The sequence below is a fragment of the Pseudonocardia sp. ICBG1293 genome, from assembly GCF_020131355.1.
GTDB lineage: Bacteria > Actinomycetota > Actinomycetes > Mycobacteriales > Pseudonocardiaceae > Pseudonocardia.
Map to the genome: position 1 here is coordinate 57,672 of NZ_JAHLEL010000060.1, position 55,173 is coordinate 112,844.

The window sequence follows — 55,173 nt, forward strand, 5'->3', positions numbered from 1 at the left end:
GCCAGAAGGCTGCCAGTGTTTCGGCAGCGGCCTTGGCTCGCGTCGTTGGATCGGTTTCGGGGAATGTCACCTTGACTGTTACTTGATGCCAGGACAGTTCCTCGAACCCGTTGGCAGCGAGAATTTCTGCGGCTAGTGCGAGTAGGTAACCCTGGTGGTCTGGTGCTTCGTTAAGCAGGGGCGCGCACACCTGGTTCCACAGGCTGGTGAGTTCGTTGGTCGGTGCGCCCTGTACGAGGACAATCTTTGCCTCCGGGTGGGTCAGGTCGACGACGCGTACCATTTCACGTACAGCAGCGGAGGGATCGTCAATGTAGTGCAAGATCCAGGTTGCTACGGCAGCATCCACACTGGCGGTGGGAAGAGGGATACGTTCAGCTTTCCCGGGCAGCACTGTGACTCCCTGGCCGCGCAGTGCGCGCATACTCTCTTCACGTAGCGGGTGAGGTTCCACGGTTGTGCAGCTACCAAGCTTGTCGGCGATGGCCGCAACCACAGCACCACTACCGCCGCCGATGTCGAGTACCCGACTGTTCCTAGCCACTGCCTTTACTACAGGACTGATGTCCGCCCGATCGAATCGGGATTCCATCGCCTGCCAACCGTCCTGAGTGAGTTGATGAGGTCCGCGATAGCTCACCGGATGAGGATACGGTCCGGATAAGGCGTGGCAGGTGACAGCCCGACCACCGGGTTTACGGGCATAAATAAACAGATGCTTCTCAGGTTCAGCATCGGAATGTTGCGGCTGGAAAGTGCTCACCTGTACATGCTGGATATCCAGTCCGGCGGCTTCCAGCCGCTGGCGGAATACCAATACTGGGTAACTGCTGGCTTCGACAGTTCGTCCCATCCAAATGATGGGAGCGTTGCTGCTGTCAAATGGAACGGTGGCGAAGATGAAATATCCGCCCGGGACTAACCAGTCAGCGACTCGGAGTAGAGTGGCGTCCAGATCGGGTCGGGACATCTGAAACAAAGAGAAGAAGGAGCAGATCGCCTCCCATGATTCTGGTGAGCAATGAACCGTCCGGACGTCCTCGCGTAGGAAGGTAGCAGGCGGCACTTGGCGTGCCGACAGCTCGATCATCGTGGCTGAGGTGTCGATACCGGTTACGGTGCAGCCAGCTTTCACCAGGTGGGCAGCCGCGGGTTTTCCGGTGCCACTACCGATGTCAAGAACCCGTGCCCCCTCTGGCAGTCGAGCTGTCAACCATTCCAATGCGGCCAACTGCTCTGGCAAGTGACCATAGGCATGCTCATAGCTGATCCCCAGCGAGTCGAATATGTTGGATTCAAGTTTCGCCGAGTCTTCTTCTGTGGTGTTCTGTTGCTTTTGAGTTCGAGTGGAAGATTCTCGGATTCGGGGGCGATTCTCCATGTCCGGAGCGTAGGTGCGGCGGCGAGATCAAGATTGAACGCCGAGGATCCAGCGGGGCAAGAATTCGATAATTCTGCGGGTTGCACCCTTGACTGAATCTTCACAGATCGTACAGGCTTCCGAGCTGGAGTAAGTTACCGATGGAGCTCACTGGTCTCCCTGTCTGGGCGACGATGCGAGCCTGGCTGGAGGATTCGTTCATTCATGGCCGTAGACGCGTCAGCAGATGGTCGAGATGAGTACTTTCGTTGCCGGGCTGACTTACTCGGCCCCTCACGTATGCGTCTGCTCACTGGGTCAGAGTTAGTCACTGTCGCCACCACGATATACGGCTCCCCTGATTTCTTTTCGTTGTATGGGATCCCCGCTAGCCAGATGACTGAACGCGGCCTGCGGATCTTTGGCCGTACCGCTATCGAGTGTTCCGTAGACAGTTACGCAGTTTCTTTGGCTGACGAATTAGCGGCGAGATACTCCAAGAGGTTCGGCGCGGCGGCTACACCTGGATTTGTTGCAGATCTGTTCTGCGGATCGGGGAATATCGCCTACCATATCGGGCGACACCTGGCGGTACCCACGCATGCGGTGGAACTGGATCCATTGATTCATCGGGCCACGCAGCACAATTTTTCGCTCGTGGAGGTCGATATCGATCTCGTACACGGTGACTATCAGGAGCTCTTACGTACACTCGCGCCACGTAGCCCGCACGATATCTACATCATCGAACCCCCCTGGGGACCGGCATATACCGAACAGGGCCTCGATCTGACCGCTACCTCGCCGCCGGTTCCGGATATACTCGCCAACATTCGCCGCTCCCGCATGGGAGAGCCGTTTCTGGCCGTTATCAAAACAAACGATCAAATCGCAAATAACTCTCTTCGGACATGCTTCTACGACGCTCAGCATCTGGCCTCAATTATCCCCGCGCCAGTAGGACCCATCGGGGTCAACATGAACTTCTACCTGTACCGTGTGCTCACGTGACAGCATGCAGCACACGACGGAGAGGGTGGAAGTAGCATGGTGAAAAAGTGGGCATTACTGGGCGGGGCGATCGGCGCAGAAGTCGCAGCAACGATCGCTTTGCGGGCCACGATCGATCACACAGGCTGGATACTCGTCGTAGCCGTCGGCTACGTGACCGCGTTCGTCTTATTAGGGCTAACGCTACGCACAGGTATGCCGATCGGTATCGCCTACGGCATCTGGGGAGCCTGTGGCGTCGCGCTGACCGCATTGTTCGGCGTGTTGGTCTTCGGCGAGATGCTCGGCCTGCCCGCGATCATCGGAATAGCACTCATCATCGGCGGAGTGGTGCTGGTCGAGACCGGCTCCCACCACCCCGAGAGCCTCACCACCGAAAAAGCCGCGGCATGAGCTGGATCTGGTTGGCCGCCGCGGTCGCCGCAGAGATCGGCGCCACCTTGAGTCTGCGCGCCTCAGAGGGATTCCGCAAACACATCTGGCTCATCCCAGTCGCCATCGGCTACGTCCTGGCATTCGCCTGCCTCGCTATGGCACTCCAAGGCGGATTACCGATCGGTGTCGCTTACGGGATCTGGGTCGCGGTCGGTATCGCCCTCGTTGCGCTCTTGGCACGATTCATCTGGAAAGACCCTCTCACTCCACGGATGCTCATCGGCATCGGCACAATCATAATCGGCGTTATTCTTGTCAAAATAGGATGACGAATAGATTTTCGCCCTGAGAGCGTGTTTGGAAATGGTGGGCATGTCGGGATGCCTGGCCCTGCGGGGGTGGTCCATCGTGTCTGTCGTGCAGGAACGACCGCGTCGGTACCCCTCGGACACCAGTGATGCCCAGTGGGTGGTGATCGAGCCGTTGTTGCCGCCGATCGCCCGTCGGGGTCGTCGGATCGCTCATGCGCGTCGGGACGTGCTGGACGCGATCTTGTATGAGCTTGGCCCCTGGTACCGGACACCTGTCCTGAGGCGGACGCCGTCCGCCGGGAAGGATGTCGTTCGTGCCCGCTCCTCACCCGCCGGAGTTCCGGCAACGCGCTATCGACCTGGCCCGTTCGAAGGTCAAGCCGATCTCGGAAATCGCCAAGGACCTGTCGTTGTCGGAGTCGTGTCTGCGGAACTGGGTCTCCCAGGCCGACGCAGACGACGGTGACCCGCGCTCCACACGTCTGTCGAGCGCGGAGAAAAGTGAGATCGTCGAACTCCGAAAGAAGGCCCGCCGGATCGAGATCGAGAACGAGATCCTCAAGCGTGCTGCCGCGTACTTCGCCCGGGAGAGCATCCTCCCAAAGTAGTTTTCCCGCTGGTCCGTGAACTCGCCGACGATGGATTCGACGTCGCGGTGACCTGCCGGGTCCTTGGCGTCCGCCGCCAGGGCTACTACGAATGGCACTCCGGGGCGACATCGCTACGGACGCAGGAGAACGAACTGCTCCTCAAACACATCGAGAAAATCCACGCAGAGTCCCGGGGCACCTACGGATGGCCACGTGTGCACGCCGAGCTCACCCTCGGACTCGGTATCACGGTGAACCACAAACGCGTCGCTCGGCTGATGCGCCAGGCCGGGATCCAGGGCCTCTACCGGCGACGCAACCACGGCTGCACCGTCCGGGACCAGCACGCCGACCCCTACACCGACCTGGTCGACCGCGACTTCACCGTCGACGGACCGGATGAGATCTGGTGCACCGACATCACCGAACACCCCACCCGAGAAGGGAAAGTCTACTGCGCGGCAGTCATCGATGTATTCTCCCGGAAAGCAGTCGGATGGTCCATCGCCGACAACATGCGCACCGAACTCGTCATCGACGCCCTCGGCATGGCCATACTCCGCCGACGCCCGCAATACCACGCCACGATCCTACATTCCGACCACGGCACCCAATTCACATCATGGGCATTCGGTCGACGTCTGGTCGCCGCTGGAATCGTCCCATCGATGGGCTCGATCGGAGATTGCTACGATAACTCTCTGGTCGAATCATTCTGGGGTACCATGCAACTCGAACTGCTCGATTCCAGAACCTGGAAAACCCGCGCAGAGCTTGCCACCGCCATCTTCGAATGGATAGAATGCTGGTACAATCCGTTACGGCGCCATTCCAGTATTGGGATGCTCTCCCCGAACGACTTCGAAGCAGCCCACACCCCGCCCGACCACACCCACTGACCCCACACCGTCGGTGTCCGGACTACGGGGCCAAGCTCAGAGTCGCAGCGTCTGTTAGCGCGTCAGGCGGCTCAGGAAGAGGCGTTGCGGGGGGCCGGGCGGCGCAGCCGGTGGATGTTCCGGATGGCGTGCAGGTGTTGCGGGACGGGCGCCGGTTGTTGGTGCAGGTGGAGGAGACGCTGAGGCCGCGTGAGTACTTCGTGAAGGCCGCCGATCCGGGGAGTTTGCTCGGGCCGTCGGGGCTGTTGGTGGACGCTGCGCGGCGGGCGCGGGTGTTGCGCTGCTCGGTGGTGGTGGTGCGGTGCCATCCGCAGTCGCTCGGAGTGTTGGCGAGCGCGATGGAGGAGATGGTGACGCGGGCGAAGTGGTCCCGGGCGGAGTCGGCGACCCCGGAGCGGTTGCCTGGGGGGCTGTCGTGGGCGCCGAAGAGCCTGGAGGAGATCCCGCGCTGGCGGCCGTGACCGCCCCCGTCGACTGCACAGGCGACCCGTCGGATCCGGTGTTTGGCGCGGTTGGCACACCGCGGCGTGTCGCCCCCAGAGACTCTATGACTAGGAAGTAATCTCCCGAGACGGCAATTACCCAAGTCAGATGTTGTGGTTCCCCCGAGATCGTGGAGGGTTCCCTATGCCGCGTCTCGAGTGAGGGCGGCGTTCTCGTAGACGATCGGTGCGAGCCCGGCGGCGGCGCTGTGTCGTCGCCGGTGGTTGTAGAAGCCGTAGCACCAGTCGATAACCACCGCCCGAGCCTTCGCAGTGGTGTCGAAGTCGTTGCGGGACAGCACTTCCCACTCCAGGCTGGAGAAGAACGCCTCCGCCGCGGCGTTGTCGAAACACGACCCGACCCATGGACTGGCGGATGTCCAGGCGGCGACACAACGTGGCGAACGCGCCGGCGGTGTAGGTCGAGCCGCGGTCGGTGTGAAAGATCACCCCTGCGATCCCGTCCGCGCCGCCGCGGGCCGCGACGGCCATCCGGATGGCCTCACACGCCAGCTCGGCGTTGGGGTGCAGCCCGGTGGCCGCGCCGAGCAACCTGCGCGAGTACAGGTCGATCACCGTGGCCAGATACAGCTTCCCGGCCGCGGTGGGGATCTCGGTCATGTCCCCGACCCAGCGGCGGTTCGGCTCGGCGGCGGTGAAGTCGCGGTTCAGCAGGTCCGGGAACTTCGGCGCCGCCTTGTCCTGGCGGGTCAGCCCGTTGCGCCTCCGGATGCGGCGGGCGACCAGGCTCTGTCGGCGCATCGAGTCCGCCACGGTCTTCTCCGACACCTTCCACCCCGCCTCACGTAGGTCCGCGTGCAACCGCGGCGAGCCGTGCAGACGCTCGGCGGCGTCGAACCCGGCCCTCACGGCGGCGTCGAGCGCGCGTCGGCGCTCCTCAGTCGCAGTCAGGCCGCCACCGGGACTGGTGGCGCGACTCAGCCACTTGTACAGCCAGGAGATCGACACGCCGAGCAGCGCGCAGGCCAGCGTGTGCGGCACCCGGTGGAAGGTCCTCTGGTCGGCGATGAAACGTGCCACGCTCACTTCGTCGCCTCCTTGACCCACAGGACCACGGATCGTTTGAGGACATCACGCTCCATCCGCAGCTCGGCGTTCTCCGCCCGCAGCCGCTTGAGCTCGGCGATGTCACCCCGGGAGAGGCCTTCGGTGTCCTCGCGGGCCTCCCGCGCTCGGGCCACCCAGTTGCCCAGTGTGCCCTCGTTGACCCCCAGGTCGCGGGCGATCTGGGCGATCGGCTTTGCGGTTCCCCCATGATCGGGGAGGCATCAGCTATAAGGGGTGGCGATGCCAGAGGTACGGAAGCGATACGACCGGGAGTTCCGTGACGGTGCGGTCCGGATCGTCGAGGAGACCGGCAAGCCGATCGCCCAGATCGCCCGCGACCTGGGGGTCAACGAGGGCACACTGGGCAACTGGGTGGCCCGAGCGCGGGAGGCCCGCGAGGACACCGAAGGCCTCTCCCGGGGTGACATCGCCGAGCTCAAGCGGCTGCGGGCGGAGAACGCCGAGCTGCGGATGGAGCGTGATGTCCTCAAACGATCCGTGGTCCTGTGGGTCAAGGAGGCGACGAAGTGAGCGTGGCACGTTTCATCGCCGACCAGAGGACCTTCCACCGGGTGCCGCACACGCTGGCCTGCGCGCTGCTCGGCGTGTCGATCTCCTGGCTGTACAAGTGGCTGAGTCGCGCCACCAGTCCCGGTGGCGGCCTGACTGCGACTGAGGAGCGCCGACGCGCGCTCGACGCCGCCGTGAGGGCCGGGTTCGACGCCGCCGAGCGTCTGCACGGCTCGCCGCGGTTGCACGCGGACCTACGTGAGGCGGGGTGGAAGGTGTCGGAGAAGACCGTGGCGGACTCGATGCGCCGACAGAGCCTGGTCGCCCGCCGCATCCGGAGGCGCAACGGGCTGACCCGCCAGGACAAGGCGGCGCCGAAGTTCCCGGACCTGCTGAACCGCGACTTCACCGCCGCCGAGCCGAACCGCCGCTGGGTCGGGGACATGACCGAGATCCCCACCGCGGCCGGGAAGCTGTATCTGGCCACGGTGATCGACCTGTACTCGCGCAGGTTGCTCGGCGCGGCCACCGGGCTGCACCCCAACGCCGAGCTGGCGTGTGAGGCCATCCGGATGGCCGTCGCGGCCCGCGGCGGCGCGGACGGGATCGCAGGGGTGATCTTTCACACCGACCGCGGCTCGACCTACACCGCCGGCGCGTTCGCCACGTTGTGTCGCCGCCTGGACATCCGCCAGTCCATGGGTCGGGTCGTGTTTCGACAACGCCGCGGCGGAGGCGTTCTTCTCCAGCCTGGAGTGGGAAGTGCTGTCCCGCAACGACTTCGACACCACTGCGAAGGCTCGGGCGGTGGTTATCGACTGGTGCTACGGCTTCTACAACCACCGGCGACGACACAGCGCCGCCGCCGGGCTCGCACCGATCGTCTACGAGAACGCCGCCCTCACTCGAGACGCGGCATAGGGAACCCTCCACGATCTCGGGGGAACCACAGACCGCGGGGTTGAACTCCGGGAACGCCGCCGTCGGCGTCACCACCCACACCTCTTCACACTCGCCACCCGGACCTCACTCACCAACACCGCCACCGAACCCGTAGTCGTAGTCGTAGTCGTAGTCGTCATCGCCGAACCCGACCCGCCGATCATCGGCATCCACCCCCACCACCAGATCCCCAGTGAAGCCCTCAGCGAAGCTGGTCTTCTCTCGGTCGTCTCCGACAACCATCGCTGCCCTGCTCAGTTGCTCTGGTGGTAGGCGGTGACCACGTGCGCCGGAATCCTGCCCCGCTCAGAAATCGGATAGTCGTTGTTGCGAGCCCACTCCCGGATCGCCCGATTCTCCGCACGCCCCAGCCCCGACCCGCTGCGCCGCACACTCTTCACGCCGGTCCCCGTGTCCCGCCGCGCCGCCGCCACAAAATCCGCCACCGCCGACCGGAACAACTCCACGTTCTCCGACTTCAAATCAATCACATACGACTTCCCCTCCACCCCGAACCGCACCGTCTCATCCGCCGGACCCCCCTCCAGGTCATCCACCAACTCCACCCGAGTCACCTGAGCCATAACCCTGACCTCACATCCCGAACCGCACCGTGACAGCCACCCCGAATCAGGGCAACCCGAACAAGAGTAAACACTACAGAAATAAGTCGGCCGGTGCGACGGCTCCGCGCCCCTGAAACCGTTCGCCGGAATACGATGGTCCGGCGAGGTGACCGGCCGGAATGACATCTGCTCAGCACCCCGACGGTGCCCCTGGTCGGAGTCGAACCGACACCGGTGACCCGTTTAAGGGGCCTGCCTCTGCCATTGGGCTACGGGGGCCACAGCTGTCAGCAGCGACAGCGCGGCCTGTCGAGGCCGACCCGTGGTCTCCGCGATTCTAGTCTGGATCTGCGGCTGACCGGCGCCGTTCGAGGTCCTCGACGCGGGCCCGATCGAACCACGACCGCCACTCCAGTGCTGATCCTTTACCGGCACCTGTCTGTCATCCGGGCCACCACCATCGACGCCTACCATCGCCCCGACGGCGACCATCGACGGCGTGACGTCGCCACCACCGCCTCCGACGCCATCCCGATCACCCAAACCGGGCACCTCGCACCCGGCCACCACAACAGCGAGGCACTCCCGCGGCCCGGGGAGCCCACGGCGTCGTGACTCTGCCGACCCATCGAGGTGACTTCACTCCGACAATCTGGTCAACAACGCACATATCGCGCACAGTGAGCCGGTGGACACCCGCCGCAACACGGCCCCGCACCATCGCAGCGACCCGCGCCCACCAGCACCACTGCCGCGACACGGCAATACCGGCAGCGACAGCGCAAGCAGCTACCGGCCCGCTCGCATGAGCAGCGGGAGCGATGATGAGGTCGCGACCATCGTGCTCAACCGGGCCGCGCTCGACGACGCCCTGGCCACCCCACCCCGACGCGTCGAACGCGGCACCGGTCGCAGCGCTGACCGGCGCCGCCGCAAGAACGGGACCCGCCGTGACCGCGGCCCCCACGACACCACCGCCGCCACCCACGCACCCACCGCGCCCGGAGCGACGCCCGTACCAGCCAACGCCGGGATCTGGCTCGCCGTCGTCGCCGTCGGGCTCGCTCTCGTGACCGCCATGCTGATCATCACCGTCACCTGGACCTGACCAACACCACCAGAGCCCAGGGCAGCGCTGACCTCCTGGAACTCGACGTCACCGGCCTTCGCCACCGCGGGCCGGGAACGGGAACGATTGCATGAAAATCGGGCACGCTCTGCGCGTCGTCGGAACGAGCGCTGCTGTCGTCGCGCTCATCCAGACCGGGATCGCCGCCGTCGACTCTCTCAGCATCGAGAAAATCGGGAACTACCCGACCATCCACGCCTGCGCCGAGGCCGAACGCACCACGCCCGACATCGGGATCTGCGACGAACAGCCCGACGGCACCTTCACCCTGCACATCGTGCCGAAGTAGAGGCCGCCAGCAGACAGCGTCCCCACTACGCCGCGACCAGTTCATGACCACCACAGAGTGAGGCCTGTGCAACGAACCCGTGCGGTTCAGCAGAGGGCCAGGGCACGCCGAGTCCTGGTCTGGATCTGGGTCGTGGGCACGTCGACCCGGACCGCAGCCCGCCCCCGGGCGGGCCAGGACCGGAAGCGACGCGGCAGCACCGCGGTGTCCACACCTCACCAGCCAGACGGTGCCGCTCCCACCCTGCCGCGGCCGTCCGTCAGGGCCGCCCTGTCGGGGCCTTGTACGGGTGGGTCGGGGCCTGTGTGATGGGTGCTCCGGACCATCGCCGCCGGGAACATCCCGATCACCGAAACCGGGCACCTCGATCACCCAGAGTGAGTGAACAACGGCCGGTGAATAGAATGATCGCCGTGCTCACTTCACCGCCACCCACCCGGCCGCCGGGCCGGGCTCGTGAGGCGCTGGTCATCGCCCGCCAAGATTTCGATCTGCCTGGTAAAGACCTCCACCAGGCTGCGGAGGTGCTCGCCGGGCACTTCACCGGGCTGCTGCGCCGCGGCGTTCTGTCCCGCGCGGTCGCCGAGGTGATCGGAAACCCGGCCCGCTGGGGCCACAAGCGTCTCCTCCTCACCGTGCAGATCGACGTCGTCGCCCGCGACACCGTCGCCGGGCTCGCGACCGCGCTCAACACCATCCGCGACGGTTTCCGCCTGCTCCCGGCCGCGCTGCCCGACCAGTTCACCACCACCGAGATCGAACACCTCGCCAGCAGGATCATCGGCGCCGACGACCTCCAGGTCACCACCCACCACGACAGCCGCGCCAGCGGCGATCGCCGAGCGCACCAGTCCCTCAGTACAGGGCGTCTCCCGGCGCGACCACCGCGGCCAAGGTGAACGGGAACGCCTTTACCGATGCCCCGGAGCCTGTGAGGTCGCAGTGCCGGGGACCATCGGGTTGCCGTTGGCGGTGTCGGCGGGGATGGCTTGGATGACGTCCCAGTGCTCGACGATCTTCCCGTTCTCCACGCGGAAGAAGTCCGCGACCGCGGACCGCTGCCCGTCCTTCTCGATGGACTCGGCATGCACCACCACGATGTCGCCTTCGGCGACCACGCGGCCGATTCTGAATGTCACCCCGTCTTTCACATACGGGCCCATCGTGTCCACGAACGCCGCCCGCCCGTTGGGGACCTGCGGATTGTGCTGGATGTAGCTCTCCGCGACATAGATCTGCGACGCCCCGGCAACGTCGCGGTGGACGAACGCTTGGGTGTAGAAATCGGTGACCAGCTTCGCGTTACTCCCGACCGGCACCGGAGCCGACGTCGAAACCGGTGACGCCGACTCCGCAGGATGGGCATGTCCAGCGTGCTCCTGCTCACCCGAGCTGCACCCCGCAGCAGCCAGCAGCACCGCTGCCCCTGCGACCATCCTCAGCACCGGTCGTGCCCCTGCCTGCCGTGTCATCGTTGTTGTACTCATCACCCGGTATCCGTATCTCATTCCGGACCGGGCTGCTGACCATCTTCACCCGTGCGAGGCACCGTGGCCTGCCTCCGGAACGGGCTCATCCGGTGCTTCTGGCTGCAGGGCCGCGCGCCAGGCCAGGTCTTCGGTGCGGGCGCGATCGAACCACGGCCGCCACTCGACAGTTTCCAGCCGCCGTCCGGGGTCCCGTCCGGGGGCTCGGTGCTCCGGGCGGTCGCAGACACCACCGCGCGCGGTGTCGGGTGAGGTTCCCCCGCTTTGCCGGAGTGTCTGAACACTGGTTCGATCTTGAGGGCCAGGAAGGAAGGCACTGGTGCCCGCACCGAAAAAGTACCCCGATGAGCTGCGCGAACGAGCGGTTCGGCTGTATCGGGAGTCCGACCCTCGCCCGACGTTCCGGGGGCTCGCCGAGCAGCTCGGGGTGCATCACGAGGCCCTGCGCAACTGGGTCCGTCAGGCCGAGGCAGACACCGGCGAGCGCCATGATCGGCCGTCGACCGACATGCTCGCCGAGAACCGCCGGCTCGCGCGGGAGAACGCTGAGCTGCGGCGGGTCAACGAGGTCCTGCGCGCGGCGAGCGCCTATTTCGCCAGCGAGATCGGCCCGACCCGGAGGAAATCATGAGCTTCGTCGATGCCCATGATTTCCCCGCCGGTCTCGTACTACGGGTCCTGAACATCGCGGCCTCGACCTACTACGACTGGCGCGCCCGCCGCGCGAACCCCTCTCAGCGGCAGCTCGACGACGCCGTCCTGCTTGAGCAGATCGTGAAGATCCGCTCGGTGAGCGAGTTCGCCACCACCTACGGATCCCCGCGGGTGTGGCTGGAGCTGCGCCGCCAGGGCGTGCACGTCGGGCGCAAGCGCGTCGCTCGGATCATGCGCGAGCACGGCCTTCAGGGCGCGCACCTGCGTCGCGGCTGGAAGGGCGGCTCGACCCGGCAGAATCCGGCCCACCGCCCGGCGCCGGACCTGCTCGAACGCGACTTCACCGCGACCGCGCCCAACCGGGTGTGGGTGGCGGACCTGACTCGCATCGTCACCGGTGAGGGCGTGTTGTGGCTGGCCTCGGTGCGGGACGCGTTCTCCAACCGGGTCGTCGGCTGGGCCACCGACCCGCGAGCCACGACGGTGCTGGTGCTGACCGCGCTCAACCACGCGCTGCGCTCCCGGAGCCTGCGTCCCGGTCAGTTGATCTTTCACAGCGACAAGGGGGCCCAATACACGGCACTGCGATTCACTCAGCGCCTGGTCGACGCGGGTGTCGCCCCGTCGACAGGGTCCACAGGGGACAGCTATGACAACGCCCTCGCCGAGAACCTGTGGTCCACGCTCAAGATCGAGCTGCTCTACTGGCCCGGGACGGGCTTCGCGACCCGCTGCGAGGCCGAGCATGCGCTGATCCGCTACCTCGACGGCTGGTACAACCCGCGCCGGATCCAGGCCCGCCTCGGAGGGCTCTCACCCGACGAGTACGAAGACGACTATCGTCGCGCCCAGCGCGACGCCGACAGGTAACCCGCACTCCGGCAAACCGGGGGAAGCTCAGGGGGCATCGAACGCAGCGTAGGCATGTGCCACCCAGCGGGTGTGCCACTCCGCGGCCTGGAAACCGGAGCCGAGCCGGCCGTAAGCCTGCCGGTAGGCGGTGTGTAGCCAGGACAGGGTTTCGCGGCCCCAGGTGTGAGCGGGCTAGGGTGAGCTTCCCCCGGTTTGCCGGAGTGCGGGTTACCTGTCGGCGTCGCGCTGGGCGCGACGATAGTCGTCTTCGTACTCGTCGGGTGAGAGCCCTCCGAGGCGGGCCTGGATCCGGCGCGGGTTGTACCAGCCGTCGAGGTAGCGGATCAGCGCATGCTCGGCCTCGCAGCGGGTCGCGAAGCCCGTCCCGGGCCAGTAGAGCAGCTCGATCTTGAGCGTGGACCACAGGTTCTCGGCGAGGGCGTTGTCATAGCTGTCCCCTGTGGACCCTGTCGACGGGGCGACACCCGCGTCGACCAGGCGCTGAGTGAATCGCAGTGCCGTGTATTGGGCCCCCTTGTCGCTGTGAAAGATCAACTGACCGGGACGCAGGCTCCGGGAGCGCAGCGCGTGGTTGAGCGCGGTCAGCACCAGCACCGTCGTGGCTCGCGGGTCGGTGGCCCAGCCGACGACCCGGTTGGAGAACGCGTCCCGCACCGAGGCCAGCCACAACACGCCCTCACCGGTGACGATGCGAGTCAGGTCCGCCACCCACACCCGGTTGGGCGCGGTCGCGGTGAAGTCGCGTTCGAGCAGGTCCGGCGCCGGGCGGTGGGCCGGATTCTGCCGGGTCGAGCCGCCCTTCCAGCCGCGACGCAGGTGCGCGCCCTGAAGGCCGTGCTCGCGCATGATCCGAGCGACGCGCTTGCGCCCGACGTGCACGCCCTGGCGGCGCAGCTCCAGCCACACCCGCGGGGATCCGTAGGTGGTGGCGAACTCGCTCACCGAGCGGATCTTCACGATCTGCTCAAGCAGGACGGCGTCGTCGAGCTGCCGCTGAGAGGGGTTCGCGCGGCGGGCGCGCCAGTCGTAGTAGGTCGAGGCCGCGATGTTCAGGACCCGTAGTACGAGACCGGCGGGGAAATCATGGGCATCGACGAAGCTCATGATTTCCTCCGGGTCGGGCCGATCTCGCTGGCGAAATAGGCGCTCGCCGCGCGCAGGACCTCGTTGACCCGCCGCAGCTCAGCGTTCTCCCGCGCGAGCCGGCGGTTCTCGGCGAGCATGTCGGTCGACGGCCGATCATGGCGCTCGCCGGTGTCTGCCTCGGCCTGACGGACCCAGTTGCGCAGGGCCTCGTGATGCACCCCGAGCTGCTCGGCGAGCCCCCGGAACGTCGGGCGAGGGTCGGACTCCCGATACAGCCGAACCGCTCGTTCGCGCAGCTCATCGGGGTACTTTTTCGGTGCGGGCACCAGTGCCTTCCTTCCTGGCCCTCAAGATCGAACCAGTGTTCAGACACTCCGGCAAAGCGGGGGAACCTCAGGGCGTGTCTCCTAAGAGGTCATTTCAGAACGAGGTCGACGTGTCTGTTGTAGACGACAAGCGGCTATCTGACCTGCCGTTTGATCTGTCGTCGAGGGGTCAATGGAAACTCGACAAGTCGTTCTGAAACGACCTCTAAAGTGCGCAACCAGGTGACGATGGCCTTCAGTGCAACTCCGCCGCGGAAGGTCAGCGCGAGCTTGTCGTAGCGGGTCGCGAGGCCGCGCCACTGCTTGACCTCGCAGAACCCGCGTTCGACGACGTTGCGGCCGCGGTAGTCGACCCGGTCGAACGCCGGTGGTCGACCGCCGCGTGTGCCGCGTCGTTTCCGGTGTCCCTGCTGGTCAGCCGGCTCCGGGATGACCGCGACGATCCGTCGTCCGCGCAGGTGGGCGCGGATGGCGCGCGAGGAGTAGGCCTTAGAGGTCGTTTCAGAACGACTTGTCGAGTTTCCATTGACCCCTCGACGACAGATCAAACGGCAGGTCAGATAGCCGCTTGTCGTCTACAACAGACACGTCGACCTCGTTCTGAAATGACCTCTAAGAGGTCGTTTCAGAAGTCGGCGTGTCGGTCCTGTGTGGATCGGCGCTGGTAGCTGATCATGTCCGGTCGTGGCGCGGCGATCTTGTGTCGAGCGATTGGTGAGCGACGAGCTGTGGGCGCTGGTGGAGCCGCTGCTGCCCAAGCCGCGCAAGCACAAGCGGGGACGGACAGGCCGTCCGCGGGTGCCGGATCGGGCCGCTCTGGCCGGGATCGTGTTCGTGCTCAAGACCGGGATCAGCTGGAACGCGCTGCCCGCCGAGCTCGGCTGTGGGTCCGGAGTGACCTGCTGGCGGCGGCTACGGCAGTGGCAGCAGGCCGGGGTCTGGGCCCAGCTGCACCGGGTGATGCTCGACCGCCTCGCCCAGCAGGGCCTGCTGGACTGGTCGCGGGCGGCGGTGGACAGCGTGAGCGTGCGGGCCAAGCGCCGCGGCGAGGCCACCGGGCCCTCGCCGACCGATCGCGGGAAGGCGGGCAGCAAGTACCACGTGCTCTGCGACCGAGGCGGGCTCCCGCTGCATGCGCTGGTCACCGGGGCGAACACCCACGACAGTCGGATGCTCGCCCCGCTGCTGGACACCAACCCCGGCGTCCGCGAACGGGCGGGACAGCCGGGGCGTCCGCGACGTCGGCCGGACAAGGTGCACGCCGACAAGGGCTACGACTATCCCCGCTGCCGCCGCTACCTGAGTGGGCGTGGGATCGGGGTGCGGATCGCCCGGCGCGGGATCGAGGACTCCACCCGGCTCGGGCGGGTCCGCTGGGTCGTCGAGCGCACCATGTCCTGGCTGCTGGACTTCCGCCGCCTCGCGCTGCGCTACGACCGCGCCGAATCCACGATCACCGCGCTGTTATCGCTGGCCTGCGCCCTGATCTGCCACCGCCGCCTCACCAAGCCGAAGCCGAAGTGATGGTCGACCCAGCCCTCGCTGAGGCACTCGCCTACGAGGTCGGGGCCAGCGGCCGCCAGGCCAGCCACTCCAAGGCCCGGTCGGCCTCGTCAGGGTCGAAGCGGTGCGGGTCGAACGGCCCGCCCGCCCACTCCAGGCGCTCGGCGCGGTCGGGATGGTCAGGGTCGGCGAGCACGGCCTGGAAGTCCTCATACCCCCCGATCCCGCCGACGTCCTCGGGCGGGCACGCCCCCTGCCCGGCGACGCATCGCGGATAGCACACTCCCGGCTCGACGGCCGCGACCGCCTCGACGGTGATCTCGTGGGCCCAGTTGTCACCGAAGTCGTAGACGTAACCGAACCGGTCACCAGCCTTGACCAGCCGAAACAGCTTCTCTTTCGTCTCGTCGGCGACATCCTGTCCGGGCCAGTCCGGGTCTGGGATCCCGTAGCGGCGCCCGACGATCTCGAACTCGTGCAGATGAGAGTTCGTCCAGCCCATCACTGACTGCACCACCTCGTGCAACACCGCCAAGTCGACCTCGCCCGGCACCTGCACCCGACGCCGGACCGCCGGCACCACCTCGGTCAGGACGATCTCCAACTCGAAAATCTTCGTCTTCTCAGACACACGAGGCGCGACCATCAGCCGATGCTGCCAGCCCCGCCGTCACCGGCAGAACCGGGCCCACCACTTCTGAAACGACGTCTTATCTGCGCGGACCCGCTCGGGTCGGGTCCGCGGTCGGCCCGGACCGACCCGTCCGACGCTCAGATGTGACATCAGGTGCGCGAACATCGGGGCGTCACCGGCCTGGCCAGGGCCGACCAGTACGACCAGCGGGCGGCCGTGTCCGTCAACGAGCTGGTGGATCTTCGTGCCGAGCCCTCCGCGGGAGCGGCCCAACGCGTGATCGGGCGGCTCGATCAGCAGATTCTTGTAGTTCGATCCGGCCCCCTGTGTCCCGCTGCAGGGTCGCGGCGTGTTGGTGAGCGCGGATGATCGTCGAGTCGACCGACACGGCCCAGTCCACGAGACCGGCGGAGTCGGCATCGGCGAGCAGAGCTGCGAGAACCTGGTCCCAGGTGCCGTCACCGCAGTAGCGGCGGTGGCGTTTCCATAGGGTCTGCCACAGCCCGAACTCGACCGGGACATCACGCCAGGCCAGCCCGCAGCGGAACCGGTAGATGATCCCCTCGATCACTCTGCGGTGATCGGCGAACGGGCGCCCTGGCATCCCGTCCGACGAGGGCAGTAACGGCTCGAGTCGGTCCCACTGGGCATCGGTCAGGACGGCACGGCGCGACACCTACTGATCATCGCGCAGGCCCGACCAGCCGGGTTAGGAGACGCGCCCTAGAACAGCGTCGATCAGGTGGCGGTGCTCGAGCTGCCCGACATCCCCGCCAAGGGCTTCGACCGCCCGGGTCCACCACGCCCGCGCATACACGTCATCCGCCGCCGGGGCCGGACCCAAACTCGACACTGAGTTGTCGATGCCCGCGTACTCCCGATATCCGGCCGCGACACCGACCCGCCGGACCCACTCCGCACGCTCACCAACAGCAGCAGGATCGGGGACCTGGCCGAGGTGTTCGACCGCCCACCCGGCCTGCTGCTCGACGGTCTGCTCTCCGAGTTGGCGGATGCGGTCGACGATCAACGGGGCCAGCTCGTTCCGCTGTCGATCATGAATGTCATCGCCCGGGACGGTCCAGGTGTCGAACCGCCCAGCCGCACCGACCGGGTCCTCCGGCACCCGCGTACTGATCGCTCCGGCAATGCGCCAGCGCAACACATCCGACACGGACTCCGCACTGTCCAACTCCCGGACACCCGCGACCTGCCCCAGCAGCCGGCCCGGGTCATGCCCGCCCAACTCGGCATCGGCAAGCACCGTGAGCAGCGACCCGCGACCCCCCTCCGCCTCGACCCGGGCCGCGTTCACCGCACCCAACGCACCGGTCAACAGCCGGTCGGCCCGCTCCCGCTGCCCGATGCGGGCCAGGTCGAACCAGTCCCCAGCCAACGTCACCAACGAGCCGGCCTGCGCGCGGCCCTCAGCGCGGGCGGCAAGCGCGGACACCTGCGCCCCGGAATACTCGATCACGTTCGAGAACCGCGACCGCGCCGTCTCCGCCAGGGCTTCCGGGGTGTGCTCATCCGCGTCCCGGGCCGCGACCAGCCACACATGATTCTCGCCCCGACCCCGGGTGATCGCCGGATACACCGACTCCCGCCCCACACCCTCACCGATAACCGAATGACTCGTGTCCACGGTCAACGACTGCGCCGCATGCACCGTCCCCGCATAGGCCAATCGGAGATTGTGAGCAACGTAACTCGCAGGGAAGTGGGCGGTTGCTCCACTGCTGTCCTGTCCGAGAAGAAAGTGATCATTGTTTTCATCCCGGACCGCACCGACGATCGTGTAGATCTCCCGGTTGGTGACCGCACCACCCTCCTTCCCGTGGAAACCGGCCGGGAGGTCGACCCTCAGCGATCGGTCGTTGAGCCGGGCCTGCACCCGATCCCCCACCGACACCGGCTGCCCACCCGGCTCGCGGCCATGCACCCACCCGACCGACACGCCATCGACGCGGCCGAGTCCGATCAGCTCCTCCCGCAACCGCTCCGACAGCACCGCGGCCTGCTCATTGCCCGCCACGATCAACAACGACCGCCGGCCGGCGACGGTGTCGGCCAGCCACGCCCGCGACGCCCCCGCCTCCATCTCCTCGACAGTCCCGGCGTGCAGCCGGCCACGGGACAGATACTCGCCAACCGCGGCCGTGTCACCCGCCCGGACCTGCAACGACGCCGCCCTCTCCCACCCCTGCTCGAACCGGTGCACCGTCTGCAGCTCCGTCACCGACGACGCCGTATCGACGAGATGGGAGAACAGCCCACCCGCGCCGACCGCACCCAGCTGCTCCGGGTCCCCGGTGAGCACAACCTTCGCCCCCGCACCCGCCGCCAGCCGAGTGATCAGGTGCAGATCCGCGGTGGAGGTCATCCCCGCCTCATCCACGATCACCAGATCCCCCGCCGAGAGCCGGTCCCTCACCTGCCCGTCCTCACCCGGGGCGAACCGGCCGGCGAACACAGCGGTGTTGATCGCATCAATGTGGTCATCGGCGAGGTTGTTCGCCGCAATCTGCGACGTCGTCAACCCGAGCACCCGACCGCCGACCTCGCGGGACCACACCTGCGCCAGCGCGGACATGGTGCGGGACTTCCCCGCCCCCGCCGGGCCCACGACAACGTCACCTGCAACCCGGGAGGTCAACACCGTCAAAGCGGCGCGGACCTGATCAGCGCTCAGGCCGAGCACCGACAGCTCCGCCCGCACCCCCGCAGTCCTCTCCGCAGCCAGACCGACATCCAGCGCGGACGACACCCGTCCGACCACGGCTTCTTCCCGTCCGAGGTGCGCGGCCGAGGTGTAACGCTCCCGATGGGCACCCCGCAGCACATACCCGCCGTCCCCGACCACCCTCGACCCGTCAGCGCCCACCCGCGCACCCCGGTCACGGCGCAACCCATCCGGTACCGGGGCAGGCTCGGTCATCGACACCTGCACCACATCCGCACGCCCCACCGCCTCCCGAGCAAGGTCAAGCAGCGCCGCACCCCGCTCAGCATCCGACGCCCCGTCCAGCCCGACGACCTCCCACCGGTCCCCGATCTGAGCTTTGACCGCCAACGTCAGGTTCCCGATGTCCCACACCGCATACAACGCCGACACCCGCGCCACCGCCGCCGCCAACACCGCAGCCCGCCCCACCGGCTCATCAGTGCCGGCACCGCCGCTACTGCTGCTGCGTGCTGCGGCTTCCGCGGTCTCCGACAACACCCCGACCGCAGCATCAGCATGCTTACGCGCCCACCGCGCCAACGCCCGCGGCCCCGCATCCACCGACTTCGGCGCCCGTGTCTCCAACGCCGCCAACCGTGCCACGCGATGCAACACCACCGGAGAAAGCTCCCCGCCCCCCGCACGCGCCGACAACTCCGCCTTCAGCGCCTCGACACGATCCTCGAGCTGCCTCGTCCGCGTCGACGCCGCATCCATCAACCTCTGATCGACACCCGCGATCTCCCGGGCGAACCCATCCGGACGATCCCGCCACCCCACACCCAACTCAGCCGTCAGACGCTGCTCCAAAGCCTGCTGATAGACCGCGTCCACCGCCTGCTTAATCCCCCGAAACGACGCCCCATCCAACGCACCGACCTTCCCCCCAGAGGTCGCGGTGCGGTTCAACAACGCCGCATGCGTGTGCAGATGCGGCTCATCGGCACGATTCGTCGAATGCGCCCACAACGACCACACCGTCCCCCGGCCTTGCTCAAACACACCCATACCCGCCGCCGAACGCGGACCCGAATGACGCCCCGTCCGCGTCACCGCCACCCGCGCATCCGCAAACGACACCGCCGACTCCACCGCCGACTCATGCGCCGCCCGCACCCGCTCCGCATCACCCTCCGCACCCGCCGCCACCAAGGCCGCGTAATACACACTCACCGACTTCGGCGCCGCGAACACCCAATCGTAATACGCCACACTGCGTCGCCCATCCGACTCCGCAGCCCGCCGAACCTCCTCCACCCGCTCCTCAGACGGGACACCCTTCTCCCGCCCGAGCGCACGCTCAACACGCTGCTCCGCAGACAGATATTTCCGCGGCCGCGACCCGAGGAACTCCGGGTCCTTCTCCGACGAATCCGGATGCCGCAACTGACCGAACACCGCACGAACATCATCCGCCGCGACCGTCTCACCCGAGACGAACGACAACCCCAACCCGGCCATCCCCGTACCGAACCACCGACCCGCCGGCTCCCCCACAGCCACCGCCTTCGCGTAATACCCCGGCGCGTCCACACCCTCCCCCGCGGACTCGTGTGCGGCACAACCCGAACCGCGAACCAGGTACTCCACCGCACCCGCACCCACCGCGATCACCCGCAACACACCGACCACCCTACCCCACCCGGCCACAGATCATCAGACGATGCATAGGTCCTGGTCCTGGTCCTGGTCCTGGTCCTGGTCCTGGTCCTGGTCCTGGTCCTGGTCCTGGTCCTGGTCCTGGTCCTGGTCCTGGTCCTGGTCCTGGTCCTGGTCCTGGTCCTGGTCCTGGTCCTGGTCCTGGTCCTGGTCCTGGTCCTGGTCCTGGTCCTGGTCCTGGTCCTGGTCCTGGTCCTGGTCCTGGTCCTGGTCCTGGTCCTGGTCCTGGTCCTGGTCCTGGTCCTGGTCCTGGTCCTGGTCCTGGTCCTGGTCCTGGTCCTGGTCCTGGTCCTGGTCCTGGTCCTGGTCCTGGTCCTGGTCCTGGTCCTGGTCCTGGTCCTGGTCCTGGTCCTGGTCCTGGTCCTGGTCCTGGTCCTGGTCCTGGTCCTGGTCCTGGTCCTGGTCCTGGTCCTGGTCCTGGTCCTGGTCCTGGTCCTGGTCCTGGTCCTGGTCCTGGTCCTGGTCCTGGTCCTGGTCCTGGTCCTGGTCCTGGTCCTGGTCCTGGTCCTGGTCCTGGTCCTGGTCCTGGGTCCTGGTCCTGGTCCTGGTCCTGGTCCTGGTCCTGGTCCTGGTCCTGGTCCTGGTCCTGGTCCTGGTCCTGGTCCTGGTCCTGGTCCTGGTCCTGGTCCTGGTCCTGGTCCTGGTCCTGGTCCTGGTCCTGGTCCTGGTCCTGGTCCTGGTCCCTGGTCCTGGTCCTGGTCCTGGTCCTGGTCCTGGTCCTGGTCCTGGTCCTGGTCCTGGTCCTGGTCCGACCGGCAGACCCGAGGACGGAGGGCACCGGTGGAGATCGACCCGGTCGCCTTCGCCGACGCTCAAGCCCGCCGATTCACCGGCCGCCGCCTGCGCGTCGGCCGCTCCGCGGTCGTTCACGACGTAGCGCGGAAGGCGTGGATTGGCGACCTCACCCTCCCCGTTGCGGCCTGTAATCAAGGGTGGGCGGGGCTCGCCGCGACCGACGATTTGATGGCCACCGACGATCCCGCGAACTGCCGTAAGAGGTCATTTCAGAACGAGGTCGACGTGTCTGTTGTAGACGACAAGCGGCTATCTGACCTGCCGTTTGATCTGTCGTCGAGGGGTCAATGGAAACTCGACAAGTCGTTCTGAAACGACCTCTAAATGCGCCCTGACTCTCGGGCGCGTGACAGCGCGGCAGGCGCCGCCGTTTCAAGCCACCTTGTTCGACCTCGACACCGTCACCGATGACGACGATCCCAGGCGGGTCGAGCGGCCCGATTGACCACGTCGTGATGCTCGCTTGATCCCGGGGCGCAGGCCCGAGGTCGCGACTACCCTGAACCCGGTGAGTACACACAATCCGGACCCCCGGGCGAGTCGGGGAAACGCGCCGCGAAACAGGGTCGGCGCCCGCTACGATTACGCGCCGAGCTCGACGCGTTCGCGGTGAACCGGGCACGCCTCCACGAGGACGCCGACGAACGACGACGTGAGGACGAGGCGTTCACCCACTACGCTCACGCCCGCCGCCGCGGCGACCGCATCGAGGAAAAGCGCGACGCGGCACTGGCTGCGCTCGACCGCCGCCGACAACTCATCCTCACCGCTGCCGAGGAGAAGCTCGACGGCGTCCGTGACGAGCAGGCCCGCGCACTGGCTGCGGTTCACAAACGTTCCGGTGGGCATCGCAGCACCCGCGAGGTCGCCGTTTTGTTCGCGCTCCCGATCCCACACGTACGAGCGCTGCTACGCCGAGACTGGGACACCCGACCCATCGACAACAACGACAGCACCGAGGTCGGCACCGGCGGCGAGCCCGAGCACACACCGCGACCGCGGAGGCAACGGCGTGAGTGACATGCGTGCGGTCTCCCAGCGGATGGGACCCCGCGATCTACTGGTCGCGGTCTGTCAGAAGTTCCCGTTGCCCGGCAAGAATCTTGCTGCGGTCTCCCGGGTCGTCGATGCCCATCTCGGACGGCTCCATCGGCGTGGGCAGATCGCCGACAGCTACGCCGGGCCCGACCACGACCGCGGCACCGGACGGCCGCTCGCCCCGACCGATCCGGGTGGGGGACGTCCTCGTCGTGCGGGTCGAGGTCATCGCCGCTGATGTCAACCCGGGCCTGCAGGCCGGGATCGCGGCGTTGCGGTCCGGGCTCGCTGCCGCGGTCGCGGCACTGCCCGACCAGTTCGGTCCCGAACAGGCCGCGCAGCTACTCGCCACGGTCGCTGGGGACGCGATGAGCGTGTCCTGGGCGAACCGCACCGAGATCCGGATCCGGGACGGCCTGTTCCCCTGAACAGCTCCAGAAAGGAAACCCGGAGGACCCGCACGATTTATGCGATCCTGGTAACGGATCGTCGACACGTTCAGCAAGACTCAGTATCGGCGGAGAGGTGGTCGTGACCCGACAGGATGAGCCCCGACGCGACAGCCGGCAACGCAGCGAGCAGCCGCGGGGTGGGCGGTGCTGGCTGGATGTGCCGTTCGTGGAGAAGGACGAGGCGAAAACCGCCGGGGCTCGCTGGGATGCCCGGGCGAGGCGGTGGTTCGACCCGGCCCCGCCGACCGCTGCTCTTCAGCGCTGGGCTGCTCGACCTGAGGTGCCTGAGGTGTTGCCGGGGGAGGACCGCACGGTCGGGGACGGCCTGTTCGTGGACCTGGTCCCGTCCTCGTGCTGGTTCACCAATGTCCGTTCGTGTGTCGATCCTGCGGACTGGGAGCGGCTGCGTCGTCCGGTGCTGCGCCGCACCGGGTACCGCTGCGAGGCCTGCGGGCGCGGGGAGGACCGCCGCACCGACATCGCCCGTTATCTCGATGTCCACGAACGCTGGACCTACGACGAGGCGGCCGGGGTGCAGACGTTGCGGCGGCTGGTGTGTCTGTGTTCGGACTGTCACCTGGTGACCCACTTCGGCTACGCGACCGTTCAGGGTCACGACGCCGAGGCCCTGGCTCATCTGTGCACGGTGAACTCGTGGACCCGTGAGCAGGCCCTCGCTCACATCGCCGATGCAGGCCGGGTCTGGGAGCAGCGTTCGACCCGGACCTGGGAGCTGGACCTGGGGATCCTCACCGGCGCCGGGATCACCGTCAGGCAGCCCCCGGCGCCGCAGCAGCGGGCACAGATCGCCGACAAGACCCTCGGGTACGAGGCCACCGCATCGACCACGCCCAGCTCGCCATCGGTGCCCCGGCAACGCGCCGCGGCACCGCGGCCGGCCAGGGCGACGGGGAAGAAGAGGTTGACCGGCGAGCAGCAGGCCGCGGTCGAGGCGTTCACCGCCGGCTACGACCTGACGATCCAGGCCGGGGCGGGGGCTGGGAAGACGTCCACTCTGCGTGCCCTGGCCGCGACCACCGCCGGGCGGGGGCTGTATCTGGCGTTCAACAAGTCCATCGCGACCGAGGCCGGGCGGTCGTTCCCGCCGTCGGTGCAGGCGGTGACCTCCCATTCCCTGGCCTACGCCGCGGTCGGCCACCGCTATCAGGCCCGGCTGGCCGCGCCCCGGATCCCGAGCATTGAACTCGCCCCCCGGCTCGGGATCGATACCCCGCTGATGTTCGGTGAGCGGCGTGTCACCCCGGCCGGGCAGTGCGCCGCGGCGCAGAAGACCGTCCTGAACTTCTGCCACTCCGCTGATGACACCATCGGTCACCGCCACGTCCCCCACCTGCCCGGGATGCCCGACCGCCGATCCCACCGGGTCTTCGCCGGGATCATCGTCGACTACGCCCGCCGCATCTGGAACGACCTCCAGACCCCCGACGCCCCCGGCAACAGCGGCGGGTTCCCGTTCGGTCATGACCACTACTTCAAGATGTGGGCGCTGACCGAACCGAGTCTGGACTGCGATTTTCTGCTCCTCGACGAGGCTCAGGACACCAACCCCGCCCTGGAGAAGATCTTCTGCGACCAGCGTGACCACGCGCAGCTGGTGATGGTCGGTGACTCCGCCCAGGCCATCTACGGCTGGCGCGGCGCACGCGATGTCATGACCGATTTCGACGGTGTCGGGTTGACCCTGTCGCGGTCGTTCCGCTTCGGTGACGCGATCGCTGATGAGGCCAACCACTGGCTCCCCTACACCGGGCAGACCCTGCGCCTGACCGGGAACCCCGACCTCACCAGCACCGTCGGGCCCCTCGACGAGGCCGGTGGGGACGTGCCGGATGCGGTGTTGTGTCGCACCAACGGCGGGGCTATGGGTGAGATCATGGCGCTGCTCGCCGCCGGCCACCGGGTCGCGCTCTGCGGCGGCGGCGGCCCGCTGCGCTCCCTCGCGCTGGCCGCACGCGACCTGCAGGCCGGACGCCCGACCCAGCACCACGAGCTGCAGCTGTTCACCAGCTGGGACCGTGTCCGTGACTACGTCGACCACGACCCCGCCGGGCAGGATTTGAAACCCCTGGTCGACATCATCGACCGTCGCGGTGTCCCCGCCGTCCTCGCCACCCTCGACGAGCTGTCGTCCGAGAACGACGCCGAGGTCGTGGTCTCCACCGCACACAAAGCCAAAGGCCGTGAATGGCCGATCGTGCGCATCGCCGACAACTTCCCCACACCCCCACCCCAACCCGACCCCGACACCGCCGGGGGGACGATCGTGGAGATCGACCCCGACTACGCCTGCCTCGCCTACGTCGCGGTCACCCGCGCCCAGCACCACCTCGACCCCGGAAGCCTCGACTGGATCCACCACCCACCCGGCCGGGTCCGCACCCGCACCACCCCCGACAACACCCCCACCGACAGGGGCGTCAGCGGCAGCGTCCACCGACACCGGGCCGAGGGCAGAGACCACCGAGACCACGGCGCAGGGCAGGACCTACAGCGCGATCGCGACCCGCAACGTATCGGGGAGATCCTCGCCAGCCACCGCGCCTGCACCGCCACCCGCCACCCCAGCGACCCCGACCTACCCGCCGCAGCGCGGCGCTGGGCCCGCGTCATGACCGGCCTCGCCTCCCGCTGGTGATCGCCCCCCCCCGTTGACACCGACTTCCTGCTGACACCGACCTCACCCGAGGAGTACCACTCCGTGGTGTGAGAAGGCTCACCGGATGGGGTCATACAGGCCAGGCGGTGGGGAACTACAGCGCCTCGGGTCGAGGCCTCCAGGAAGACCGTTCACGGTGAAGGGTCATTCATGGCATCAGGCAGCCAGTACGATGCGATCGGCGCGGCGTATGACGCTGTGAAAGCTCTCCCCGCCGCCCGTTACGCGGAGATCCCGACCGTACGAGCACTTCTCGGGGACCTCACCAGGCTCACGGTGCTGGACCTTGGGTGCGGCACTGGACACTACGCGCGGATATGCCGGGAACTCGGCGCCACGACAGTGGTCGGTGTCGACAACTCTGCCGAGATGATCTGAGCTTGGCCCCGTAGTCCGGACCCCGACGGTGTGGGGTCAGTGGGTGTGGTCGGGCGGGGTGTGGGCTGCTTCGAAGTCGTTCGGGGAGAGCATCCCAATACTGGAATGGCGCCGTAACGGATTGTACCAGCATTCTATCCATTCGAAGATGGCGGTGGCAAGCTCTGCGCGGGTTTTCCAGGTTCTGGAATCGAGCAGTTCGAGTTGCATGGTACCCCAGAATGATTCGACCAGAGAGTTATCGTAGCAATCTCCGATCGAGCCCATCGATGGGACGATTCCAGCGGCGACCAGACGTCGACCGAATGCCCATGATGTGAATTGGGTGCCGTGGTCGGAATGTAGGATCGTGGCGTGGTATTGCGGGCGTCGGCGGAGTATGGCCATGCCGAGGGCGTCGATGACGAGTTCGGTGCGCATGTTGTCGGCGATGGACCATCCGACTGCTTTCCGGGAGAATACATCGATGACTGCCGCGCAGTAGACTTTCCCTTCTCGGGTGGGGTGTTCGGTGATGTCGGTGCACCAGATCTCATCCGGTCCGTCGACGGTGAAGTCGCGGTCGACCAGGTCGGTGTAGGGGTCGGCGTGCTGGTCCCGGACGGTGCAGCCGTGGTTGCGTCGCCGGTAGAGGCCCTGGATCCCGGCCTGGCGCATCAGCCGAGCGACGCGTTTGTGGTTCACCGTGATACCGAGTCCGAGGGTGAGCTCGGCGTGCACACGTGGCCATCCGTAGGTGCCCCGGGACTCTGCGTGGATTTTCTCGATGTGTTTGAGGAGCAGTTCGTTCTCCTGCGTCCGTAGCGATGTCGCCCCGGAGTGCCATTCGTAGTAGCCCTGGCGGCGGACGCCAAGGACCCGGCAGGTCACCGCGACGTCGAATCCATCGTCGGCGAGTTCACGGACCAGCGGGAAAACTACTTTGGGAGGATGTTCTCCCGGGCGAAGTACGCGGCAGCACGCTTGAGGATCTCGTTCTCGATCTCGATCCGGCGGGCCTTCTTTCGGAGTTCGACGATCTCACTTTTCTCCGCGCTCGACAGACGTGTGGAGCGCGGGTCACCGTCGTCTGCGTCGGCCTGGGAGACCCAGTTCCGCAGACACGACTCCGACAACGACAGGTCCTTGGCGATTTCCGAGATCGGCTTGACCTTCGAACGGGCCAGGTCGATAGCGCGTTGCCGGAACTCCGGCGGGTGAGGAGCGGGCACGAACGACATCCTTCCCGGCGGACGGCGTCCGCCTCAGGACAGGTGTCCGGTACCAGGGGCCAAGCTCATTCGAGCCGGTGATCGTCCCCAAGCGCAAGCGCCGCCTGGACGGCATCGACCAGATCGTGCTGTCGCTGACCGCGCGTGGACTGACGACCGGGGAGATCGTCGCGCACTTCGACGAGGTCTACGGGGCGAAGGTCTCCAGGGACACGGTCAGCCGAATCACCGAGAAGGTCACCAGCGAGCTCGCCGAATGGGCGAGCAGGCCGCTGGATGTGCTCTACCCGGTGATCTTCGTCGACGCGATCGTGGTGAAAGTCCGGGACGGGCAGGTCCGCAACACCCCGTTCTACGTCGTCATGGGCGTCACGACGAACGGAGAACGCGACATCCTCGGCATCTGGGCCGGCGACGGCCAGGAAGGCGCGAGGTTCTGGCTGCAAGTGTTCACCGAGCTGAAGAACCGCGGCGGCGAGGACGTGCTCATCGCCGTCTGTGACGGCCTCAAGGGTCTCCCGGAGGCGATCAACACCACCTGGGAGCAGACAGTCGTGCAGCAGTGCATCGTCCATCTGATCCGCAACAGCTTCCGTTACGCCGGACGGCAGCACCGCGACGCGCTCGTCCGTTCGCTCAAGCCCGTCTACTCGGCCCCGTCCGAGCAGGCGGCGAAGGACCGGTTCGAAGAGTTCGCCGCCGAGTGGGGACAGCGGTATCCGGCGATCGTCCAGCTCTGGCGCAGCTCCTGGGCGGAGTTCGTGCCGTTCCTGGAGTACGACGTCGAGATCCGGCGAGTGATCTGCACGACCAACGCGATCGAGTCCATCAACGCGAGGTATCGCAGAGCCGTTCGAGCGCGTGGACACTCGAGCGCGTGGACACTTCCCCAACGAGGCCGCGGCGCTGAAGTGCCTCTACCTCGTGACCCGCTCGCTTGACCCCACCGGCGGAGGCCGGGCACGCTGGATGATGAGGTGGAAGCCCGCGCTGAACGCGTTCGCGATCACCTTCGCCGCACGATTCGAGAGAACCACTCACTGAAAACCGCCGGGCCTCACACACCGTTCATCGGACAGACCCCTCGACCCCGCGGCCGGACGCTACTCCAGCCCCTGGGTCTGTCCCAGGAACGGTGTTTCCAGCCTGACGCGCCGGGCGGGGGTCCGGCGGGATGGGCACTGTGAGTGATGACATCGGACCGTGTGAGTCCAGGTGAGTACGAGTCCGGGCCGGGGCGTGAGCTGACGGCCGAACAGGCCGCTGCGGCAGCGATGGTGACCGACGCGCGCGCCCGGGGGTTGGCGTTGACCGGCCCGGACGGGCTGTTGAAGCTGTTCACCAACAGCCTTTTCCATCGTGATTCTGCTGGTCAGCGGCGGGTTTCGATCCGGTTCAGGATGGTGATCGCGGCGATGGCGATGTCTGCGCGGCGGGGGCAGCAGCAGAGCCGGTCCAACACGTGCCAGCCCTTGAGTTCAGCGACGGCTTGCTCGCCCCGGCAGCGGATACGGGCGTGAGCGTGGTTCACCGCTTTCTGCCCGGTCGACAGACGATGTCGTGTCCGGTGACGCTTGTGCGGGGTCCGGACCGTTCCTCCGGCGCCCTGGTATGCCTTGTCCACCCAGGTCTCTACGTTTCGGCTGGACAGGGCGTCGATCACACCGGTTCGCCGGGCGGCGGTGAGATCGTGGGTGGATCCCGGTAGTGGTGGGGCTGCCCACAACAGCCGACCGAACGGATCAGCGAGGACCTGGACGTTCACTCCATGGCGGCGGTGTCGTCCGGAATAGAAGTGGCGCTGCCCGGCGACGCGGTCGATCGGGACCAGGGTCCCGTCCAGCAGCACACAGGCCAGAGCCCCGATTCGATGTCCGACCTGGCCGATGTCTTCGGCCAGCGCCGCGAGCAGAGTCAGGGTGTCGTGGACGTAGCGCCAAGCGGTACTGGTCGCGATCTTGACCCCGGCCGCGAGACAGGTGCAGGTGTCACCGTTGCGTAGATGCGCGAGGACGAGCAGGGGTCAAGCCCGCCGGCGTGGTGTGTGACGACTACCGCGTGATCTCCTGTTCTGTCAGGCGCTGAGCGCCGGGATCGTGTCGGTTGAGGTCACCTCCTCGCCGTTGGAAGCGGTGCCGGAGACCACGGTGACTCGGGCGCGGGCCAGGACCTCGAGCCCGAGGTAGCGCCGCCCCTCGGCCCATTCGTCGTGCTGCTCGGCCAGCACCGCGCCGACCAGGCGGAGCAGGGAGTCGCGATCCGGGGGAAGATCCCGACGACGTCGGTGCGGCGGCGGATCTCCCTGTTCAACCGCTCGGAGGGGTTGTTCGACCAGACCTGGCGGCACACCTCCTTCGGGAACGAGGTGAAGGCCAGGACGTCGATGCGGGCGGCGTCGAGGTGCTCGGACACCTTCGGCAGCTTGTCGGCCACGCCGTCGAGGACGCGGTCGAACTGGGCGTGCACCGACGCTGCATCGGGCTGGTCGTAGACCGAGTGCAGCAGCGCCCGCACCCACGGCCAGGACGCCTTCGGTGTCGCGGCCATCAGGTTTGCGTGGTTGCGAGGACGTTCAGTGAAACGTCCGGGACGTAACCGGCGCCCGGCCGATGGTCAGCAGTGGATGTATAGGTTTTGCGGTTGTGCTGGTTGTTGATCTTCGCTGGTGTCCGGCGTGGCGCTGCTTGTGTCGTGATCCCGAACCCGAAGGGGCTCGGCAGCTTCGCGAGGCTGGTCACCCTGATCTCCCTGCGCCTGGATGTGCCGCAGACGGTGCTTGGGGTGTTGTTCGGGGTGGATCAGGCCACGATCTCGCGTGTGGTCAGCGAGGTCCGGCCACTCCTGGCCGCACGCGGGTATGCCGTGCCCGACCGGCCCGGGGTCCGGCTACGCACTCTGGCTGATGTGCTGGCCTACGCCGCCGCTGAGAACGTTGTCCTGCGGTTGGATGCGACCGAAACCCGGGTCAACCGGCCCGCAGCCCGTCGTCCGGGCCGTCGTGGGTTCATCTCGGGGAAGAAGAACCTGAACACGATCAAGACCTCGATCATCAGCGACGGGCTGGGGCCAACACTGTGGGCGGGCGCGTTCGGTCCGGGACGTCAGCACGATCAGACCGCGGTCTGTACCGAGGGCATCGATGATCTCCTCGACCACGTCGACCAGGCCAGAGTGTTGGTCGACGCCGGTTATCGAGGACTCCGGTAACAGCACCGAGGCCAGGTCATCACCCCGCCCCCCAACACCTGCCGAGCCAACACTGTCTCTGCAGCGACCGCGACCATTCGAGCCCGTGCTCGGCAACGACACTCCTCACAGCGAATCGCGGTCGAACACGCCATCGCCGGACACAAACAGTGGCGCGGTCTGCGCCGCTGGACTCACCACCGTGAACACCTACCCGACACCTACCGCGCGGTCGCCGGGCTGGTCTCCGACCGCGACGCTATGCGGTAACCCGCGGACCGACCGACCCCAGGGCCAGCACGTCCCGATCCCAATAGCGCATGAACTCGTAAGCCGCGCCGACCGTGCCGCATTGGTCGGTGCCGCGAGGCTGCAGTTGCCACGACGGACCGCTCTTTAGAGGACTGCGTATACCGGGTATACAAGCCCGGCTACTGGCCTCGTCCATTCGCGCAGAGTTTGAGGCCGATCGCGACTACAGCTCGCGCAGCCCCGCTAAAGCGGACTCGACGTGCTGTTCTGCCTCCCTCAATGCGTGTAGGACTATCTCGTCTCCCGCCGACGATCTCGCTTGCTGGATCTCTGCGAGCACGATGCTCACATTCTTCGCCAGCTCAGCGACACGCACGATCTTTGTTGCGTCAGGCGTGACGTCCTGCTTCCCCACCGTTCCGTTTTGAGCGGGCTGTTCGCCGCCACGGGGACTCGTCGTTGTTGCGCCAGGAGAAGCTGCCGTCACCTTGGAGCTCGGCGGGACGGCGGTGGGGTCTACGCCGCCCCTCGGCTGGTCCGAGTCGGCCGCGCCCGTAGACGTGTCCGCCGCATCGCCAGACCCGCTGTTCTGTGCGGAGGCACCGTTACTCCGTCGTTTGGCCGAGGCTATCGACCACGGTGGGCCACTCCGATATACGACAGCCTGTTCCTCGGCACCGAGTGGGTACAGGCTTCTGGCGATCTTGAAGCTCAGCTCCCCCTGCTGAAGCAGGTCTTGCAGCTCAGGAATCAGCTGGAGCAACCCTACACGCTGCTGGACGTAGCCAAGCGACTTCCCGATCTCGGCTGCTACCTTGCGCAAGCTCTGTCCACGGTTCACCTGTCTTTGGAGGAACTCAGCCTCCTTGAGCAGCGGCAAATCGGAGCGCTGCAGGTTCTCGATCAGTACCCGGCTCTCGATCTCCTCCGGCGTCCCGATCCCCTCGGGAGCTCGAACATCGAGGGTGGCGAGGCCAGCTAGCCCGGCAGCTAACAGTCGTCGGTTCCCGATGAAGACCACCCACGGCGCTGGGGTCAGATGTTCGGCTGTGTCCGGGAAAGCTCGCAGGAAGTCCTCGCGAGCGATGACCTGAGCTTGCTGCAGCTGGCCATGTCTGCGCATCGTCTCTGCCAGCTCTTCGATGCCCTCGTCGCGACTGTGGTCGCGTGGATTCAACGGGTTCACCTGGAGCTGGTCAAGCGCTAGCTTGCTCGGCGGCGTGGCGAGGCGGGTTCGCATCGCATCGCGTGCCATCGCAGCTCCGGGACCGGCCGCTCGGCCGCGCTCCATCTCGCCGAAGTCCTTCTTTTTCGCCACGCCTACCTCTCCCCCGCACCCACGGTGACCGTCTCCGGGGTAACCGTCTCCAACGGCGGCAACGCTGCGAGCTCGTCACTCCGTGCTAGGCCGGCAGCGAGATCCAAATGCAGCGCGATGCGCCGGTATGCGTCGGCGATCGGCGCGCTGGGCTGATAGTCGGTTAGCGTCTGCCCGCTGAGCCATGCTTCCTCGACCGCCGCGGCCAAGGGCAGATGCGCCAGGATCGGCAAAGGCGGCACGTCACCGTCTCCGACCCCGTACTCCTCGAGCTCCGCCATCTTGTAACGCGCGATCCCGGACAGCGGACGTCGATACACCCCGGGAACCATCCCGTGGAGCTCCCTTCGAGGAAGCTCCAGTTCATCTTCGATGACCGCGACCTGCTCGATCAGTAGCCGAAGAGCTCGGAGCGAGGTGTTGCTCGGCTGGACCGGAATCAGCATCCCGTCAGCTGCGACGAGCGCAGTGTCGGTTAGGACGTCGAGCGACGGGGGGCAGTCGATCAGCACGTGGTCGTACATGCCCTCGAGTTGCTGAAGGGCGCGGGTCAGCCGGTGTTCGGGTGAGCGGGCCGCGTGCAGTTTGCGCACCACCAGGAACATCGACACACAGTGCGGGAGGACATCGAGACAGCCGCCAGATTCAGACTGTGAGTGCCTCACAATGAGCTCACTGGTGGGACCAGGGAACTCTCCCGCCAGCGCGGCGGCCAAGTTCGGCTTATTGGGGTCTGCCTCATCCAGCCCGAGCGCCTCAGTTGTGAGGTGGCCCTGTGGGTCGAGGTCGACGAGAAGAGTCCGGCGTCCCCGTTCGCACAGGGCACCGCCGGTGCCGGCGGTGAGACCGGTCTTCCCGACACCGCCCTTCTGATTGAGGACGGCGGTAATGCGGGGGAAGGTCAGTGCTGCATGGGCCGGGGCAGTCTTGGGGGGCACGCCAGGATTCGATCTCACTGCGAGTCGTCGGTGACGATACGGTCACTGAGGAGCCAGGCGCGCCAGTAGGCGACCCGGTCGGGGTCGGCGCTGAAACCAGGTGGCCAGCCGTCGGTGACGATGAGGCGGGGAACCTCACGCACTCTGCTGCGTCCTACTCGTGAACGAGCGTTGAGCTTCCGAAGATGCGGGTCGATGACCGCGTTCATCGCTCGCGCCGTCTGGTTGAGGGTGAACTGAACGGGCCTGTAGGCGAGCAGCACCTGCTCACCGTCCTCGTTAGGTCGGGCGACCATGGAGCTCTCCCGCATGTTCTCCCACGATCAGCTAGTTGGGTCGGACCTCGGAACTGTACCGAGTGCGCGTGCTCGTCCTGCGACGGCACGTCGGATGGGAGTGACGGGATTGAGACTAACGAGTTCATGCGCTATTGGGATCGGGACGTGCTGGCCCTGGGGTCGGTCGGTCCGCGGGTTACCGCATAGCGTCGCGGTCGGAGACCAGCCCGGCGACCGCGCGGTAGGTGTCGGGTAGGTGTTCACGGTGGTGAGTCCAGCGGCGCAGACCGCGCCACTGTTTGTGTCCGGCGATGGCGTGTTCGACCGCGATTCGCTGTGAGGAGTGTCGTTGCCGAGCACGGGCTCGAATGGTCGCGGTCGCTGCAGAGACAGTGTTGGCTCGGCAGGTGTTGGGGGGCGGGGTGATGACCTGGCCTCGGTGCTGTTACCGGAGTCCTCGATAACCGGCGTCGACCAACACTCTGGCCTGGTCGACGTGGTCGAGGAGATCATCGATGCCCTCGGTACAGACCGCGGTCTGATCGTGCTGACGTCCCGGACCGAACGCGCCCGCCCACAGTGTTGGCCCCAGCCCGTCGCTGATGATCGAGGTCTTGATCGTGTTCAGGTTCTTCTTCCCCGAGATGAACCCACGACGGCCCGGACGACGGGCTGCGGGCCGGTTGACCCGGGTTTCGGTCGCATCCAACCGCAGGACAACGTTCTCAGCGGCGGCGTAGGCCAGCACATCAGCCAGAGTGCGTAGCCGGACCCCGGGCCGGTCGGGCACGGCATACCCGCGTGCGGCCAGGAGTGGCCGGACCTCGCTGACCACACGCGAGATCGTGGCCTGATCCACCCCGAACAACACCCCAAGCACCGTCTGCGGCACATCCAGGCGCAGGGAGATCAGGGTGACCAGCAGCCGGTCACAGAACACCAGGTCGTGGCGGCGCCCGGCCCCTGCCACGGCGATCATGCAGCCGACCCTCACGCTGGGCCGACCACGGCTCGGCAAGCTCGGTCACCAGTTCTCCCAGATGCCGCCGGGACACACCAGTCAGGGCAGAATCAGACAAGGCGGCACGATTCGTGATCATCATCAGACATCGTGCCGCCACCCACTCCAGCGCAGTCACCGCACTGTCGCCGCTACTGCGCATGAACTCGTAAACGCGCAGGCGCTACATCGCCCGGAGGATCACAGCTCCACGCGTATACCGGGTATACGGCCGCCGGTCTCGGCCCTGCGCAGCCAGACCGCGGGGCTGGTCCAGACCCACCTCGATGAGCGCCGCGGCCGGTGCCTGACGCCCTGTCAGGCGCGCCGCCATCAGGGCGCTCAGACGTATACCCGGTATCCGCTGGAGTCGGTCTGTCGAGTTCATGCGCTATTGGGGTCGGGACGTGCCTGTCCCAGGAAGGGGCGGGGGAGGGACTACCGCATAACGTCGCGATCGGAGACCAGACCGGCGACCGCGTGATAGGTGGCGGGCAGGTCCTCACGTCGGTGGGTCCAGCGGCGCAGACCGCGCCACTGCTTGTGTGCGGCGATGGCGTGCTCGACCGTGATCCGCTGTGCGGACTGCCGGGTCCGTGCTCGGGCCCGGATCGCAGCAGTCACTGTCGGGACTGCGACGTTCTTGCGGGCCTCGAGTGGTGGGACGATGACCTGGCCGGGATGATCACGACGCAGGCCCCGGTAACCGGCATCGGCCAGTGCTCTGACCCGGGAAAATTCGTCGAGGAGCGCGTCAATGCCCTCGCGGCGGATCGCGGTCTGATCATGCTGACGGCCCGGCCGGAACACTCCGATCCACAGTGTTCGTCCCGCTCCGTCACTGACGATCGTGGTCTTGATCGTGTGCAGGTTCTTCTTTCCCGATCCGAACGCACGCCAGCAGGGGCGGTGCGCGTCCAGCCGCAGGACGGCACCTTCGTGTTGGGCGTAGGCCAGCGCATCAGCCAGCGTCTGTAGCCGCACCCCGGGCCGGTCGGACACGGCGTACCCGCGGGCGGCCAGCAGCGGCCGGACCTCGCCGACCACACGACAGATCGTGGCCTGATCCACCCCGAACAACACCTCGAGCACCGCTTGGGGAAGGTCCATGCGCAGGGAGATCAGGCTGACCAGCAGCCGATCACAGAACCCGATCCCGGACTTGCGCCCGGCCCCGGACACCCGCCGCCGTCCACCGCCCCGGCGGTCGTGTAACCGGCCTTCGCGTTGAGCGGCCCAGGACTCGAACAGCTCGACCACCAGATCCCCCAGGTGCTGACGAGTCACACCGGTCAGGGCAGGATCAGACAAGATGACACGATCAATGATCATCGTCAGACATCGTGCCGCCCCCCACTCCCAGCGCCACCACCGCTACTGCGCATCAGGTCGTCACAGTACTGCCGCGAGAGCACCTCACATCTCGGGCCGGCGCCCGTCACGGACGCTCTCCCCGGAACAGGACGAACCCCCGCATGCCCGTCGTCGCACCCTCCACCGCCGCTGCTCTCGTCGCCGAGAGCTACGACCTGCTCGTCGGCGTCGACACCCACGCCGCGAGCCACACCTACGCCATCGTCGACGCAGACACCGGTGCGCTGGTCGAGCACCGCGAGTTCCCGACCAGTCCCGCCTGGCTGCGACGCGCCCAGGACTGGATCAATCGGCGCACCGAATCGGGCACGGTCCTGGTGCTCGTCGACGGCGCCAGTTCCTACGGCGCGGTCCTCACTGAGCAGCTGCTCGCCGCTGGCCTCGATCTGGCCGAGGCCCCCGACATCATCAGGCAGGTCCGCCACGTCAGCGGCAAGAGCGACCTCATCGACGCCGCCGAGCTCGCCCGTGCTGCCCGCGGCCTGCAGACCAGCCAGCTCCGCCGTCCCCGCCAGGGTGGGGACCGCACGATCCTGCGGGTGCTCTCTGCCGCCCGGGGCCAGATGACCGGTGAGCGCACCCGCACGATCAACGCGCTGCTGCGCACCGTCGACCTCGGAGTCGACGCACGCCGAGCACCGTCCGCGGCGATGATCGCCACGATCACGGGCTGGCGCACCAGCGCCGCTGGCGGCGTGACAGCTCGGACGGTCTGTCGCGGCGAGGCGATCCGCCTGGCTCGCCGGGTCCGCGCTCTCGACACCGAGCTGGCCACTAAGAGGTCGTTTCAGAACGACTTGTCGAGTTTCCATTGACCCCTCGACGACAGATCAAACGGCAGGTCAGATAGCCGCTTGTCGTCTACAACAGACACGTCGACCTCGTTCTGAAATGACCTCTAAGAGGTCGCGCGGATTGGTCACAGCTTGGCCGCGGTCGAGTGTCTGGGGGCGAGGGCGGGTACGGGCCTGCCGATCATGAAGTTATCTACGCTTCGTGATCGTCTGGAGGCCGCGTGCCCACCCTGCCATCATGGCTGACCGAGCCGTTGTGGGACCAGTTCACCGCGCTGCTGCCTCATCGAGACGAGTTCGATCCCACCCATCCGCTGGGCTGCCATCGCCGCCGGATCGCGGATCGGATCGTGTTCGACAAGCTCCTGCAGGTACTGCGGTTCGGCTGCTCGTATGAGGGCATCGCTGACAGCACCTGCTCGGCGACCACCATCCGCGATCGTCGTGACGAGTGGATCAGGCTCGGGGTCTTCGCCCAGCTGCGTCGGATCGTCCTGGACGCCTACGACCGCATCGTCGGTCTGCTGCTGCACGACATCGCCGTCGATGGCGCCATCACCAAGGCCCCCGGCGGCGGCGAGGTCGCCGGTCCGTCGCCGGTGGACCGGCGCAAACAGGGTATGAAACGTTCGGTGCTCGTCGAGGGATACGGCATCCCGCTGGGCCGAGTCCTGGCCGGAGCCAACCGGCACGACTCCCCGCTACTGGGCCCCACCCTCGACCGCCTCGATGCTCTCGGCCCGCTGCCCGACGACATCACCGTGCACCTCGACGCCGGCTATGACTCCGGCAAGACCCGCGACACGCTGGCCGAACGAGGCCTGCACGGCGAGATCGCGCACAAGGGTGAGAAAGCGCCGATCCAGGCCACCCGCCGCTGGCACGTCGAGCGGACCAACGCTTGGCACAACAGCTTCAACCGGCTGCAGCGCTGCTACGAACGACGAGAAATCGTCGTCGACGCGTTCTTCGACCTCGCCGACACGATCGTCACACTCCGTAGCTTGATTCGGCAGGCCTGGACCACACACCGCTGGAACGCCCGACCTGCACGACGTCCATGATCACCAACCAATCCGCGCGACCTCTAAGAGGTCGTTTCAGAACGACTTGTCGAGTTTCCATTGACCCCTCGACGACAGATCAAACGGCAGGTCAGATAGCCGCTTGTCGTCTACAACAGACACGTCGACCTCGTTCTGAAATGACCTCTTAGTGCGCAGTTCCGGGCGAGCCGACGCGCGCCAGCGTGGCGGCGAGCTCGTCCGGGACAGGATCTGCTGCGGTGAGCAGGCGCCCGCCGGCGTGGATGTGGACGGTGCGGTAGCGGCGCGCGGTCTGCACGACCCGCCGGATCGACCAGCCGGTCCGGGCCTCAATGAGCCGGGAGACGGCGAGCGCGGCGAACACGATGGTCAGGTGCGCCTCGATGGAAGCCCGGGTGCGATGGAAGATCGGGCGGGCGGCCAGGTCGTGCTTGGACATGCGGAACGAGCGCTCGATCTCCAGCAGCCGGTGATAAGCGCTGATCACGAAGTCCGGGCCGACGGTGGTGAGGTTGGTGCTGTAGCCCTTCCACCCCGCCAGCGTGCGCGCTTTGGCCTCCAGGGTGCGGTTCACGGCCTTGTCCCCGCCCGAGAGCGAGACAAACCGGTTGCGTTTGACCGGGACCTGCCCCGCGACCGCGCGTTCAGCCTTGCCGATCTGCTCGTCGATCCCGCGCAGCGTCCGCCGGGCCCGATCTGAGCTTGGCCCCTGGTACCGGACACCTGTCCTGAGGCGGACGCCGTCCGCCGGGAAGGATGTCGTTCGTGCCCGCTCCTCACCCGCCGGAGTTCCGGCAACGCGCTATCGACCTGGCCCGTTCGAAGGTCAAGCCGATCTCGGAAATCGCCAAGGACCTGTCGTTGTCGGAGTCGTGTCTGCGGAACTGGGTCTCCCAGGCCGACGCAGACGACGGTGACCCGCGCTCCACACGTCTGTCGAGCGCGGAGAAAAGTGAGATCGTCGAACTCCGAAAGAAGGCCCGCCGGATCGAGATCGAGAACGAGATCCTCAAGCGTGCTGCCGCGTACTTCGCCCGGGAGAACATCCTCCCAAAGTAGTTTTCCCGCTGGTCCGTGAACTCGCCGACGATGGATTCGACGTCGCGGTGACCTGCCGGGTCCTTGGCGTCCGCCGCCAGGGCTACTACGAATGGCACTCCGGGGCGACATCGCTACGGACGCAGGAGAACGAACTGCTCCTCAAACACATCGAGAAAATCCACGCAGAGTCCCGGGGCACCTACGGATGGCCACGTGTGCACGCCGAGCTCACCCTCGGACTCGGTATCACGGTGAACCACAAACGCGTCGCTCGGCTGATGCGCCAGGCCGGGATCCAGGGCCTCTACCGGCGACGCAACCACGGCTGCACCGTCCGGGACCAGCACGCCGACCCCTACACCGACCTGGTCGACCGCGACTTCACCGTCGACGGACCGGATGAGATCTGGTGCACCGACATCACCGAACACCCCACCCGAGAAGGGAAAGTCTACTGCGCGGCAGTCATCGATGTATTCTCCCGGAAAGCAGTCGGATGGTCCATCGCCGACAACATGCGCACCGAACTCGTCATCGACGCCCTCGGCATGGCCATACTCCGCCGACGCCCGCAATACCACGCCACGATCCTACATTCCGACCACGGCACCCAATTCACATCATGGGCATTCGGTCGACGTCTGGTCGCCGCTGGAATCGTCCCATCGATGGGCTCGATCGGAGATTGCTACGATAACTCTCTGGTCGAATCATTCTGGGGTACCATGCAACTCGAACTGCTCGATTCCAGAACCTGGAAAACCCGCGCAGAGCTTGCCACCGCCATCTTCGAATGGATAGAATGCTGGTACAATCCGTTACGGCGCCATTCCAGTATTGGGATGCTCTCCCCGAACGACTTCGAAGCAGCCCACACCCCGCCCAACCACACCCACTGACCCCACACCGTCGGTGTCCGGACTACGGGGCCAAGCTCAATCGATTCGTCAGTCAAGGACGAGCTGCCGATCTGGCGGAATGCGGAGCCGAGCTGGAGCACGGTATGTGTGACTCCTGCGATATCAGCTAATCGGGTAGCGCAGTCCAGTTCGATCCGGTGGCGTTGGCCGTAGTCGAGTGATACCGCTTCGACATGCTCGTATTGCGACTGTGCCCAGAACAGGCACGTCCCGGAATCCTGCCCGCCGGACAGGGACACCATCGCTGACCGTGTCATCGGATGTGCTCGGCTCCCCGTGCGGGACCACCCTGTGCCGGACCGCAGAGTTCCACGTGGTAGTCACGGATCGACCCTCGGCTAACGTGGGTTCTGGTCATCGTTCCCTGGGCGTGGACTCCTCGCACAGTCATGCATAGATGTTCCGCTTCTACTGCGACCGACAGTCCAGCCGGAGCCAGATATTTTTCGATGGCGTCAGCTATCTCGCCCGTGAGGCGTTCCTGGACTTGCAGGCGTCGCGCGAACACGTTGACGATCCGGGCTATCTTCGACAGTCCGATGATGCGTTTGTCCGGGATGTAGGCGATGTGTGCACGACCGACGAACGGCAAGAGGTGGTGCTCGCACAGCGAATACACCGGTATGTCACGGACGGTCACGATTCCGTCGTAGCCGTCGGAATCGAATGTGGTGAACAGGGCATCGATATCTGCGGCATAGCCGGTCGTGAACTCGGCGAGTGCTTCGGCGGCGCGCCGAGGTGTAGCAACCAGCCCTTCGCGCTGGTAGTCCTCACCGGGAATCCCGGCGAGAACCCACCGGAAACACGATTCACGCGGAGGCGGTGTCTCTTCGCTGATTCCTCGGGTTCTGAGCCGGTTTGATGATCCAGCTTCTGGCATCACTGATTTAGAGCCCCTTTTCCAGTATCTTTCTCAGCGTCCTTTTTCCTGGCCCCATGCGATGACGTGTAACTGCGGTAGAATCGTGCAGTCTTGAGCGCGCGGATCGTCTGCGACATGCTCGCAGAGCCACCGAAACTGCTGAGTGATGGTCTCGATAGAGACGGACGGATCAGCATCCGTTCCCGATGACAAATAGAGGGGGTACGGAGCTCCGTGCCCAGTTCGATGTCTGTCACGAAAACTGAAAGCGAACTCGACGTCCTCCTCGTCGAAACACACGACTTTGAGTGTCGTGCGTGGAGGCCGTGCGAGTGTCACGACCGCAGACATGAAGTGAGCCGTCCGCTCCCGGTTCTTGTCCGTGTCCATCCCACTCGACGGCGGTTTGGGGCTGACAATCAAGTTGTCGACGGCGCCGAGCCAGGGCTTCCAGAGCGATCCTTGCGTTTCGATGCTGACCTGCATGTCGATGTCATGCAGCCGTTGCACCAAGGTGTCCAGAGTGTGCATGGCCGGGTTTCCGCCGGAAAGTATGACCAACTGCCCGGTCGCGGCGGGAGCTCTCTCCAGCAGTTCGGAGACGATATCGTCGTCACTTAAACGGCGTGCCTCGCGATGAACGATGGCAGGATCGACGGCGTGCAGGGAGTCACACCATGTGCATCGGTAATCACATCCGCCGAAACGGACGAACAGGCAGGGTCGACCGACTTCAGGACCTTCCCCTTGAATCGTCGGCCCGAATAATTCGACCACCGGATATCGCCGCTGGACCACAGGTGCTACAGCGGAGGTCACGTCGGAGGTCACAGTGGGTTCCAGTGTGCTGTAGCACGTGATGTCGGAGTTTCCCATACCGAGACGGCCGCGACGGCCACACCATGTGTCGTGAAGGTTTCACCGATCCAGTGAGCGAGATTCTCCGCCGTGGTCGGCCAGCAACCCCGGCTGCCTACGGTGTCGTTCAGATCCTGGTGGTCAAGAAGAGGCTCGACCTCGGTCTTCCATATCGTGGACAGTTCACCGAAATCGATGACCATCCCGTCATCCGACCGGTGCCGAATCGGCTGCACCGCCCCCTGTACCGTCACTTCCACACTGTAGGTGTGACCGTGCAGCCGACGACATTTTCCCTGATGGTCAGGTAGATGATGCGCCGCGTCGAATGTCCAGCGCTTAGCTATTTCAGTTATCGCCGCCGGCGAGTGGGTATGCTCAGATGTGACTGGGAATGCTTCGGGCTGGATACACGTCATGTCGTCGTCCACCGCCATCGACTGCCCCCTCCGTATGGTTGGGTATCGAGGAACCTCGGAGTTGAAAAAGTAGAATGCGAACACATGAGGTATTCCCCCAAAATAAAGATGCCCAGAAGGGTGTGATAATCACCCATGCACCGTTACCGGTGCGGCCGCTCAGCCACTGCCAGCACATACGCTGAAAGTGGTGCGAAGGCCGTGATCGACTGCAGATGGTTATATAACTCGCGAACCCCCACGATATCGGAAAATCGGTGATGTGCAGCCTTCAGTGCTGCAGCGATCGCTGAATAGCTCGGCCGCACCTGATCTCCTATGTCCACAACGCTGCGTATCTGAAGTCCTGCGGAGTGCGGGATCGCATAGTAGTAGTCCACGAGTTCGAGAGAAGGGATCCGAAATGCGGCCTGAAAGTTAGCGATGGACTGTCTTTGGGCTGAATTTTGCGGAGAAGAATTCAGTGCTATGTCTGCAATCACGAAACGCCCGCCCGGTCGCAAGACGCGCACAACGTCACGCACAAAAGCAGATTTATTGCCGACGTGAGACATGGATTCCAGCGCCCATGCCGCATCGAAAGAGCAATCAGAATACGGAAGGTCGAGGGCGTCCGCGTAACAGAAACGTACTCGATCCGCTACCCCAGCATCTTCCGCTAGAGTATTCGCCGTGCTGAGATGACGAAAACTAGTAGATACTCCATCGATGGTCACGTCGGCGCTCCTGGCAAGATCCAGCGCGGCGCGCCCCGTCCCGCAGCCCGCATCTAACACATGATCACCAGGCGTCACTCTGAGCGCATCGATCACGAGATCCGTCATAGCTGCTGTCGCGGCCGGCAGCGTGGCACCCGAGGCGCCCCAGTAGCCGAGATGAATGTTGTCACCGCATGCTGCAGTGATGAAATCAGTCCAACGATCATAAAAACTGGCGACGTCGTTTACTGCGCTCGTCACTCGACTTTCACTCCGGTCAACTCGATGTCTGGGCGGAATTAAAGAGCCCGATCTCGCTCAATGAGTAGAGCAGTAGAGCAACATCAAAAATACTGCCCCGAGCGATATTTACGCTAAATTGATGATGGCGTAGTGAGGGTGCGGCGCAGTTCACGATCTATTCGTGTCCGTGCCACCAACTCACGTCAGGGCGCAGTATCGCGTCGTTCCTGGAACGACATCGGGTGTGGCGAGGCTGGGCCCGGCCAGGGCGTGAGCGCTGTCAGCGCTGCTCACCGCGGACACCCGGAGCGCGCAGACCGCTCGCGTGAACGCCGCGCTCGGCGTCATCGGCCAGACCACCGATGGAGCCGGGTTCCGTGCCGTGGTTGCCCCGGCCGTCCCGTGGGGCGGGCCAGCCCGGCTGGGCGGCGGAGGCCGGATCGGTGAATCGAGGAACGCCCCTACGCCGTCGCGCTCGGCACCCCCCTCTCCGAACTCCCCATCAGCACACGCCGACCGAGCCGACCAGCACGAGAGCGGCAGACCGATGAAGCAGATCTGGACCGTGCACGTTCTACGCTGGGCTACGAGAAGAAGAAAAAGAATCCCGGCGGTCAGACGTACGCGGGGCCGTGGGCGTGGTACCGGGTGGACCCACAGCTGCAACCGACACCGACAGCGCTCATCCATCCAGCCGATCGGACGACCTTGGCGCGGCGGATCAGGATGGTTCTCGATCGACTCGCCCCGCCGGCGGAGATCCGGGAGGCGGTGGACGCGGTGGTCGGGGAGTTGCTGAGCTCGAACCGGGCCCGCAGTTCAGACCCTCATGATCGCCAACACCTGACCAGGTTGGCAAAGGCTCACTCTTGGAGCGGGTCGTCCCCGGCCCTCGCCGGAAGTGTCCCGCCGCCCTGCGGGCGGCGTGTGCCGGCTGCTATGGGAAAGCGACACCGGGCCTGGTCAGGCCGCCACCGTCGTCACCGTGATCGCTGCGCCGGCCTGGTGCGGTGCGCGCCCCTGCAGGGGCGTCGAGAGTCAGTTGTTGGTGTTGTTCTGGGCGATCGATCCGGGTGAGCACTCGGAGCTGCTGGGTGCGTCAGTCCCGTTGCTCGCGGCGCCGAGGACCCCGGCGGCGATATCAGCGTTGTTGAGGCTGCACGACAGCACATTGGCGTTGTTGAGGGCGTTGACGTCGCCGACGTTGACCAGCCCGGACTGCGCCGATTCCCGGTTCTGGTCGATCTCGTTGACCTGCACCACATCCCCCGACCCACCAGAACCACCAGAGCCCCCGCCGGGCTTGCCGCGGTGATCATCGGTGTCGGCGAACGCGGCCGGGGCGGCCAGCAACAGCCCAGCCAGAGTGGTGGCGGTGAGGAGTCCGGTCTTTTTCACCACGAGCGTCTCTCCTTCACGTGCGAAATCTTTCGGACACACCGCACGCTACTACCCGAACGGGTGACAATCGGGGTGTTCATGAGACCGGCACCGAACAGCCGTCCGGCAGCCACGAAACGACTACGCCCGTCGATGGGGGTTCACGGCTCGGTGCTGCCCGCGCGGCGGTAGGCGGTATCGCGGTCCAGGTGGGACACGGTGAGTGCGTCACCGCCGATGGCGATCGTCAACAGTTGAATCTCATCGGCGGTGTACTGGTCGGGCAGCGCCCGTCCGAGGGTGTCGAAGCCGCGGTGCATGACCTCGATCGCGGTGGTGGTGCCGCGGTCGAGGGTGTCGGCGATGACCTCGACCCGCACCGCGAGGATGTTGCCGCCGGTGTCGCCGGGGTCGTAGGGAGCATCGGCGGGTGGGAGCTGTGCGGGTCCGGCGTAGCCGTCGGCGATCGTTCCGCGGCGGCAGTGGCCGGAGAAGTAGCTCATCAACGCATACGAGGCCTGGTAGAGGTCCTTGCCGCGGAGGGTGAACTCCTGGGCGGCGATGACCAGGATGTCATCGGGGCCCATCGGATCAGACCTATCGGACACCCCCGGCATGCTACGCCGAACCTGACCAGGGGGTGTCTCTGACTTGTTGGGATGGGTCCAGGCCGTTGGGTCTGCAGCCCATAGCGTGCCGAGGGCGACGGTCGGCTGGCTCGGGGTCGCTGACGGCGGGCGGGGTGGCGAGGGGTCAGTTCACCGTGCCGTCGACAGCCTGTAGCGGTTGGTCTGCCTGGTAGGTGCTCGTGGGCCAACCGGGTGCAGCTTCACTGGAGCATTCGGCGGCGGGGTGTCCTTCGAATGTCGGCTGGTGATGTTGCGCTGGGGTGAGGACAGTGGCGGGGTATGTCGTCACGCTGTGATATGTCGATGGTGTCGCCGGGCATGCTGATCGTGCAGTTGTCGACGGGGTTCCAGATCTCTCAGGCGCTGTTCGTGGTCGTCGATACCGGGGTTGCCACCTGCTTGGAGCAGGAAGGCCCCACCACGGTGGGTGATCTTGCGGAGCGGACGGGTACTCGGCCGGATCGGTTGGCTCGTCTGTTGCGGGCGTTGGTTCCGGTGGGGGTGCTCACTCTCGATGAGGCCGGTCGGTTCGGGGTTACCGAGGCGGGGGCGTTGTTGTCGGAGACTCATCCGGCTTCGCAGGCCCGGCTGGTGCGGATGTGGATGCAGATCAATTATCTGCCGTTCTCCGAGCTCGGTCACAGCGTGCGGACCGATACCCCTGGTGGGGAGCGGTATCTCGGTGCGCCGTTTTGGGAGTGGCTTCACCGGGATCCTGACCGGGCGCAGCTGTTCAGCCAGGCCATGGCTGATATCACCCGAGGTCTGCGGGCGGGCATGTTCGAGGGGTATCGGCTCCCGCCCGGGCGTGTGGTTGCTGATCTCGGTGGTGCTGATGGCAGCCTGTTGGTCGAGCTGCTCACCCGTGACCGGGGCGATCGTTCTCGGCGGGGGATCCTGTTCGATCTCCCGACCACAACTCCTGCCGCCACTCCGGTGTTGACCGCGGCCGGCCTGGTTGATCGTGTCGAGGTTGTCGGCGGGGATTTCTTCGTTGCTGTCCCTGCTGCGGATGTCTATGTGTTGGCTCATGTGCTTCATGACTGGAGTGATGAAGAGAGTCATCGCATCCTGACCACGATCGCGCGCGCTGCCCGGTCGGGTGCCCGGCTGCTGGTCATCGAGGCTCTGCTGCCCTCTGATGCCACCGACTCTGGGTTGGCCGGCATCTTTGACCTGACCATGCTCGGGCTTCTTCCTGGTCAGGAACGCACGGAACAGCACTATCGGGACTTGCTCGACGGGGCCGGGTTTACCGTCGAGCGCGTCGTCGGGACCTCGACCCCGTACTCCATCGTGGAGGCCGTTCTGTGAACCCCGAGCGGCAGGGCGATCTGCTGGCCGGTGCTGCTGGTCGGGCGACCCGCTGCTTTGTTGTCCGGGGCTTTGGGTTCCGGACAATGTCGTGTCGTTGGCCGAACGCTGGTGAGGTTCCCCCGCCGGCTCGGAGTGCTTGTTCACTGCACAGGCCCGTTGGTGGGGCGCTGTGACCAGGAGCGGTGCGGCGAGGCGATTCGGAGTGATGGCGCTGGGTATTTGCATCCGACTCTGATAGTGGCGCGCTCAGGCGGTCGTAGCACTTGATCTTGTTGTTCGGTGGAGAACAGGATCATGACGTGCGGGAAGTGCTCACTTTGACTGATCGGGAGAAGATCTCGCGGGGGTTGGCCGCAGGCTGGCGGTTGTGTGATATCGCTGAGGTGCTGGGTCGGGATCGGTCGGTGATCTCTCGTGAGGTCGCCCGCCACGGCGGTCGGGAGGACTACCGGGCAGGTCCGGCCGAGGAAGCCGCGCGCGCAGCGCGGGCCCGACCGAAGAGGTTCGCGGTGGACCGGTCACCGCGATTACAGGCGGTGGTGACCGGGTTGTTGAAGATCGGCTGGTCCCCGGCCTCGATCGCGGGTCGCTTAGACGTCGTTTCAGAAGTGGTGGGCCCGGTTCTGCCGGTGACGGCGGGGCTGGCAGCATCGGCTGATGGTCGCGCCTCGTGTGTCTGAGAAGACGAAGATTTTCGAGTTGGAGATCGTCCTGACCGAGGTGGTGCCGGCGGTCCGGCGTCGGGTGCAGGTGCCGGGCGAGGTCGACTTGGCGGTGTTGCACGAGGTGGTGCAGTCAGTGATGGGCTGGACGAACTCTCATCTGCACGAGTTCGAGATCGTCGGGCGCCGCTACGGGATCCCAGACCCGGACTGGCCCGGACAGGATGTCGCCGACGAGACGAAAGAGAAGCTGTTTCGGCTGGTCAAGGCTGGTGACCGGTTCGGTTACGTCTACGACTTCGGTGACAACTGGGCCCACGAGATCACCGTCGAGGCGGTCGCGGCCGTCGAGCCGGGAGTGTGCTATCCGCGATGCGTCGCCGGGCAGGGGGCGTGCCCGCCCGAGGACGTCGGCGGGATCGGGGGTATGAGGACTTCCAGGCCGTGCTCGCCGACCCTGACCATCCCGACCGCGCCGAGCGCCTGGAGTGGGCGGGCGGGCCGTTCGACCCGCACCGCTTCGACCCTGACGAGGCCGACCGGGCCTTGGAGTGGCTGGCCTGGCGGCCGCTGGCCCCGACCTCGTAGGCGAGTGCCTCAGCGAGGGCTGGGTCGACCATCACTTCGGCTTCGGCTTGGTGAGGCGGCGGTGGCAGATCAGGGCGCAGGCCAGCGATAACAGCGCGGTGATCGTGGATTCGGCGCGGTCGTAGCGCAGCGCGAGGCGGCGGAAGTCCAGCAGCCAGGACATGGTGCGCTCGACGACCCAGCGGACCCGCCCGAGCCGGGTGGAGTCCTCGATCCCGCGCCGGGCGATCCGCACCCCGATCCCACGCCCACTCAGGTAGCGGCGGCAGCGGGGATAGTCGTAGCCCTTGTCGGCGTGCACCTTGTCCGGCCGACGTCGCGGACGCCCCGGCTGTCCCGCCCGTTCGCGGACGCCGGGGTTGGTGTCCAGCAGCGGGGCGAGCATCCGACTGTCGTGGGTGTTCGCCCCGGTGACCAGCGCATGCAGCGGGAGCCCGCCTCGGTCGCAGAGCACGTGGTACTTGCTGCCCGCCTTCCCGCGATCGGTCGGCGAGGGCCCGGTGGCCTCGCCGCGGCGCTTGGCCCGCACGCTCACGCTGTCCACCGCCGCCCGCGACCAGTCCAGCAGGCCCTGCTGGGCGAGGCGGTCGAGCATCACCCGGTGCAGCTGGGCCCAGACCCCGGCCTGCTGCCACTGCCGTAGCCGCCGCCAGCAGGTCACTCCGGACCCACAGCCGAGCTCGGCGGGCAGCGCGTTCCAGCTGATCCCGGTCTTGAGCACGAACACGATCCCGGCCAGAGCGGCCCGATCCGGCACCCGCGGACGGCCTGTCCGTCCCCGCTTGTGCTTGCGCGGCTTGGGCAGCAGCGGCTCCACCAGCGCCCACAGCTCGTCGCTCACCAATCGCTCGACACAAGATCGCCGCGCCACGACCGGACATGATCAGCTACCAGCGCCGATCCACACAGGACCGACACGCCGACTTCTGAAACGACCTCTTAGAGGTCATTTCAGAACGAGGTCGACGTGTCTGTTGTAGACGACAAGCGGCTATCTGACCTGCCGTTTGATCTGTCGTCGAGGGGTCAATGGAAACTCGACAAGTCGTTCTGAAACGACCTCTTAGAGCGTCCGGCGATTGATGGTTATCGGAGTCGACGGGTCGTGGGTCGGGTTGTCCAGCGGTAGCGGCTGCGGGCACGGTTGATCAGCCGGCGGATCACGGTGAGCGCGGCGGCGAGGTCGAGGTAGAACTCGACGATGATCTTCCGGCGATCGGTGAACCGGCGCAGCTTGCCGTAGCCGTTCATCCAGGAGTGCGTGCGCTCGATGGGCCACCGTCGTCCTGCCTGGATCGGAGCCGGGACCCCCGTGGTCGCGATCTCGCCGGTGAAGCCCAGGGTGTGCAGCAGAGTACGGGTCTTGCCGGAGTCATAGCCGCGGTCCAGGTGCACGGTCGGGAACAGATCACCACCGTGGGCGTCGCGGTGGCGGGGCAGCGGGCCGATCATCGTCACGATGCCGGTCAAGGTCGGTTCCAGCAGGGGCGAGTCATGGTCGTTGGCTCGCGCCGCGACCAGGTGCAGCGGGATGCCCTGGTCATCGCAGGCCACGGACCGTTTCGTGCCCTGCTTGCCGCGGCCGACAGGGCTGCGGCCGGCCACCTCGCCTCCGCCTGGTGCCTTGGTGATCGATCCGTCGACCGCCAGATCGTCAAGATCCAGGCCGAGTATCTGGTCGTAACCGGCCAGCGCGGTGCGGAGCAGTTCCTCGCTGACTCCCGCGGTGGCCCAGTCATCGAGACGGCGGCGGATGGTGCGGTCCGAGCAACCCGGCGTGGCGATGCGTTCGTAGCCACTACCGTGCACCAGAGCGGCAACGACGTGGTCGAACACGACCCGATCAGAGATCCGGCGACGGTGACAGCCCCACGGATGGGCCGGGTCGAACTCCGGGCGCCGCTCTGCCTCGATCAGGGCAGCGAACTCGACCCAGAGGGGGTCGATCAGCGATTCTGGCAATAGAGGCACGGACCCTCCAGGCGACCATCAGGACATCAGCAATCCCATGATCACTTGCAGGTCCGTGTCTCTACCAACACCGACACACGGCCACCTCTACTGCCGGACGCTCTTCAGTGAGTGGTTCTCTCGAATCGTGCGGCGAAGGTGATCGCGAACGCGTTCAGCGCGGGCTTCCACCTCATCATCCAGCGTGCCCGGCCTCCGCCGGTGGGGTCAAGCGAGCGGGTCACGAGGTAGAGGCACTTCAGCGCCGCGGCCTCGTTGGGGAAGTGTCCACGCGCTCGAGTGTCCACGCGCTCGAACGGCTCTGCGATACCTCGCGTTGATGGACTCGATCGCGTTGGTCGTGCAGATCACTCGCCGGATCTCGACGTCGTACTCCAGGAACGGCACGAACTCCGCCCAGGAGCTGCGCCAGAGCTGGACGATCGCCGGATACCGCTGTCCCCACTCGGCGGCGAACTCTTCGAACCGGTCCTTCGCCGCCTGCTCGGACGGGGCCGAGTAGACGGGCTTGAGCGAACGGACGAGCGCGTCGCGGTGCTGCCGTCCGGCGTAACGGAAGCTGTTGCGGATCAGATGGACGATGCACTGCTGCACGACTGTCTGCTCCCAGGTGGTGTTGATCGCCTCCGGGAGACCCTTGAGGCCGTCACAGACGGCGATGAGCACGTCCTCGCCGCCGCGGTTCTTCAGCTCGGTGAACACTTGCAGCCAGAACCTCGCGCCTTCCTGGCCGTCGCCGGCCCAGATGCCGAGGATGTCGCGTTCTCCGTTCGTCGTGACGCCCATGACGACGTAGAACGGGGTGTTGCGGACCTGCCCGTCCCGGACTTTCACCACGATCGCGTCGACGAAGATCACCGGGTAGAGCACATCCAGCGGCCTGCTCGCCCATTCGGCGAGCTCGCTGGTGACCTTCTCGGTGATTCGGCTGACCGTGTCCCTGGAGACCTTCGCCCCGTAGACCTCGTCGAAGTGCGCGACGATCTCCCCGGTCGTCAGTCCACGCGCGGTCAGCGACAGCACGATCTGGTCGATGCCGTCCAGGCGGCGCTTGCGCTTGGGGACGATCACCGGCTCGAACGACCCGTCCCGGTCCCGGGGGACCTCGATCTGCACGGGGCCGATCTCGGTGAGCACCGTCTTCGTCCGGCTGCCGTTACGCATGTTCGCCCCCAGCGGGGTCTCACCATGCTCGTGACCGAGGTGCTCGGTCAGCTCGGCGCTCAGCGCCGTCTCCAGGACGTTCTTCGTGAGCTGGTTCAGCAGCCCACCCGGGCCGACGAGGCTCACGCCCTGCTTCTTCGCCTGCGTCAGCAGGCGCTCGGCGAGGTCCTTCTGATCAATGATCTCTCCCGTCACGGGATCGATCATCGCGTCGTCCAACAACTCGGTCGTGTCAGCCACGGCCGTCTCCTTCCGGATCAGGCCGGACCCCACCCACCGTTATTCAGACAGTCCCCGGTCGAGTGAATGGTGCTCGTCTGGCGTTCACGAGTGTCAGTAGATCGGTGACACTCTGTATCTTGGGCTCGTATTCACGAGAAATTTATAGGCGCGTGTTCCGAGATAGCGGTGGTATGCGCCACAGTTGTCGGATGTGACTGGTTTTGATCATCCGGAGGTTGTTCCGCGGTTGTTGGGTGCGGTGACGGTGGTGTTGGCAGGTGCTGCGGGTGCGTTGGATGCGGTGACGTTTTTCGTGTTCAATGAGGTTTTCGCCAGTACGATGACGGGGAATCTGGCTGTGCTCGGGCTCGGGCTCGGGCTCGGGCGTTGGTTGTCGTCTGTTGAGGCGTTGTGCGCGGTCGCTGGGTATGTCGTCGGGTTGATGGTGGGCACGATCGTTGCTGGTCTGGTGATGCATCGGTTGCCGTGGCGGACTGCGGTCGCCACCGTTCTGGTTGTCGAGCTGGTGGTGTTGGTGACGGTCGGTATCGGATTTTACGGTTTCGTGAGTCCGGAATACAATACGGTGCGGGCGGTGGTGTTGGTGACCGGTGGTGCGGCGGCGATGGGAATTCAAGCTGCCGGGCTCAGGTATGTGGGCCCAGCGGGGACACCGACAAATTTTCTGACCGGTACGGTGACGAATTTGGTATCGGCTATGGTCGAGCTGCACAGGCCCAGTTGGGACAGTAATTCGGTGTTGCGGATCGCGGCGTTCGTGTGTGCGGCCGGTGGGGCTGCTGTGGTGCAGCGGCTGGTGCCTGGTGCGGCTTACGTTCTGCCGGTGGTACTGGTGGCGGTCGCGGTGGGGTTGATGGCTCGGGTTGTTCGGGTCAATCACGGTGGGCTACTTGCTGGGGGTCCCCAGTTCCGGGATCTGACCCGGCTCGCGGAGAACATCGAACGCGGATCCGAGCATGGATCACCCGCCGATGCCGGCCACGGCGGTGCGCCAGTGCCGGCGGCTGCGGTGGGGTCGGCGGTGTGCGGTCGGGTGGTGGGGCCGGACGGATTGGGGGTGCCGGCGGTGGTGACCTTGCTTGATGATCAGGGCCGGTGTGTGGCGCGTCGCGATACCGATGACGACGGCCGTTATCACCTACGGCCGACCGCGGCGGGTGTGCACACCATCGTCGGCAGCCCGGACCCCGACCAGCACGCCACCACTGCTACTGGTGGCGCTGGTGGTGGTGTTCTGTGGCCGCGGGCCACGACGGTCACGGTGTCACGACCCCGGCGCGGATGCCCTGCCCGCCCTGTCGTTCACGATCTCACCCTCCAGGATGCTGACTGAACTCACTGGACCAGCGCCACCGCAGCCGGACCCCGCGGCGCCGGGGACGGCTATTACGACCTCGGCTGTCTCGACGGCCCCGCCATCGCGGCCGAGTCCGTACCGAACGTTGCGGGTCGGCGGCCACACGGGAAGGTTCTGACCTGGGCCGACCCTCGGACTCGTGCGGCATGAATTCATCACCTGCCTGCCGACAGCAGATGACCTGATTGTCATCTGTTCTCCTCGGAACCCCCGTTAGCATCAGATAGGCAGCCCAGTCGACACGGTCGATACCAGAGCGAGGCCGATTGTCATCGTGTTGTTCGTGATCGCCCTCGGCGGGCAGGGTATGGATGCTTGTCACGGTCGAATCTTCTGGCCCTGGTAACACACCGGCTGCGGCGGCACCCAACGACTGGGCTGTCCCGGAGAAGAAGCTCGCAGTCGTGGCTTGCATGGACTCTTGAGCTTGGCCCCGTAGTCCGGACCCCGACGGTGTGGGGTCAGTGGGTGTGGTTGGGCGGGGTGTGGGCTGCTTCGAAGTCGTTCGGGGAGAGCATCCCAATACTGGAATGGCGCCGTAACGGATTGTACCAGCATTCTATCCATTCGAAGATGGCGGTGGCAAGCTCTGCGCGGGTTTTCCAGGTTCTGGAATCGAGCAGTTCGAGTTGCATGGTACCCCAGAATGATTCGACCAGAGAGTTATCGTAGCAATCTCCGATCGAGCCCATCGATGGGACGATTCCAGCGGCGACCAGACGTCGACCGAATGCCCATGATGTGAATTGGGTGCCGTGGTTGGAATGTAGGATCGTGGCGTGGTATTGCGGGCGTCGGCGGAGTATGGCCATGCCGAGGGCGTCGATGACGAGTTCGGTGCGCATGTTGTCGGCGATGGACCATCCGACTGCTTTCCGGGAGAATACATCGATGACTGCCGCGCAGTAGACTTTCCCTTCTCGGGTGGGGTGTTCGGTGATGTCGGTGCACCAGATCTCATCCGGTCCGTCGACGGTGAAGTCGCGGTCGACCAGGTCGGTGTAGGGGTCGGCGTGCTGGTCCCGGACGGTGCAGCCGTGGTTGCGTCGCCGGTAGAGGCCCTGGATCCCGGCCTGGCGCATCAGCCGAGCGACGCGTTTGTGGTTCACCGTGATACCGAGTCCGAGGGTGAGCTCGGCGTGCACACGTGGCCATCCGTAGGTGCCCCGGGACTCTGCGTGGATTTTCTCGATGTGTTTGAGGAGCAGTTCGTTCTCCTGCGTCCGTAGCGATGTCGCCCCGGAGTGCCATTCGTAGTAGCCCTGGCGGCGGACGCCAAGGACCCGGCAGGTCACCGCGACGTCGAATCCATCGTCGGCGAGTTCACGGACCAGCGGGAAAACTACTTTGGGAGGATGTTCTCCCGGGCGAAGTACGCGGCAGCACGCTTGAGGATCTCGTTCTCGATCTCGATCCGGCGGGCCTTCTTTCGGAGTTCGACGATCTCACTTTTCTCCGCGCTCGACAGACGTGTGGAGCGCGGGTCACCGTCGTCTGCGTCGGCCTGGGAGACCCAGTTCCGCAGACACGACTCCGACAACGACAGGTCCTTGGCGATTTCCGAGATCGGCTTGACCTTCGAACGGGCCAGGTCGATAGCGCGTTGCCGGAACTCCGGCGGGTGAGGAGCGGGCACGAACGACATCCTTCCCGGCGGACGGCGTCCGCCTCAGGACAGGTGTCCGGTACCAGGGGCCAAGCTCACCGGTGTGCTCCCGATCAGGGTGAGCTTCCCCCGGTTTGCCGGAGTGCGGGTTACCTGTCGGCGTCGCGCTGGGCGCGACGATAGTCGTCTTCGTACTCGTCGGGTGAGAGCCCTCCGAGGCGGGCCTGGATCCGGCGCGGGTTGTACCAGCCGTCGAGGTAGCGGATCAGCGCATGCTCGGCCTCGCAGCGGGTCGCGAAGCCCGTCCCGGGCCAGTAGAGCAGCTCGATCTTGAGCGTGGACCACAGGTTCTCGGCGAGGGCGTTGTCATAGCTGTCCCCTGTGGACCCTGTCGACGGGGCGACACCCGCGTCGACCAGGCGCTGAGTGAATCGCAGTGCCGTGTATTGGGCCCCCTTGTCGCTGTGAAAGATCAACTGACCGGGACGCAGGCTCCGGGAGCGCAGCGCGTGGTTGAGCGCGGTCAGCACCAGCACCGTCGTGGCTCGCGGGTCGGTGGCCCAGCCGACGACCCGGTTGGAGAACGCGTCCCGCACCGAGGCCAGCCACAACACGCCCTCACCGGTGACGATGCGAGTCAGGTCCGCCACCCACACCCGGTTGGGCGCGGTCGCGGTGAAGTCGCGTTCGAGCAGGTCCGGCGCCGGGCGGTGGGCCGGATTCTGCCGGGTCGAGCCGCCCTTCCAGCCGCGACGCAGGTGCGCGCCCTGAAGGCCGTGCTCGCGCATGATCCGAGCGACGCGCTTGCGCCCGACGTGCACGCCCTGGCGGCGCAGCTCCAGCCACACCCGCGGGGATCCGTAGGTGGTGGCGAACTCGCTCACCGAGCGGATCTTCACGATCTGCTCAAGCAGGACGGCGTCGTCGAGCTGCCGCTGAGAGGGGTTCGCGCGGCGGGCGCGCCAGTCGTAGTAGGTCGGGGCCGCGATGTTCAGGACCCGTAGTACGAGACCGGCGGGGAAATCATGGGCATCGACGAAGCTCATGATTTCCTCCGGGTCGGGCCGATCTCGCTGGCGAAATAGGCGCTCGCCGCGCGCAGGACCTCGTTGACCCGCCGCAGCTCAGCGTTCTCCCGCGCGAGCCGGCGGTTCTCGGCGAGCATGTCGGTCGACGGCCGATCATGGCGCTCGCCGGTGTCTGCCTCGGCCTGACGGACCCAGTTGCGCAGGGCCTCGTGATGCACCCCGAGCTGCTCGGCGAGCCCCCGGAACGTCGGGCGAGGGTCGGACTCCCGATACAGCCGAACCGCTCGTTCGCGCAGCTCATCGGGGTACTTTTTCGGTGCGGGCACCAGTGCCTTCCTTCCTGGCCCTCAAGATCGAACCAGTGTTCAGACACTCCGGCAAAGCGGGGGAACCTCAGGGAGCCCACCGTGGGCTCCCTGGCTCGGCTTCTGGCCGGTGAACGTGCCCGCTGTGGCACCCGAACCGGTCGCCGTGCTCTGGCCCCCGTCGCCCAGGCGGTCCTGGTCCTGCGGTGGTTCCTCGATGCGAGCCGTGTGGCGCGCCTGGCGGCCGACAACACGATCAGCACCGCAACCGCCTACCGCTACCTGCACGAGGAAACGCCCTGCTCAAAACCACCTTCGCAGCGCTACGGCGGATCACGCTGTGTCCCTGGCGGATCGGCGCTATCACCGCCGCCGCGCTCGTGCTACTCCACATCGAACACGACCGCACAACATGATCACCGCGCTACTGAGAACACCTCAATCTCCTCGTTCAACGCTGCTTCCAGCACGTTCTTGGTGAACAGCTTCAACAGCCCGTCCGGGCCGGTCAACGCCAACCCCCGGGCGCGCGCGTCGGTCACCATCGCTGCCGCAGCGGCCTGTTCGGCCGTCAGCTCACGCCCCGGCCCGGACTCGTACTCACCTGGACTCACACGGTCCGATGTCATCACTCACAGTGCCCATCCCGCCGGACCCCCGCCC

General features: G+C 66.1%; 60 protein-coding genes, 1 tRNA gene and 12 pseudogenes (1 of these 73 cut by a window edge). 32 read left to right on the forward strand and 41 right to left on the reverse strand.

The features are described from left to right. Window positions 1-1,381 carry the 5' portion of a methyltransferase domain-containing protein gene (locus KPF47_RS34430; RefSeq protein ID WP_224392806.1) on the reverse strand. 143 nt of this gene lie to the left of the window's left edge, so the window shows 1,381 of its 1,524 coding nt (coding positions 1-1,381); it begins with the start codon at window positions 1,379-1,381; its stop codon lies off the left edge, out of view. A 375-nt stretch (window positions 1,382-1,756) separates the two neighbouring features. Between KPF47_RS34430 and KPF47_RS34435 the strand changes: the two genes are divergently transcribed. From KPF47_RS34435 to KPF47_RS34465, 6 genes are all read left to right on the forward strand, one after another. Next, on the forward strand, window positions 1,757-2,371 hold the full coding sequence (locus KPF47_RS34435) for a class I SAM-dependent methyltransferase (protein ID WP_224392807.1): 615 nt from the start codon (window positions 1,757-1,759) through the stop codon (window positions 2,369-2,371). Between the two features lie 36 nt (window positions 2,372-2,407). Further along, entirely contained in the window at window positions 2,408-2,764 is a 357-nt protein-coding gene (locus tag KPF47_RS34440; RefSeq protein WP_218621970.1) for an SMR family transporter, read from the forward strand. Beyond that, window positions 2,761-3,075 (forward strand): multidrug efflux SMR transporter, encoded by a 315-nt coding sequence (locus KPF47_RS34445; RefSeq protein ID WP_178373334.1) that lies wholly within the window; start codon window positions 2,761-2,763, stop codon window positions 3,073-3,075. Before KPF47_RS34440 ends, KPF47_RS34445 begins: the two co-directional genes overlap by 4 nt. Window positions 3,076-3,371: 296 nt before the next feature. Further along, window positions 3,372-3,665: a transposase gene (locus tag KPF47_RS34455; protein WP_178373333.1), complete on the forward strand. Its 294-nt coding sequence runs from the start codon at window positions 3,372-3,374 to the stop codon at window positions 3,663-3,665. Window positions 3,666-3,712: 47 nt separating this feature from the next. Beyond that, window positions 3,713-4,546 (forward strand): IS3 family transposase, encoded by an 834-nt coding sequence (locus tag KPF47_RS34460; protein WP_308015375.1) that lies wholly within the window; start codon window positions 3,713-3,715, stop codon window positions 4,544-4,546. A gap of 128 nt (window positions 4,547-4,674) precedes the next feature. Next, window positions 4,675-5,007: a hypothetical protein gene (locus KPF47_RS34465; protein ID WP_224392808.1), complete on the forward strand. Its 333-nt coding sequence runs from the start codon at window positions 4,675-4,677 to the stop codon at window positions 5,005-5,007. A 164-nt stretch (window positions 5,008-5,171) separates the two neighbouring features. Here KPF47_RS34465 and KPF47_RS41205 read toward each other — a convergent pair whose 3' ends face one another. From KPF47_RS41205 to KPF47_RS34480, 3 genes and pseudogenes are all read right to left on the reverse strand, one after another. Further along, a complete protein-coding gene (locus KPF47_RS41205; RefSeq protein WP_224392823.1) occupies window positions 5,172-5,330 on the reverse strand; it encodes an IS3 family transposase in 159 nt (52 codons plus the stop codon). A 64-nt stretch (window positions 5,331-5,394) separates the two neighbouring features. Further along, window positions 5,395-6,096, reverse strand: a pseudogene (locus tag KPF47_RS34475) (IS3 family transposase); the annotation flags it as partial. Further along, a complete protein-coding gene (locus KPF47_RS34480; protein ID WP_224392824.1) occupies window positions 6,072-6,284 on the reverse strand; it encodes a transposase in 213 nt (70 codons plus the stop codon). The pseudogene KPF47_RS34475 and the gene KPF47_RS34480, both read right to left, overlap by 25 nt. A gap of 52 nt (window positions 6,285-6,336) precedes the next feature. On the opposite strand from KPF47_RS34480, the gene KPF47_RS34485 reads away from it, so the two are divergent. From KPF47_RS34485 to KPF47_RS41210, 3 genes and pseudogenes are all read left to right on the forward strand, one after another. Next, window positions 6,337-6,627: a transposase gene (locus tag KPF47_RS34485; protein ID WP_178374588.1), complete on the forward strand. Its 291-nt coding sequence runs from the start codon at window positions 6,337-6,339 to the stop codon at window positions 6,625-6,627. Between the two features lie 2 nt (window positions 6,628-6,629). After that, window positions 6,630-7,304 (forward strand): annotated as a pseudogene (locus KPF47_RS34490) (IS3 family transposase); the annotation flags it as partial. A gap of 64 nt (window positions 7,305-7,368) precedes the next feature. Beyond that, window positions 7,369-7,527, forward strand: coding sequence for an IS3 family transposase (locus tag KPF47_RS41210; RefSeq protein ID WP_224392823.1), 159 nt, complete (start codon window positions 7,369-7,371; stop codon window positions 7,525-7,527). Between the two features lie 105 nt (window positions 7,528-7,632). On the opposite strand, the gene KPF47_RS34500 is transcribed toward KPF47_RS41210, so the two are convergent. The 3 genes from KPF47_RS34500 to KPF47_RS34510 form a co-directional block, all read right to left on the reverse strand. Next, the gene (locus KPF47_RS34500) at window positions 7,633-7,791 is read right to left on the reverse strand and encodes a hypothetical protein (protein WP_224392809.1); all 159 of its coding nucleotides are present in this window, start codon (window positions 7,789-7,791) and stop codon (window positions 7,633-7,635) included. An 11-nt stretch (window positions 7,792-7,802) separates the two neighbouring features. After that, window positions 7,803-8,132, reverse strand: coding sequence for an Lsr2 family protein (locus KPF47_RS34505; protein ID WP_224392810.1), 330 nt, complete (start codon window positions 8,130-8,132; stop codon window positions 7,803-7,805). Window positions 8,133-8,319: 187 nt separating this feature from the next. After that, a tRNA-Leu gene (locus KPF47_RS34510) sits at window positions 8,320-8,393 on the reverse strand. Window positions 8,394-8,919: 526 nt separating this feature from the next. Between KPF47_RS34510 and KPF47_RS34515 the strand changes: the two genes are divergently transcribed. The 3 genes from KPF47_RS34515 (at window position 8,920) to KPF47_RS34525 (ending at window position 10,431) form a co-directional block, all read left to right on the forward strand. Next, window positions 8,920-9,222 (forward strand): hypothetical protein, encoded by a 303-nt coding sequence (locus KPF47_RS34515; RefSeq protein ID WP_224389115.1) that lies wholly within the window; start codon window positions 8,920-8,922, stop codon window positions 9,220-9,222. Window positions 9,223-9,313: 91 nt separating this feature from the next. Beyond that, on the forward strand, window positions 9,314-9,532 hold the full coding sequence (locus KPF47_RS34520) for a hypothetical protein (RefSeq protein WP_224389114.1): 219 nt from the start codon (window positions 9,314-9,316) through the stop codon (window positions 9,530-9,532). A gap of 524 nt (window positions 9,533-10,056) precedes the next feature. Beyond that, window positions 10,057-10,431 carry a hypothetical protein gene (locus tag KPF47_RS34525; protein ID WP_224392811.1) on the forward strand — a complete coding sequence of 125 codons (375 nt, stop codon included), beginning with the start codon at window positions 10,057-10,059 and terminating at the stop codon, window positions 10,429-10,431. Window positions 10,432-10,443: 12 nt separating this feature from the next. Here the strand turns inward: KPF47_RS34525 and KPF47_RS34530 are convergent, their stop codons facing one another. Next, on the reverse strand, window positions 10,444-10,968 hold the full coding sequence (locus KPF47_RS34530; RefSeq protein ID WP_224392812.1) for a nuclear transport factor 2 family protein: 525 nt from the start codon (window positions 10,966-10,968) through the stop codon (window positions 10,444-10,446). Window positions 10,969-11,338: 370 nt separating this feature from the next. On the opposite strand from KPF47_RS34530, the gene KPF47_RS34535 reads away from it, so the two are divergent. Both KPF47_RS34535 and KPF47_RS34540 read left to right on the forward strand, forming a co-directional pair. Further along, window positions 11,339-11,650, forward strand: coding sequence for a transposase (locus KPF47_RS34535; protein ID WP_224388530.1), 312 nt, complete (start codon window positions 11,339-11,341; stop codon window positions 11,648-11,650). Beyond that, window positions 11,647-12,543, forward strand: a complete 897-nt coding sequence (locus KPF47_RS34540; protein ID WP_224388541.1) for an IS3 family transposase — start codon at window positions 11,647-11,649, stop codon at window positions 12,541-12,543. Before KPF47_RS34535 ends, KPF47_RS34540 begins: the two co-directional genes overlap by 4 nt. 210 nt (window positions 12,544-12,753) lie before the next feature. Here KPF47_RS34540 and KPF47_RS34545 read toward each other — a convergent pair whose 3' ends face one another. The 3 genes from KPF47_RS34545 to KPF47_RS41215 all read right to left on the reverse strand — a co-directional run bounded on the left by KPF47_RS34545 (window position 12,754) and on the right by KPF47_RS41215 (window position 14,506). Beyond that, window positions 12,754-13,650, reverse strand: a complete 897-nt coding sequence (locus tag KPF47_RS34545) for an IS3 family transposase (protein WP_224388541.1) — start codon at window positions 13,648-13,650, stop codon at window positions 12,754-12,756. Further along, on the reverse strand, window positions 13,647-13,958 hold the full coding sequence (locus tag KPF47_RS34550; RefSeq protein ID WP_224388530.1) for a transposase: 312 nt from the start codon (window positions 13,956-13,958) through the stop codon (window positions 13,647-13,649). The genes KPF47_RS34545 and KPF47_RS34550 overlap by 4 nt, the downstream gene beginning before the upstream one ends. 134 nt (window positions 13,959-14,092) lie before the next feature. Continuing rightward, window positions 14,093-14,506, reverse strand: a complete 414-nt coding sequence (locus KPF47_RS41215) for a transposase (protein ID WP_374108825.1) — start codon at window positions 14,504-14,506, stop codon at window positions 14,093-14,095. Between the two features lie 136 nt (window positions 14,507-14,642). Here KPF47_RS41215 and KPF47_RS34560 point away from each other — a divergent pair, with 136 nt between their 5' ends. Beyond that, a complete protein-coding gene (locus tag KPF47_RS34560; protein ID WP_224386569.1) occupies window positions 14,643-15,482 on the forward strand; it encodes an IS5 family transposase in 840 nt (279 codons plus the stop codon). 31 nt (window positions 15,483-15,513) lie between these two features. Here KPF47_RS34560 and KPF47_RS34565 read toward each other — a convergent pair whose 3' ends face one another. Genes KPF47_RS34565 through mobF form a run of 4 tightly spaced genes read right to left on the reverse strand, consistent with a single transcriptional unit; the run spans window position 15,514 to window position 20,443 of the window. Then, entirely contained in the window at window positions 15,514-16,107 is a 594-nt protein-coding gene (locus KPF47_RS34565) for a plasmid pRiA4b ORF-3 family protein (RefSeq protein ID WP_224386178.1), read from the reverse strand. A 24-nt stretch (window positions 16,108-16,131) separates the two neighbouring features. Then, window positions 16,132-16,368 (reverse strand): hypothetical protein, encoded by a 237-nt coding sequence (locus KPF47_RS34570; RefSeq protein WP_224388590.1) that lies wholly within the window; start codon window positions 16,366-16,368, stop codon window positions 16,132-16,134. Continuing rightward, window positions 16,319-16,771 (reverse strand): IS5 family transposase, encoded by a 453-nt coding sequence (locus KPF47_RS34575; RefSeq protein ID WP_224387966.1) that lies wholly within the window; start codon window positions 16,769-16,771, stop codon window positions 16,319-16,321. The genes KPF47_RS34570 and KPF47_RS34575 overlap by 50 nt, the downstream gene beginning before the upstream one ends. Before the next feature lie 33 nt (window positions 16,772-16,804). Next, the gene (gene mobF, locus KPF47_RS34580) at window positions 16,805-20,443 is read right to left on the reverse strand and encodes a MobF family relaxase (RefSeq protein WP_224388592.1); all 3,639 of its coding nucleotides are present in this window, start codon (window positions 20,441-20,443) and stop codon (window positions 16,805-16,807) included. A gap of 40 nt (window positions 20,444-20,483) precedes the next feature. Between mobF and KPF47_RS39790 the strand changes: the two genes are divergently transcribed. Together KPF47_RS39790 and KPF47_RS34590 are read left to right on the forward strand one after the other, a co-directional pair. Next, window positions 20,484-21,356 carry a hypothetical protein gene (locus KPF47_RS39790; protein ID WP_305080495.1) on the forward strand — a complete coding sequence of 291 codons (873 nt, stop codon included), beginning with the start codon at window positions 20,484-20,486 and terminating at the stop codon, window positions 21,354-21,356. Window positions 21,357-21,442: 86 nt separating this feature from the next. Next, window positions 21,443-21,586: a hypothetical protein gene (locus KPF47_RS34590; protein ID WP_224388595.1), complete on the forward strand. Its 144-nt coding sequence runs from the start codon at window positions 21,443-21,445 to the stop codon at window positions 21,584-21,586. Between the two features lie 270 nt (window positions 21,587-21,856). Here the strand turns inward: KPF47_RS34590 and KPF47_RS34595 are convergent, their stop codons facing one another. After that, window positions 21,857-22,123: a hypothetical protein gene (locus KPF47_RS34595; RefSeq protein ID WP_178373325.1), complete on the reverse strand. Its 267-nt coding sequence runs from the start codon at window positions 22,121-22,123 to the stop codon at window positions 21,857-21,859. A gap of 401 nt (window positions 22,124-22,524) precedes the next feature. Here KPF47_RS34595 and KPF47_RS34600 point away from each other — a divergent pair, with 401 nt between their 5' ends. The 4 genes and pseudogenes from KPF47_RS34600 to KPF47_RS41225 all read left to right on the forward strand — a co-directional run bounded on the left by KPF47_RS34600 (window position 22,525) and on the right by KPF47_RS41225 (window position 25,819). After that, window positions 22,525-22,740 carry a hypothetical protein gene (locus KPF47_RS34600; protein ID WP_224388597.1) on the forward strand — a complete coding sequence of 72 codons (216 nt, stop codon included), beginning with the start codon at window positions 22,525-22,527 and terminating at the stop codon, window positions 22,738-22,740. A 103-nt stretch (window positions 22,741-22,843) separates the two neighbouring features. Next, window positions 22,844-23,017, forward strand: a pseudogene (locus KPF47_RS41220) (DUF5710 domain-containing protein); the annotation flags it as partial. Window positions 23,018-23,044: 27 nt separating this feature from the next. After that, the gene (locus KPF47_RS34610; protein WP_224388603.1) at window positions 23,045-25,420 is read left to right on the forward strand and encodes a UvrD-helicase domain-containing protein; all 2,376 of its coding nucleotides are present in this window, start codon (window positions 23,045-23,047) and stop codon (window positions 25,418-25,420) included. A 171-nt stretch (window positions 25,421-25,591) separates the two neighbouring features. Beyond that, window positions 25,592-25,819 (forward strand): class I SAM-dependent methyltransferase, encoded by a 228-nt coding sequence (locus KPF47_RS41225; protein WP_224388599.1) that lies wholly within the window; start codon window positions 25,592-25,594, stop codon window positions 25,817-25,819. Window positions 25,820-25,855: 36 nt separating this feature from the next. Here the strand turns inward: KPF47_RS41225 and KPF47_RS34620 are convergent, their stop codons facing one another. Together KPF47_RS34620 and KPF47_RS34625 are read right to left on the reverse strand one after the other, a co-directional pair. Continuing rightward, window positions 25,856-26,689 (reverse strand): IS3 family transposase, encoded by an 834-nt coding sequence (locus tag KPF47_RS34620; protein ID WP_308015375.1) that lies wholly within the window; start codon window positions 26,687-26,689, stop codon window positions 25,856-25,858. A gap of 47 nt (window positions 26,690-26,736) precedes the next feature. Continuing rightward, window positions 26,737-27,030: a transposase gene (locus KPF47_RS34625; RefSeq protein WP_224388526.1), complete on the reverse strand. Its 294-nt coding sequence runs from the start codon at window positions 27,028-27,030 to the stop codon at window positions 26,737-26,739. 65 nt (window positions 27,031-27,095) lie between these two features. Between KPF47_RS34625 and KPF47_RS34630 the strand changes: the two are divergent. Beyond that, a pseudogene (locus KPF47_RS34630) lies at window positions 27,096-28,074 on the forward strand (IS256 family transposase); the annotation flags it as partial. A gap of 328 nt (window positions 28,075-28,402) precedes the next feature. On the opposite strand, the pseudogene KPF47_RS34635 reads toward KPF47_RS34630, so the two are convergent. Further along, window positions 28,403-29,050, reverse strand: a pseudogene (locus KPF47_RS34635) (transposase family protein); the annotation flags it as partial. A gap of 54 nt (window positions 29,051-29,104) precedes the next feature. Then, window positions 29,105-29,619 (reverse strand): annotated as a pseudogene (locus tag KPF47_RS34640) (transposase); the annotation flags it as partial. A 102-nt stretch (window positions 29,620-29,721) separates the two neighbouring features. Between KPF47_RS34640 and KPF47_RS34645 the strand changes: the two are divergent. Next, window positions 29,722-30,237 carry a transposase gene (locus KPF47_RS34645; RefSeq protein ID WP_224392813.1) on the forward strand — a complete coding sequence of 172 codons (516 nt, stop codon included), beginning with the start codon at window positions 29,722-29,724 and terminating at the stop codon, window positions 30,235-30,237. A gap of 454 nt (window positions 30,238-30,691) precedes the next feature. Here the strand turns inward: KPF47_RS34645 and KPF47_RS34650 are convergent, their stop codons facing one another. From KPF47_RS34650 to KPF47_RS34670, 5 genes are all read right to left on the reverse strand, one after another. After that, window positions 30,692-31,786 (reverse strand): ParB/RepB/Spo0J family partition protein, encoded by a 1,095-nt coding sequence (locus KPF47_RS34650; protein WP_224392814.1) that lies wholly within the window; start codon window positions 31,784-31,786, stop codon window positions 30,692-30,694. A 2-nt stretch (window positions 31,787-31,788) separates the two neighbouring features. After that, entirely contained in the window at window positions 31,789-32,724 is a 936-nt protein-coding gene (locus KPF47_RS34655) for a ParA family protein (RefSeq protein WP_224392815.1), read from the reverse strand. Window positions 32,725-32,738: 14 nt separating this feature from the next. Further along, window positions 32,739-32,987 carry a hypothetical protein gene (locus KPF47_RS34660; RefSeq protein WP_224392816.1) on the reverse strand — a complete coding sequence of 83 codons (249 nt, stop codon included), beginning with the start codon at window positions 32,985-32,987 and terminating at the stop codon, window positions 32,739-32,741. A gap of 460 nt (window positions 32,988-33,447) precedes the next feature. Next, window positions 33,448-33,981: a transposase gene (locus KPF47_RS34665; RefSeq protein ID WP_224392817.1), complete on the reverse strand. Its 534-nt coding sequence runs from the start codon at window positions 33,979-33,981 to the stop codon at window positions 33,448-33,450. Between the two features lie 459 nt (window positions 33,982-34,440). After that, window positions 34,441-35,313 (reverse strand): transposase, encoded by an 873-nt coding sequence (locus tag KPF47_RS34670; protein WP_224392818.1) that lies wholly within the window; start codon window positions 35,311-35,313, stop codon window positions 34,441-34,443. A gap of 164 nt (window positions 35,314-35,477) precedes the next feature. On the opposite strand from KPF47_RS34670, the gene KPF47_RS34675 reads away from it, so the two are divergent. Next, the gene (locus KPF47_RS34675; protein WP_224392819.1) at window positions 35,478-36,191 is read left to right on the forward strand and encodes a transposase; all 714 of its coding nucleotides are present in this window, start codon (window positions 35,478-35,480) and stop codon (window positions 36,189-36,191) included. A 200-nt stretch (window positions 36,192-36,391) separates the two neighbouring features. Continuing rightward, window positions 36,392-37,234, forward strand: coding sequence for an IS5 family transposase (locus KPF47_RS34680; RefSeq protein ID WP_224386276.1), 843 nt, complete (start codon window positions 36,392-36,394; stop codon window positions 37,232-37,234). 148 nt (window positions 37,235-37,382) lie between these two features. On the opposite strand, the pseudogene KPF47_RS34685 reads toward KPF47_RS34680, so the two are convergent. Further along, a pseudogene (locus KPF47_RS34685) lies at window positions 37,383-37,979 on the reverse strand (IS1634 family transposase); the annotation flags it as partial. Window positions 37,980-37,981: 2 nt separating this feature from the next. Here KPF47_RS34685 and KPF47_RS34690 point away from each other — a divergent pair. Both KPF47_RS34690 and KPF47_RS34695 read left to right on the forward strand, forming a co-directional pair. After that, window positions 37,982-38,275 (forward strand): transposase, encoded by a 294-nt coding sequence (locus KPF47_RS34690; RefSeq protein ID WP_224388526.1) that lies wholly within the window; start codon window positions 37,982-37,984, stop codon window positions 38,273-38,275. A gap of 47 nt (window positions 38,276-38,322) precedes the next feature. Further along, window positions 38,323-39,156 (forward strand): IS3 family transposase, encoded by an 834-nt coding sequence (locus tag KPF47_RS34695; RefSeq protein ID WP_308015570.1) that lies wholly within the window; start codon window positions 38,323-38,325, stop codon window positions 39,154-39,156. Between the two features lie 41 nt (window positions 39,157-39,197). Here KPF47_RS34695 and KPF47_RS41230 read toward each other — a convergent pair. The 7 genes and pseudogenes from KPF47_RS41230 to KPF47_RS34730 form a co-directional block, all read right to left on the reverse strand. Beyond that, window positions 39,198-39,434, reverse strand: a pseudogene (locus KPF47_RS41230) (7-cyano-7-deazaguanine synthase); the annotation flags it as partial. After that, window positions 39,431-40,060, reverse strand: coding sequence for a GTP cyclohydrolase I FolE (folE, locus tag KPF47_RS34705; RefSeq protein WP_224392820.1), 630 nt, complete (start codon window positions 40,058-40,060; stop codon window positions 39,431-39,433). The pseudogene KPF47_RS41230 and the gene folE, both read right to left, overlap by 4 nt. A 33-nt stretch (window positions 40,061-40,093) precedes the next feature. Then, entirely contained in the window at window positions 40,094-40,873 is a 780-nt protein-coding gene (queE, locus tag KPF47_RS34710; RefSeq protein ID WP_224392821.1) for a 7-carboxy-7-deazaguanine synthase QueE, read from the reverse strand. Then, window positions 40,870-41,337, reverse strand: coding sequence for a 6-carboxytetrahydropterin synthase QueD (gene queD, locus KPF47_RS34715; protein WP_224392822.1), 468 nt, complete (start codon window positions 41,335-41,337; stop codon window positions 40,870-40,872). Before queD ends, queE begins: the two co-directional genes overlap by 4 nt. A 125-nt stretch (window positions 41,338-41,462) precedes the next feature. Beyond that, window positions 41,463-42,278 carry a cyclopropane-fatty-acyl-phospholipid synthase family protein gene (locus KPF47_RS34720; protein WP_224388618.1) on the reverse strand — a complete coding sequence of 272 codons (816 nt, stop codon included), beginning with the start codon at window positions 42,276-42,278 and terminating at the stop codon, window positions 41,463-41,465. Window positions 42,279-43,298: 1,020 nt separating this feature from the next. Beyond that, window positions 43,299-43,658: a hypothetical protein gene (locus KPF47_RS34725; RefSeq protein ID WP_224388616.1), complete on the reverse strand. Its 360-nt coding sequence runs from the start codon at window positions 43,656-43,658 to the stop codon at window positions 43,299-43,301. Window positions 43,659-43,801: 143 nt separating this feature from the next. Beyond that, window positions 43,802-44,227, reverse strand: coding sequence for a hypothetical protein (locus tag KPF47_RS34730; RefSeq protein ID WP_224388614.1), 426 nt, complete (start codon window positions 44,225-44,227; stop codon window positions 43,802-43,804). A 360-nt stretch (window positions 44,228-44,587) separates the two neighbouring features. Here KPF47_RS34730 and KPF47_RS34735 point away from each other — a divergent pair, with 360 nt between their 5' ends. From KPF47_RS34735 to KPF47_RS34745, 3 genes and pseudogenes are all read left to right on the forward strand, one after another. Then, window positions 44,588-45,583 carry an acetylserotonin O-methyltransferase gene (locus KPF47_RS34735; protein ID WP_224388612.1) on the forward strand — a complete coding sequence of 332 codons (996 nt, stop codon included), beginning with the start codon at window positions 44,588-44,590 and terminating at the stop codon, window positions 45,581-45,583. Between the two features lie 266 nt (window positions 45,584-45,849). Then, window positions 45,850-46,266, forward strand: coding sequence for a helix-turn-helix domain-containing protein (locus tag KPF47_RS34740; RefSeq protein ID WP_224388609.1), 417 nt, complete (start codon window positions 45,850-45,852; stop codon window positions 46,264-46,266). Next, window positions 46,244-46,836 (forward strand): annotated as a pseudogene (locus KPF47_RS34745) (plasmid pRiA4b ORF-3 family protein). Before KPF47_RS34740 ends, KPF47_RS34745 begins: the two are co-directional and overlap by 23 nt. A gap of 31 nt (window positions 46,837-46,867) precedes the next feature. On the opposite strand, the gene KPF47_RS34750 reads toward KPF47_RS34745, so the two are convergent. From KPF47_RS34750 to KPF47_RS34760, 3 genes and pseudogenes are all read right to left on the reverse strand, one after another. Further along, window positions 46,868-47,707 (reverse strand): IS5 family transposase, encoded by an 840-nt coding sequence (locus tag KPF47_RS34750; RefSeq protein WP_224386569.1) that lies wholly within the window; start codon window positions 47,705-47,707, stop codon window positions 46,868-46,870. A gap of 215 nt (window positions 47,708-47,922) precedes the next feature. Further along, entirely contained in the window at window positions 47,923-48,807 is an 885-nt protein-coding gene (locus tag KPF47_RS34755; protein WP_224388607.1) for an IS5 family transposase, read from the reverse strand. Window positions 48,808-48,911: 104 nt separating this feature from the next. After that, window positions 48,912-50,178, reverse strand: a pseudogene (locus tag KPF47_RS34760) (IS256 family transposase). A 274-nt stretch (window positions 50,179-50,452) separates the two neighbouring features. Here KPF47_RS34760 and KPF47_RS34765 point away from each other — a divergent pair. Next, a complete protein-coding gene (locus KPF47_RS34765; RefSeq protein ID WP_224392774.1) occupies window positions 50,453-51,547 on the forward strand; it encodes a DUF1275 family protein in 1,095 nt (364 codons plus the stop codon). A 485-nt stretch (window positions 51,548-52,032) separates the two neighbouring features. Here KPF47_RS34765 and KPF47_RS34770 read toward each other — a convergent pair whose 3' ends face one another. From KPF47_RS34770 to KPF47_RS34785, 4 genes are all read right to left on the reverse strand, one after another. Further along, a complete protein-coding gene (locus tag KPF47_RS34770; protein ID WP_308015423.1) occupies window positions 52,033-52,866 on the reverse strand; it encodes an IS3 family transposase in 834 nt (277 codons plus the stop codon). A gap of 47 nt (window positions 52,867-52,913) precedes the next feature. Further along, complete coding sequence (locus KPF47_RS34775) at window positions 52,914-53,207, reverse strand: transposase (protein WP_224388526.1); 294 nt, start codon at window positions 53,205-53,207, stop codon at window positions 52,914-52,916. A gap of 119 nt (window positions 53,208-53,326) precedes the next feature. Continuing rightward, window positions 53,327-54,223, reverse strand: coding sequence for an IS3 family transposase (locus tag KPF47_RS34780; protein ID WP_224388528.1), 897 nt, complete (start codon window positions 54,221-54,223; stop codon window positions 53,327-53,329). Then, a complete protein-coding gene (locus tag KPF47_RS34785) occupies window positions 54,220-54,531 on the reverse strand; it encodes a transposase (RefSeq protein ID WP_224388530.1) in 312 nt (103 codons plus the stop codon). The genes KPF47_RS34780 and KPF47_RS34785 overlap by 4 nt, the downstream gene beginning before the upstream one ends. 266 nt (window positions 54,532-54,797) lie before the next feature. Between KPF47_RS34785 and KPF47_RS34795 the strand changes: the two are divergent. Beyond that, window positions 54,798-54,926: pseudogene (locus KPF47_RS34795) on the forward strand (IS5/IS1182 family transposase); the annotation flags it as partial. A gap of 24 nt (window positions 54,927-54,950) precedes the next feature. Here KPF47_RS34795 and KPF47_RS34800 read toward each other — a convergent pair. Continuing rightward, window positions 54,951-55,139, reverse strand: a pseudogene (locus tag KPF47_RS34800) (IS256 family transposase); the annotation flags it as partial. Window positions 55,140-55,173 lie beyond the last annotated feature (34 nt).

Excerpts from the sequence above, each read along its gene's own strand:
- KPF47_RS34435 (WP_224392807.1), top strand. The coding sequence starts at position 1,757 with ATGACTGAACGCGGCCTGCGGATCTTTGGCCGTACCGCTATCGAGTGT.
- KPF47_RS34440 (WP_218621970.1), top strand. The coding sequence starts at position 2,408 with ATGGTGAAAAAGTGGGCATTACTGGGCGGGGCGATCGGCGCAGAAGTC.
- KPF47_RS34445 (WP_178373334.1), top strand. The coding sequence starts at position 2,761 with ATGAGCTGGATCTGGTTGGCCGCCGCGGTCGCCGCAGAGATCGGCGCC.
- KPF47_RS34485 (WP_178374588.1), top strand. The coding sequence starts at position 6,337 with ATGCCAGAGGTACGGAAGCGATACGACCGGGAGTTCCGTGACGGTGCG.
- KPF47_RS34500 (WP_224392809.1), bottom strand. The coding sequence starts at position 7,791 with ATGGTTGTCGGAGACGACCGAGAGAAGACCAGCTTCGCTGAGGGCTTC.
- KPF47_RS34505 (WP_224392810.1), bottom strand. The coding sequence starts at position 8,132 with ATGGCTCAGGTGACTCGGGTGGAGTTGGTGGATGACCTGGAGGGGGGT.
- KPF47_RS34515 (WP_224389115.1), top strand. The coding sequence starts at position 8,920 with ATGAGCAGCGGGAGCGATGATGAGGTCGCGACCATCGTGCTCAACCGG.
- KPF47_RS34520 (WP_224389114.1), top strand. The coding sequence starts at position 9,314 with ATGAAAATCGGGCACGCTCTGCGCGTCGTCGGAACGAGCGCTGCTGTC.
- KPF47_RS34530 (WP_224392812.1), bottom strand. The coding sequence starts at position 10,968 with ATGGTCGCAGGGGCAGCGGTGCTGCTGGCTGCTGCGGGGTGCAGCTCG.
- KPF47_RS34540 (WP_224388541.1), top strand. The coding sequence starts at position 11,647 with ATGAGCTTCGTCGATGCCCATGATTTCCCCGCCGGTCTCGTACTACGG.
- KPF47_RS34545 (WP_224388541.1), bottom strand. The coding sequence starts at position 13,650 with ATGAGCTTCGTCGATGCCCATGATTTCCCCGCCGGTCTCGTACTACGG.
- KPF47_RS34565 (WP_224386178.1), bottom strand. The coding sequence starts at position 16,107 with ATGGTCGCGCCTCGTGTGTCTGAGAAGACGAAGATTTTCGAGTTGGAG.
- KPF47_RS39790 (WP_305080495.1), top strand. The coding sequence starts at position 20,484 with ATGCATAGGTCCTGGTCCTGGTCCTGGTCCTGGTCCTGGTCCTGGTCC.
- KPF47_RS34590 (WP_224388595.1), top strand. The coding sequence starts at position 21,443 with ATGGCCACCGACGATCCCGCGAACTGCCGTAAGAGGTCATTTCAGAAC.
- KPF47_RS34595 (WP_178373325.1), bottom strand. The coding sequence starts at position 22,123 with ATGCCCACCGGAACGTTTGTGAACCGCAGCCAGTGCGCGGGCCTGCTC.
- KPF47_RS41225 (WP_224388599.1), top strand. The coding sequence starts at position 25,592 with ATGGCATCAGGCAGCCAGTACGATGCGATCGGCGCGGCGTATGACGCT.
- KPF47_RS34665 (WP_224392817.1), bottom strand. The coding sequence starts at position 33,981 with ATGATCGCCGTGGCAGGGGCCGGGCGCCGCCACGACCTGGTGTTCTGT.
- KPF47_RS34675 (WP_224392819.1), top strand. The coding sequence starts at position 35,478 with ATGCCCGTCGTCGCACCCTCCACCGCCGCTGCTCTCGTCGCCGAGAGC.
- folE (WP_224392820.1), bottom strand. The coding sequence starts at position 40,060 with ATGCCAGAAGCTGGATCATCAAACCGGCTCAGAACCCGAGGAATCAGC.
- queD (WP_224392822.1), bottom strand. The coding sequence starts at position 41,337 with ATGGCGGTGGACGACGACATGACGTGTATCCAGCCCGAAGCATTCCCA.
- KPF47_RS34730 (WP_224388614.1), bottom strand. The coding sequence starts at position 44,227 with ATGGGCCCCGATGACATCCTGGTCATCGCCGCCCAGGAGTTCACCCTC.
- KPF47_RS34735 (WP_224388612.1), top strand. The coding sequence starts at position 44,588 with ATGCTGATCGTGCAGTTGTCGACGGGGTTCCAGATCTCTCAGGCGCTG.
- KPF47_RS34780 (WP_224388528.1), bottom strand. The coding sequence starts at position 54,223 with ATGAGCTTCGTCGATGCCCATGATTTCCCCGCCGGTCTCGTACTACGG.